This is a genomic window from Hyalangium versicolor (assembly GCF_020103695.1).
Classification (GTDB): domain Bacteria; phylum Myxococcota; class Myxococcia; order Myxococcales; family Myxococcaceae; genus Hyalangium; species Hyalangium versicolor.
On record NZ_JAHXBF010000043.1, the window covers coordinates 1 to 57,671 of the forward strand.

46 protein-coding genes, 1 tRNA gene and 1 pseudogene are annotated in these 57,671 nt (G+C 64.0%); 25 read left to right on the forward strand and 23 right to left on the reverse strand.

Translation table 11 applies throughout. From position 1 onward, the window contains the following. Nucleotides 1-122 precede the first annotated feature (122 nt). From KY501_RS48825 to KY501_RS48860, 8 genes are all read left to right on the forward strand, one after another. Nucleotides 123-287: a DUF2381 family protein gene (locus KY501_RS48825; RefSeq protein ID WP_309243061.1), complete on the forward strand. Its 165-nt coding sequence runs from the start codon at nt 123-125 to the stop codon at nt 285-287. A 12-nt stretch (nt 288-299) separates the two neighbouring features. Further along, a complete protein-coding gene (locus KY501_RS48830; protein WP_224372284.1) occupies nt 300-2,120 on the forward strand; it encodes a serine/threonine protein kinase in 1,821 nt (606 codons plus the stop codon). A 100-nt stretch (nt 2,121-2,220) separates the two neighbouring features. Beyond that, complete coding sequence (locus KY501_RS48835; protein WP_224372286.1) at nt 2,221-2,817, forward strand: pentapeptide repeat-containing protein; 597 nt, start codon at nt 2,221-2,223, stop codon at nt 2,815-2,817. A gap of 875 nt (nt 2,818-3,692) precedes the next feature. Next, nucleotides 3,693-4,346 (forward strand): hypothetical protein, encoded by a 654-nt coding sequence (locus KY501_RS48840; RefSeq protein WP_224372288.1) that lies wholly within the window; start codon nt 3,693-3,695, stop codon nt 4,344-4,346. Between the two features lie 96 nt (nt 4,347-4,442). Then, nucleotides 4,443-5,759 carry an LbetaH domain-containing protein gene (locus KY501_RS48845; RefSeq protein ID WP_224372289.1) on the forward strand — a complete coding sequence of 439 codons (1,317 nt, stop codon included), beginning with the start codon at nt 4,443-4,445 and terminating at the stop codon, nt 5,757-5,759. Between the two features lie 129 nt (nt 5,760-5,888). After that, entirely contained in the window at nt 5,889-6,272 is a 384-nt protein-coding gene (locus KY501_RS48850; protein ID WP_224372290.1) for a hypothetical protein, read from the forward strand. 451 nt (nt 6,273-6,723) lie between these two features. Then, on the forward strand, nt 6,724-7,641 hold the full coding sequence (locus KY501_RS48855) for a DUF6310 domain-containing protein (RefSeq protein ID WP_224372291.1): 918 nt from the start codon (nt 6,724-6,726) through the stop codon (nt 7,639-7,641). Continuing rightward, nucleotides 7,638-8,396, forward strand: a complete 759-nt coding sequence (locus tag KY501_RS48860) for a DUF5953 family protein (protein WP_224372292.1) — start codon at nt 7,638-7,640, stop codon at nt 8,394-8,396. Before KY501_RS48855 ends, KY501_RS48860 begins: the two co-directional genes overlap by 4 nt. 93 nt (nt 8,397-8,489) lie before the next feature. Here KY501_RS48860 and tnpC read toward each other — a convergent pair whose 3' ends face one another. Next, nucleotides 8,490-9,773: an IS66 family transposase gene (gene tnpC, locus KY501_RS48865; RefSeq protein WP_224372293.1), complete on the reverse strand. Its 1,284-nt coding sequence runs from the start codon at nt 9,771-9,773 to the stop codon at nt 8,490-8,492. A gap of 81 nt (nt 9,774-9,854) precedes the next feature. After that, nucleotides 9,855-10,901 (reverse strand): SDR family oxidoreductase, encoded by a 1,047-nt coding sequence (locus tag KY501_RS48870; protein WP_224372294.1) that lies wholly within the window; start codon nt 10,899-10,901, stop codon nt 9,855-9,857. A 76-nt stretch (nt 10,902-10,977) separates the two neighbouring features. On the opposite strand from KY501_RS48870, the gene KY501_RS48875 reads away from it, so the two are divergent. Further along, entirely contained in the window at nt 10,978-11,949 is a 972-nt protein-coding gene (locus KY501_RS48875; protein WP_224372295.1) for an AraC family transcriptional regulator, read from the forward strand. Here the strand turns inward: KY501_RS48875 and KY501_RS48880 are convergent. Then, nucleotides 11,923-12,858, reverse strand: coding sequence for an AraC family transcriptional regulator (locus KY501_RS48880; protein ID WP_224372297.1), 936 nt, complete (start codon nt 12,856-12,858; stop codon nt 11,923-11,925). The two genes, KY501_RS48875 and KY501_RS48880, sit on opposite strands and share 27 nt — an antisense overlap. A gap of 201 nt (nt 12,859-13,059) precedes the next feature. Between KY501_RS48880 and KY501_RS48885 the strand changes: the two genes are divergently transcribed. Then, nucleotides 13,060-14,049 carry an aldo/keto reductase gene (locus KY501_RS48885; protein WP_224372298.1) on the forward strand — a complete coding sequence of 330 codons (990 nt, stop codon included), beginning with the start codon at nt 13,060-13,062 and terminating at the stop codon, nt 14,047-14,049. A gap of 66 nt (nt 14,050-14,115) precedes the next feature. Here KY501_RS48885 and KY501_RS48890 read toward each other — a convergent pair whose 3' ends face one another. After that, nucleotides 14,116-15,627 (reverse strand): choice-of-anchor A family protein, encoded by a 1,512-nt coding sequence (locus tag KY501_RS48890; protein WP_224372300.1) that lies wholly within the window; start codon nt 15,625-15,627, stop codon nt 14,116-14,118. A gap of 139 nt (nt 15,628-15,766) precedes the next feature. Continuing rightward, complete coding sequence (locus KY501_RS48895; RefSeq protein WP_224372302.1) at nt 15,767-16,801, reverse strand: pyridoxamine 5'-phosphate oxidase family protein; 1,035 nt, start codon at nt 16,799-16,801, stop codon at nt 15,767-15,769. 119 nt (nt 16,802-16,920) lie between these two features. Between KY501_RS48895 and KY501_RS48900 the strand changes: the two genes are divergently transcribed. Then, a complete protein-coding gene (locus tag KY501_RS48900; protein ID WP_224372303.1) occupies nt 16,921-17,769 on the forward strand; it encodes an AraC family transcriptional regulator in 849 nt (282 codons plus the stop codon). 57 nt (nt 17,770-17,826) lie between these two features. Here the strand turns inward: KY501_RS48900 and KY501_RS48905 are convergent, their stop codons facing one another. The 5 genes from KY501_RS48905 to KY501_RS48925 form a co-directional block, all read right to left on the reverse strand. Beyond that, the gene (locus KY501_RS48905) at nt 17,827-18,423 is read right to left on the reverse strand and encodes a hypothetical protein (protein ID WP_224372304.1); all 597 of its coding nucleotides are present in this window, start codon (nt 18,421-18,423) and stop codon (nt 17,827-17,829) included. 9 nt (nt 18,424-18,432) lie between these two features. Then, the gene (locus tag KY501_RS48910; RefSeq protein ID WP_224372305.1) at nt 18,433-21,777 is read right to left on the reverse strand and encodes an ELWxxDGT repeat protein; all 3,345 of its coding nucleotides are present in this window, start codon (nt 21,775-21,777) and stop codon (nt 18,433-18,435) included. 88 nt (nt 21,778-21,865) lie between these two features. Continuing rightward, on the reverse strand, nt 21,866-22,453 hold the full coding sequence (locus tag KY501_RS48915; RefSeq protein ID WP_224372306.1) for a protoglobin domain-containing protein: 588 nt from the start codon (nt 22,451-22,453) through the stop codon (nt 21,866-21,868). A gap of 43 nt (nt 22,454-22,496) precedes the next feature. Further along, on the reverse strand, nt 22,497-23,390 hold the full coding sequence (locus KY501_RS48920) for a dihydrodipicolinate synthase family protein (RefSeq protein ID WP_224372307.1): 894 nt from the start codon (nt 23,388-23,390) through the stop codon (nt 22,497-22,499). Continuing rightward, nucleotides 23,387-23,887, reverse strand: a complete 501-nt coding sequence (locus KY501_RS48925) for a cupin domain-containing protein (protein WP_224372308.1) — start codon at nt 23,885-23,887, stop codon at nt 23,387-23,389. The genes KY501_RS48920 and KY501_RS48925 overlap by 4 nt, the downstream gene beginning before the upstream one ends. 90 nt (nt 23,888-23,977) lie before the next feature. Here KY501_RS48925 and pdxR point away from each other — a divergent pair, with 90 nt between their 5' ends. Beyond that, complete coding sequence (gene pdxR, locus KY501_RS48930) at nt 23,978-25,432, forward strand: MocR-like pyridoxine biosynthesis transcription factor PdxR (protein ID WP_224372309.1); 1,455 nt, start codon at nt 23,978-23,980, stop codon at nt 25,430-25,432. 124 nt (nt 25,433-25,556) lie between these two features. Here pdxR and rph read toward each other — a convergent pair whose 3' ends face one another. Continuing rightward, nucleotides 25,557-28,340, reverse strand: coding sequence for a rifamycin-inactivating phosphotransferase (gene rph, locus KY501_RS48935; RefSeq protein ID WP_224372310.1), 2,784 nt, complete (start codon nt 28,338-28,340; stop codon nt 25,557-25,559). Nucleotides 28,341-28,487: 147 nt separating this feature from the next. Between rph and KY501_RS48940 the strand changes: the two genes are divergently transcribed. Both KY501_RS48940 and KY501_RS48945 read left to right on the forward strand, forming a co-directional pair. Further along, nucleotides 28,488-29,351, forward strand: coding sequence for a putative selenate ABC transporter substrate-binding protein (locus KY501_RS48940; RefSeq protein ID WP_224372312.1), 864 nt, complete (start codon nt 28,488-28,490; stop codon nt 29,349-29,351). A 65-nt stretch (nt 29,352-29,416) separates the two neighbouring features. Further along, nucleotides 29,417-30,877 (forward strand): annotated as a pseudogene (locus KY501_RS48945) (methyl-accepting chemotaxis protein); the annotation flags it as partial. Between the two features lie 422 nt (nt 30,878-31,299). Here KY501_RS48945 and KY501_RS48950 read toward each other — a convergent pair. From KY501_RS48950 to KY501_RS48985, 8 genes are all read right to left on the reverse strand, one after another. Further along, a complete protein-coding gene (locus KY501_RS48950) occupies nt 31,300-31,629 on the reverse strand; it encodes a DUF7668 domain-containing protein (protein WP_224372316.1) in 330 nt (109 codons plus the stop codon). A 17-nt stretch (nt 31,630-31,646) separates the two neighbouring features. Beyond that, nucleotides 31,647-33,026, reverse strand: a complete 1,380-nt coding sequence (gene sitA5 / locus KY501_RS48955; protein ID WP_444881620.1) for a SitA5 family polymorphic toxin — start codon at nt 33,024-33,026, stop codon at nt 31,647-31,649. Nucleotides 33,027-33,107: 81 nt separating this feature from the next. Further along, on the reverse strand, nt 33,108-34,178 hold the full coding sequence (locus KY501_RS48960) for a hypothetical protein (protein WP_224372320.1): 1,071 nt from the start codon (nt 34,176-34,178) through the stop codon (nt 33,108-33,110). Between the two features lie 130 nt (nt 34,179-34,308). After that, nucleotides 34,309-34,412, reverse strand: a tRNA-OTHER gene (locus KY501_RS48965). Between the two features lie 219 nt (nt 34,413-34,631). Continuing rightward, nucleotides 34,632-35,195: an imm11 family protein gene (locus tag KY501_RS48970; RefSeq protein WP_224372322.1), complete on the reverse strand. Its 564-nt coding sequence runs from the start codon at nt 35,193-35,195 to the stop codon at nt 34,632-34,634. Further along, nucleotides 35,195-35,914: an AHH domain-containing protein gene (locus KY501_RS48975; protein ID WP_224372324.1), complete on the reverse strand. Its 720-nt coding sequence runs from the start codon at nt 35,912-35,914 to the stop codon at nt 35,195-35,197. The genes KY501_RS48970 and KY501_RS48975 overlap by 1 nt, the downstream gene beginning before the upstream one ends. A gap of 7 nt (nt 35,915-35,921) precedes the next feature. Next, complete coding sequence (locus tag KY501_RS48980) at nt 35,922-36,305, reverse strand: DUF4150 domain-containing protein (RefSeq protein WP_224372325.1); 384 nt, start codon at nt 36,303-36,305, stop codon at nt 35,922-35,924. 1,083 nt (nt 36,306-37,388) lie between these two features. Then, nucleotides 37,389-38,414: a DUF2169 family type VI secretion system accessory protein gene (locus KY501_RS48985; RefSeq protein WP_224372327.1), complete on the reverse strand. Its 1,026-nt coding sequence runs from the start codon at nt 38,412-38,414 to the stop codon at nt 37,389-37,391. Nucleotides 38,415-38,913: 499 nt separating this feature from the next. Between KY501_RS48985 and KY501_RS48990 the strand changes: the two genes are divergently transcribed. From KY501_RS48990 to KY501_RS49040, 11 genes are all read left to right on the forward strand, one after another. Beyond that, nucleotides 38,914-40,716, forward strand: coding sequence for a DNA polymerase (locus KY501_RS48990; protein ID WP_224372328.1), 1,803 nt, complete (start codon nt 38,914-38,916; stop codon nt 40,714-40,716). 45 nt (nt 40,717-40,761) lie between these two features. After that, nucleotides 40,762-41,691 (forward strand): helix-turn-helix domain-containing protein, encoded by a 930-nt coding sequence (locus KY501_RS48995; RefSeq protein ID WP_224372330.1) that lies wholly within the window; start codon nt 40,762-40,764, stop codon nt 41,689-41,691. Between the two features lie 52 nt (nt 41,692-41,743). After that, a complete protein-coding gene (locus tag KY501_RS49000; protein ID WP_224372332.1) occupies nt 41,744-43,105 on the forward strand; it encodes a tyrosine-type recombinase/integrase in 1,362 nt (453 codons plus the stop codon). Between the two features lie 844 nt (nt 43,106-43,949). Further along, nucleotides 43,950-44,195 carry a helix-turn-helix domain-containing protein gene (locus KY501_RS54490; RefSeq protein WP_224372333.1) on the forward strand — a complete coding sequence of 82 codons (246 nt, stop codon included), beginning with the start codon at nt 43,950-43,952 and terminating at the stop codon, nt 44,193-44,195. Between the two features lie 134 nt (nt 44,196-44,329). After that, the gene (locus tag KY501_RS49010) at nt 44,330-45,511 is read left to right on the forward strand and encodes a pyridoxal phosphate-dependent aminotransferase (RefSeq protein ID WP_224372334.1); all 1,182 of its coding nucleotides are present in this window, start codon (nt 44,330-44,332) and stop codon (nt 45,509-45,511) included. Further along, the gene (locus KY501_RS49015; RefSeq protein WP_224372336.1) at nt 45,508-46,611 is read left to right on the forward strand and encodes an inosamine-phosphate amidinotransferase 1; all 1,104 of its coding nucleotides are present in this window, start codon (nt 45,508-45,510) and stop codon (nt 46,609-46,611) included. Before KY501_RS49010 ends, KY501_RS49015 begins: the two co-directional genes overlap by 4 nt. Nucleotides 46,612-46,710: 99 nt before the next feature. Then, on the forward strand, nt 46,711-47,208 hold the full coding sequence (locus tag KY501_RS49020; protein WP_224372337.1) for an HIT family protein: 498 nt from the start codon (nt 46,711-46,713) through the stop codon (nt 47,206-47,208). Nucleotides 47,209-47,225: 17 nt separating this feature from the next. After that, nucleotides 47,226-47,927 (forward strand): hypothetical protein, encoded by a 702-nt coding sequence (locus KY501_RS49025; protein WP_224372339.1) that lies wholly within the window; start codon nt 47,226-47,228, stop codon nt 47,925-47,927. Between the two features lie 170 nt (nt 47,928-48,097). Next, nucleotides 48,098-50,344, forward strand: coding sequence for a hypothetical protein (locus KY501_RS49030; RefSeq protein WP_224372340.1), 2,247 nt, complete (start codon nt 48,098-48,100; stop codon nt 50,342-50,344). Between the two features lie 39 nt (nt 50,345-50,383). Further along, nucleotides 50,384-50,983, forward strand: coding sequence for an NUDIX hydrolase (locus tag KY501_RS49035; protein WP_224372342.1), 600 nt, complete (start codon nt 50,384-50,386; stop codon nt 50,981-50,983). 245 nt (nt 50,984-51,228) lie between these two features. Beyond that, the gene (locus tag KY501_RS49040; protein ID WP_224372343.1) at nt 51,229-52,188 is read left to right on the forward strand and encodes a putative PEP-binding protein; all 960 of its coding nucleotides are present in this window, start codon (nt 51,229-51,231) and stop codon (nt 52,186-52,188) included. Nucleotides 52,189-52,550: 362 nt separating this feature from the next. Here the strand turns inward: KY501_RS49040 and KY501_RS49045 are convergent, their stop codons facing one another. From KY501_RS49045 to KY501_RS49060, 4 genes are all read right to left on the reverse strand, one after another. Further along, nucleotides 52,551-52,916: a serine/threonine-protein kinase gene (locus tag KY501_RS49045; RefSeq protein ID WP_224372345.1), complete on the reverse strand. Its 366-nt coding sequence runs from the start codon at nt 52,914-52,916 to the stop codon at nt 52,551-52,553. Between the two features lie 44 nt (nt 52,917-52,960). After that, the gene (locus KY501_RS49050; RefSeq protein WP_224372347.1) at nt 52,961-53,752 is read right to left on the reverse strand and encodes a serine/threonine protein kinase; all 792 of its coding nucleotides are present in this window, start codon (nt 53,750-53,752) and stop codon (nt 52,961-52,963) included. 482 nt (nt 53,753-54,234) lie between these two features. Beyond that, on the reverse strand, nt 54,235-56,229 hold the full coding sequence (locus KY501_RS49055; protein ID WP_224372349.1) for a serine/threonine protein kinase: 1,995 nt from the start codon (nt 56,227-56,229) through the stop codon (nt 54,235-54,237). Nucleotides 56,230-56,251: 22 nt separating this feature from the next. Continuing rightward, a complete protein-coding gene (locus tag KY501_RS49060; protein WP_224372350.1) occupies nt 56,252-57,157 on the reverse strand; it encodes a DUF2381 family protein in 906 nt (301 codons plus the stop codon). Nucleotides 57,158-57,671 lie beyond the last annotated feature (514 nt).

Sequence of the window (57,671 nt, forward strand, 5' to 3'; positions counted from 1 at the left end):
TAGGCGTCGACGTCAGCCGCGAGCAGATGGCCGCCCTTCACCTTGAGCGCTCCAACTTCCATGGTGAGTGGAATTACACCCTCCGGCCAAACTGAAACTTTATTTCTGCGCGGCTCCTAAAGGTGCTCTCGGTGCGAATGAAACCGGAACACCTGGCGCCTGGAGAGGCAGGGCAACTGGTGATTGAGGCCGTGATGCCCCCGTTGGCTCGGGGAAACCACTTTGGCCTGGAACTCACGGATGCCAGCGGCCAACGGCTCCTCTCCTTGGAGTTCACCGTCAATTAGGAGGAGACGCACATGACGCAACAAGCCTTTCACCCCGACCACCTCAAGCCGGGGGATAACGTCGGCCCCTGGCTGATTGTCCAGTCGTTGGGCAGTGGCAGCTTCGGCCATGCCTTCAAGGCGGAGCTGGACGGGGAGTTCTTCACCCTGAAGATAGCGGTGCGCCCTGCCCCTGAGCTCTCCGAGGACACTCCCGAGAAGGCCCGGGAGGAGGGCCAGGTGGATGGACGCATGCGCCACGAGGGCGCCGTGCTGCTGGCCAACGCCACCCAGCAGGGACTGCCTCAACTGCGCGCCGTGGGCAGGTGGCCCCACCCCAAGAAGGGCTACCTCTACATCGTCACCGACCACGTGCCCGGCCAGCCCTTCCATGATTGGCGGGAGCGCACCCGGCCCCCCCTCGCCCAGCTCGTGGACATCTTCATCGCCGTGGTGCGCGTGCTGGCCGGGCTGCACGGCCGCGGCATCTTCATCCGCGACTTCAAGAGCGAGCATGTCATCGTTCCAGAGGACCACAGGCCGGTGCTGGTGGACCTGGGCAGCGCGTGGCTGCCGGGGGGCTCCTTCCTCACCGTGGGCCTGGCCCCGGGCACACCTCACGCACTACCACCGGAGTGCATCGCCTTCCTGCGTGAGGGCTCCCGAAAGGAAGGCACCCGCTTCAATGCCGCGGAGGCGGGAGACCTCTACCAGGTGGGCGTCTTCATGTTCGAGGCGCTCACGAACTGCTGGCCCTTCGATCCACGCATGACACAGGAGGAACTGTTCACGGCCATTCAGAACATCGTCCCCCGCGCTCCCCACTGGCTCAACCCCAACGTCCCTGAGTCGCTCAGCCGCATCACCCTGCGGCTGCTGGAGAAGCACCCCGAGGACCGCTACGAGAGTGCCGAGGTGCTGCTGCAGGCGCTATGGGACGCCAACAAGGAGCGCGCCTCCAAGGCCTGGAAGGCCCCGCTCGAGTTCCCTCCTGGGGCCCCCGCGCCCGCGACCCAGGACGAACTCGAGGAGCGCCGCCTCCACCAGCAGGAGACGGAGCGCCGGGCCCAGGAGGCCCGCAAGCAGAAGGCAGAGGAGCTCTCCCTGAGAGAGCAGTTGGAGCAGTTCTCCAGCGCCGTCCAGCAGATGGAGACGGAGCTGCGCGACCTGGATGAGAAAGCTGCTCTCCGCACGGAGAGATGGCGGAGAATCGGCCTGGGCCTGGGGCTGTTGCTGCTAAGCCTGGGCCTCTTCGCCGCCGGGTGGGAGTGGTTTGCTCCCGGCTCGACTTCCTCCGCTTTCGAGAAAGGACGTTCACTCGTGTCCACCCTCCGCAACTCCTGGCCTGTCAGGACGGCTGCCGCCTGGCTGTGCACCACCTTCGGCGTCGGCTGCGCCGCACCCCAACTGCGGCCCATCCCCGAGGATTGCCCACCCGAAGCCCTTCGGAGCATGGAGGAGATGAACTTCTTCAAAACCGAGTATGGCAACTACCTTGGCCGCGTCGACGCTGACATCGACATCAACCAGCCCTTCGTTGCCGGCGGCCACGAGACCGGCACCTACCACGAAGGGAAGATTGTCGGCCGGGTGAGACCCAGCTTTAACCCCAACAAAGCTGTGCCCGCAGGGACCCTCCTGTACGGGCACCTGTGGACGGAAGGCCTCACGATCGACGGTCGAGACGCCATCTACGGCCGCTATACCGAAGTTCTCTTGCCGGATGGCCGCCGCTTCCCGGTGTGCTACGTCATGGGGACTGACGGGTACATCACCAAGGAACCGAATTCCAAGCCCGGTGCAGCGATCCTGGAACGGACGCTGCCCATCCAGCCCGTGCGCCGCTGGCCATAGCAAGGACCTCTTGGAGCGTGCCTGCCGAGTGCTCGGGCCGCGCGATCAAAGGCGCTCCGCCCGACAATGCCGCCTCTTCTGAAAAGGTGGCCACGGCATCATGCTCAAGTTCCGCGACCGCGAAATAGCGAACGAGCAACTCGTCCTGGATAGCAGGACCGAGCTCTATTACCTGGGGCCCTCGCTGACGCTGAGGAACTGCACCCTCATCGTGAAGGTCCCTGCGAAAGCATTGGAACTGACCCGGACGCGCTTGATCGACTGCACCATTGAGGTGGCGCGGGTGCTGAAGAGTTTCAGTTGGGATGACGCCCATTTGACAGGGTGTTGTTTCAAGGGGCGCTACGTCGGCAACGACTTTGGAAATTGGCGAGGCACGTCCGAAGCAAGCATTGTGGATTGCGACTTCACCGCCGCCCACCTGGACATGACGCGCTTCCTGAGTTGTGACGCCCGGACGCTCCGCTTTCCCAGGTGGCCCTGCTTCACCATTTTCGACCCTGCGCAAAGAGCCGCTGAGCTGGCTGCTCTGCCCTGGCCCGGGAAGAAGGGGCCCATCCTCGCGGAAGGATTTGTGGAAGATCCACCTTCAACAGCGGCTGTGACGTTTGCAGCCACAGATCTCGCGAAATGGAGCGGCACCACCCCGGAAGCCATCAAGGCTGTGCTCGAGAAACTGGACGGCGTGTACTACTGACGCTGCATGGCACGAGGCATGCCCATGTGCCCACTTCTGAGGCCGTCAGAAGTTCTCACGCACCCGATCTCTCGGGGACCCCACCCCACGCGCCACTTCTGACGCCGTCAGAAGTCGCTCCGCCTGCCTCCGCGAGCCATTCGAATGGAGGGCATGTAACCCGTTTGCACGCATGCGCGTACTGACCTCCGATTCCACCTCCACCCCCACCGCCGGAGCCCCCCATGGCACTTGGACCGATCTGGAAGAGGCAGCCTCCCCCGCCGCCGCCCCCACCGCCCCCGCGTCGCCTCCCCCCGCCCCCGCGACCGCCTGCCAAGACCGCCGCCTTGGCGCCGGCGCGTCCTCCCCCGCCAGGGCGCGTGGGCGTCCCGACCGTCAAGGCGGTCGGCGTGACGAGCGGGGTGAAGTTCTCCGCCTCCGCCCGAGTTGCTGCCAGAACCGTCGCCTCGGCGCCGGTGCGTCCTCTCCCGCCAGCGCGAGCGAGCGCCCCGACCACCAAAGCGGTCGGCGTGACGACCGGGGTGACGACAACCTCCGGTTCCGCGAAAGTGCGCGAATACACCCCGACCACCTCACCGGTCAGAGGCGTCGGTGATTCCTTCACGGCGAGCACGAAGGGCTGGGGCACCCTGACGGGCAAGCTGGGACTTGCGCCCAATCTCAGCAAGCTCCCTCAGCACGTGGTGTCCGCGAATCTGGAGGCGACCCACGGTCCCCTGAAGGCTCAGTTCGATGCCTGGCGGGCAGATGTGGAAAAGAGGGTCGGGAAAACCTTCTCTGATCTCGACGTGCATCCCAGGAACTACACCGTAAACGGGAACCTGGCCCGTTACCAAAACAAGATCGTTCACCTCTTCGTTCCGGAGAAGGGAGTGCGCCTGGACAGAGCCGACGGCTCACGCACCATTACCGGGCAGGAGGTAGACGGAGGCAGGGCGGTCGAACCCGGCGGCCCGGGCGTCGAGACCGTCGACGGCAAGCAGAAGATCACGACCCGGACGGGCTCGGGTCCCAACCTGCCGACGCCTCCCGACAACATCAGGACGGGGCTGGAGCGTGGGGGGGCGGCGTTGAACGGCGCGGGGTTTGCCTTCTCGGCGTTCAACGCGCTCACGAATGCGCCTCGCCAGGTGGGCGACACCTTCGAGAGTCTGAAGCGGGGTGACGTCGCTGGCGCGCTGGACAGCGGCAGCCAGGTCGCGAAGCACGGGGCGAACCTCGTGGCAACGGGCGGTCAGCTCCTCGAGGACGCCGGCAAGTTCGCGCCCAAGGTGGTGGCACCCGCCCTCGCCAAGACCGCGGGACGCTTCGTGCCGGGAGCCAACGTGGCCATCGCCGCGCTCGACACCGCGCAGGCCGTCAAGACCTGGTCCGATCCCAAGGCCAGCACCGGGAAGAAGGTGGGCGACACCATCACCGCCGCAGGCTCCATCATCGCGGCGATACCTGTCCCCGGGGCCAACTTCGTGGGCGGCGCGATCGCCACGGCCTCCAGCCTCCTGACAGGCTGGCTCTTCCCCTCTTAGGGGCGCGCCCGTGCTCCCGAAGCAGGACACTTCGAGGAGGCGCTGACTCAGCACTCACTTGAATCCGCTCACCAGAGGTGAACGAATCAGCTCCCTATGAGCCGCGAACCCGACTCCAGGGAGAAGTCGCTCGAAGAGAGCCTTGCACGCGTGCATGGCGCGCTCGCACGCACGAACACGGCCGCTCCGGCGAAGGGCCGCGCGCCCGCCGAGCCAGACAAGAGCTCGGTGACTGGCGCGATCGGCTCGGGAGCGCTCGCCACGGCACTCGTGGTGCTCGCGGTCATCACCGGGCAGTGGTGGCTCATCCTGCCGGCCCTCGTATTCTTCATCGGAGCGGGCCTTCTCCTCGTGAAGCGCTTCAGCAAGGAGTTCAGCGCCTGCGAGCGCGGTGTGACGTGGCGGGAAGGGAATCAGGGGCCCCACATCGGCATGGGCGCCACTGTCGCGTCGGACGCAGTGCTCGAGCCGGGCGCTATCGTCGAAATGGGCGCGACGGTGGGATCGGGGGCGAGGATCCGGGAAGGCGCCATCGTGCGCATGGGCGCGACCGTGATGGATAACGCCGTCATCGAGCCTCGAGCCATCGTGTCCTGGGGCGCGACCGTGCACAAGGGAGCGGTCGTCGGCAGTGATGCCTCGGTCGGTGCAGGCGCGGACATCGAGGCAGGGGCGCACGTTCCTCCGCACATGTCTCTCATGCCAGGCTCCACGTTCCGAGCATCCGCGGGGCAGGCCCCGGCGCTCACGACGACTCCCGCGAAGCCCGCGAGGACCGAGGAGCCGGTCGACCCCCGCCTGCCCCGCATCGACACGATCTGTGATCGCCTCGAGGCCGAGCTGAGCCAGTCTCCTGAGAGTGTTCGCGCGTTCCTGGGCACCAGCTCCGAGACGATCGCGGCGCTGCGGCGCACCTGCCACGATCTCTTGAAGCGCGAGCGGGCCTTGCGCGAGGAGTCCTCGAGCGAGGCACTCGCCCGGCTCGATTCCGAGAAGGCCGTGCTGGAGTCACGCATCGCCGCCGCCCGCGACGAGCCTGTACGCCGCTCACTCCAGGGAGCCGTGACGGCCATCGAGGAGCAGAAGCGCCAGCGCGAGCTCTTCCAGCGCAACGCGGATCGGCTCGATGCCGAGTTCACCCGGCTCGCGTGGACGCTCGAGGGCATGGTCGCCCAGATGGTGCGCCTGCGCAGCGCAGCCCCGCAGCCTGGCGCCGCCGCCGACCCCGAGCTCGAAAAGAGCCTCCTTCAGCTCCACAGCGAGATCGACGCGATCGCCGAGGCGCTCGAGCACGTCTCCTCCGGTGCGGAGGAGCCCCTCGCGGCACAGCTCCCCCGCATCGACGAGTCGGTGTCCAGCGCCTCCGATGAGGAGCGGTCGCGCACGGATCGTTCTCGTCAGCGCGGCCGGTGAAGGAGAAGCGCGGGCGGAGCGGGGATGGCCCGCGCAGGCTCAGAGCGTTGCTGCCGAAGCTATGTAAGAGTTCGCCGTCCCCCGTCTGGACAGAGCGAGGGGCCCGCCCATCCGCTATGTTGGGCGCCCATGGCACAGAAGAAGGTGAAGACGGGAGTGCAACTGGGCAAGGCCGCGCAGCGAGAGGCACTTGACGAGATGGAGGCATGGTGGGACGCCGAGGTTGGAGAGTTCCCAGCGGACCTGGACAGCACATTGGGGCTCTTTCTTAAAAGCCTCCCCGTCGAAATTGTATGGGACGCGTTGCGACGGGCAGCTCAAGACGACGCATTGCAAGACTCTGAGGACGTGCTGGAGCGCGTAAAGCAGAACATGGCCCAGGTCCGAGCCCCGCCTCTGCAAAAGGTGACCGATCCAGCAGAGTTCGGGCTGAAGGTGCAGATCGAAAGACTCCTGGAATGGTGCTCTGCAAGGAGCGCGAGCCAAGAAGGGCTCTCCAGAAGAAGTGCTTGAGTCGGCGCGGAAAGACTTGAGGGTCTATAGGCGAATGCGCAGAAGGCGTAAGAGTTCGCCGTCCCCGTTGTGACAGAGCGTCCAAGGTATCCACCTGTCGGGAGAACCCAACGGAGCGGGCGAACTCGGCTCAGCGTGGGGAGGGGGCACGGCGAACAGATACGACGCGGCGACGATGGCTGCCGTCCTGGCGCGCGCCACCGGGCCGAGCTGGCGCTGTCCACCGCGCGCGCACCACGGGGCCGAGCTGAACGCGGCGACGATGGCTGCCACCCTGGAGCGCGCCACCTGCCCGAGCTGGAGCTGTCCGACGTGCGCGCCACTGGCCAGAGCTGGCGCTGTCGGACGCGCGCTCCTCCATCGGCTCTCGCTGTTGGGGCGTGCTGATATGCTCCAGCGGAGAACCGCAGCCGTGACCCGCAGCACCTCGCTTGATTGAAAGAACGTGGCCATGCGTGCGCGAACTTGCAGCGCCCCCCTGATCCTGATCCTGCTCTCGGCCTGCGCCACGATGGATCCGAGCCCGGGAGAGTTGGAGGACCCGCGTCCCCCGAGTCCGAGATTCGCCAACCTTCAGCGGGCGGCGCAGTACCCGTGGACGGATGATGGGAAATGCGTGGTGCGGGAAGCCTCCAACGAGTGGCCGATCCTTGCGGAGCGGTGCTTTCATGCTCTCGACCGCGACAGGGTCAGGTTTCGGGATGTCACCAAAAGATGCGCTGTCGCCTCGGTGGATGCAGCCGCTCCCGCAGTCGTGGCCCTCTGTATTTTCGCGGCACCCGAGATCGTCGTCGGTGCAGTGATTGTTATCAGCGCGGTGGTGGTAGCCGCCGCCATCCAGGAGGGGATTGATGCTTATCAACGGAACGCGTCCCGCGAGCGCGCGAAGCCCAAGGCTCAAACGCAGCCCGCTCAGGAACCGTTAGCGAAGCGAACGCCCAAGCCAAAGGGATCACCCACCGGAGACATCTTTCCCCCACCGCCAGAAACCACGCCGCGCCGTCCGTCGTGCGAGCCCATCCCGGTGCGGCACGCGGGCGGAGATGTCCCGCATAACGAGTGCGCCGATAAGTTTCCGCCCAACCTCTACCCCGGCATGGACGTATTCGTGGGCGGTGAGCGCTTCGATGCGCTGCAAGTCGGCGTGCGCGTGCTGTGGGAGATCAAGACCCACCGATTTGACACCTACCCTGACTTTATCCGGAGGCGGGAGCTTGAGAAGGAGGTGGAGCAATTGACCAAGGAACTTGCCGCTGCGCGGGCCTGTGGCTACGACTTCGTCGTTGGGGTGAGCACGCAAGCGCACAAAGACGCGCTGATCGCCCGGATTCCCACCCTCCATGTCGTTGTCACGGGGTGCACACGATGACCATGCCTAGAGTCCTCGTTTTCATCGTCTACGCGCCTGCGCTCGTGGGCAAAGACGGCCGCGCGCTCGATGTCATCCAAGGGATGGAAAAGGCCCTTCCCGGTTTGCGCCTAGCATGGAGGATCTCCGAGAGCGGGCGCCCCATCGCCTTGCCGCAGCGCGACGCGTGGCTCATAGAAAGGATTAAGGACGGGAGAATCCCTCTTCTGTGCAACGGGGACGAGAGTTACCCCGTGACGGTTTCGGGGAGACAGAGCCCAGCACTCCTCAGCCCGGGCGGTCAGCCGCAACTCGACGTTTATGCGGAGTTGCCGCTAGACGAGGCCGTTATCTCGGCAGCGGTGGCTTTGCTTGAGGCCGTGGCGGAGGGGGCGCGCGCGTTCTGGGGGCATGCGTCCCGGTATAGTTACGGCTCGGAAGTCGGGGAGCAGTTTCGCCGCTCCGCTGATGGACCGGAGCGCTCACCCCGTGGGCTTCCCATGCTCAATCTTCCAGAAAAACTCCCCGCGCCTGAGATTCCCTGTTTCCTCGGGTGGTTGAACTATTGGTCGGCTGCTGCCGCGCAGGCCATCGGGTTCCCGGATCCTGCTCGCGACGCCGAACTGCTCACGCGGGCGCGGCGCACGCCGTCGGGCGGATGGGTTGTGAAGCTCACGGATGCGCCGCTCGATTATGACAACCCGGCCCACCTGGACGCGCTCAATCGGGCCTACGAGCGCTTCCCGAAGATCGGCGGGCGCGACTCTCCACGCTGAAGGAGGCTGCCGCGCGTCTCCTGGTAACACTTCGCCGTGCCCCATCTCGACACGGCGATCGAGTTCTGCCGTGTGGAGAGCTGGGAGGTGCCGTCAGTCCTGGCTCTTGGGGAGCGTAACGGTCCCTGGATTGTCGATAGCGGCGAGCGCAGCACGGCGCAGGTAGTGCCCTGGGTCCTCCCCCCGGAGACGTGCCGTCTCGATGAGCGAGTAGAAGAGAGCAGCCACCTGGGTGCCGCGCTGAGCGAAGAATTTCCTGCGCACATGGGCCCAGCAAAAGGCGAGGGTGGCGGCAGCAGGCCCATCGGCCCCGGACTTGGTGGCCGTCTGGTAGGCCGCATACCCATCTACCAGGACGATGCCTGAGTAGGAGCCCAGCACCGTCTTGGCCGTCGCGCCGGAGCGGCTGGGCAGAATGCGGTGGAACACCGTGTCGGGCGAGGCCACCGTCCACGCGTACCACTGGGTGCCAGGGCCCTTGTCCAGCAGCAGCCAGTGCGTCTCATCCGCGTGGATGAGCGGCGAGGTAAACACCTCGGCCAGCAGGGCTTCGTAGGACTTCTGCAGGTGGCGAGCCAGTGCGTCCAGCTGGTCCCACAGCGTCTGCGCCTCCACCACCAGCCCTTCTCGCTCATAGAGCCGCTGCTGACGGGCCAGCGGCAGGTGGAAGCCGTACTTCATGAGGGCCACGTGGACGGCGAACTCCAGCGAGTAGCGGCCTCCAGCTATCAGCCGCGGCGGCGCGGGGGCCGTCACCGGCGCGCAGCCCTGGGCGCAGCAGTACTTCTGCCGACGCACCTTGCGCAGCACGAAGCTGCGCTCGACGACGGTGATTTCTTCGCAGTCCTCCGTCTGCCCCGGCCACGCATGCAGGCTGCCGCCGCACAGGCCACATACCTGGTCGGCCTCGTCCAGCGGCAGTAGCACCTCTTGCACCTTCAACTCGGGCTGTGCCGTGGGCCCGTGGCCCCGCTGCGGCTGGGAGCGCTCAGGCTTGGGCGGCCTCGGACCGCGCTTCTCGCTGGAGGCGCCGAACAGGCGCTTCTGCATCAGGGCCACCTGCTCCTTGAGTTGCTCGAGCTCCAGTTGCAGCCGCGCCTGGCCATCCTCGCCCTTGAGCTGAGCATTCTTCTCGCCAGGCTTCTTCCGCGACCCTCCCACCGCCCGGCCCTTGCGCCACTCGTACAGCGTTGGCGACGACACCCCCAGCCTCTGCGCCGCCTGCACCACCGTCCCTCCGTTTTGCAGCAGGTGCTCCGCGTAGCGCACCGCGAAGTCCCTCAGCGTCTCGGGGAACGGCAGCGATCCCCCTTGCCTGCCAGCCTTCAGTCGCTGCGCTTCCTGCCGGAACTGCTCCAACTCCTTCTCCATCTCCATAGGCTTCCTCCTGGCTGCGAGCAGGAGGTCTCACACCGGGCTGGGGCCCGTCACGACGGGGCACGGCGAACTCTTACGAAGCTATGCGCCGCTTCCTGAACCTTGGAGTAGCCCAAGCCGAATCAGGCTCTCGGCGGTCGCAACGATGGCTTCCTCTCTCGACCTGGGTGCCCAGCCAAGCAACCGTCTGGCCTTCTCGCTCGTGGCGTTCATGTTCACGCCAAGCAGCGGCACGATCCCTTTCAATGCTGGGTTTCCAAGGGCCATGAGGCGCACCAGCCAGTTGGGCAATACCCGTGTTGGCACCTGGCTCGCGGCCGTTCCCATACGCAGCCGCAGCACCTTCGCGACATCGGCCATCCACATGCTCTCGCCGGTAATCGCGAGAAAGCGTTCGCCCTTGGCCGCGGGATAAGTCATGGCGCGCAGGTGCAGATCCGCCACGTCGCGCACATCGACAAAGCCAGAATTGACCTTCGGGCATCCCGGCTGACCGTCCATCAGATTCTTGATCAACCGGATGGAATGCGAGTAGTCGGCGCCGAGCGCGGGACCAAGAACGGCTACCGGGTTCACAGCGGACAGCTCGAGCCCGCGCCCTTCGCTGCCAATGAAGTCCCAGGCTGCTCGTTCAGAGAGGGTCTTGGATTTTTGATAGGATGCGACGTTGCCTGTCAGATCGCTCCAATCCGTTTCATCGAACGGCCGCCGGTAGCTCGGCTTGTGTCCAACGCCGATCGCCCCGAAAGCTGAAGTCAACACCACGCGCTTGATCCCGGCATCCCGCGCGGCACGCAGGACTCGCAGGTTTCCATCGACGGCGGGCTTGATCCAGTCCTCCTCGCGGGCATGATCGCCCGAGGGCGTTGGCGAGGCGCCGTGCAGCACATAGGTGCATCCAGCGACGGCCTCCGCCCACCCTCTGTCATCGCCCAGATCGGCGGTGACGAACGACAGGCGATCGCCCGGTTCGGCCCCGCCGACCTTGAGGTTCCCACGCACCTCTGCTTCTCGCCCCAGCGCGCGAACCGTGGTCCGTACGCGATACCCGGCACTCAACAAAGCCAGAATGCAATGCTGCGCAATGAACCCGGTCCCGCCAGTGACGAGGACCCATTCGTCATTCATGCTGATCTCCTGAATTGCCCGCTCATTTGAATATGGCCCTACACCCGGATTGTAAATGCTTGGGAGTACGCATTACTTGCGCGATAATCCGGGGATGAGCGCAGACCCCTTCTCGGACATCCTTCAATTCACGAATGCCGAATCCCTTGTGACGGGGGGGTTCACGGCCGGAGGCTCATGGGCCATCCGCTTTCCGGCGCCGGATAAGATCAAATTCTTTGCCGTCGTGAAGGGCCATTGCTGGGTCAGCATCAAGGGTGTGACGGACCCGATTCGCTTCGAAACGGGAGACGTCGGTCTCTTGGCGGCGCAACGGTCTTTCGTCCTGGCCAGCCATCCGCGTGTCGCTCCTGTCGACGCAATGAGCATCTTTTCCGGCGCCGGCAAGAAGACAGCGATTCTGGGTGACGGCCGTGACTTCGCTCATATCGGCGGCCATGTCCTGCTCGACGCGGTGAGCGGGCGGCTGCTGGCGGATGTCTTGCCGCCGTGGATTCATGTACCGGCGGCATCACCGCACGCGACAACCTTCCGGTGGCTTCTCGACCAGCTTGTCGCGGAGCGCGCCTCCGATCAGCCAGGCTCACAGCTTGCGTCAGCGCAACTCGCCCAGCTTCTCTTCATCCAGATTCTGCGAGCACATTTGAAGACGGCAGATCTCATGCCAGCCGGATGGCTGCGGGCGTTGGGCGACCCGCGCATCGCTCCGGCGTTGCGCTTGATGCATGGGGATCCGGCTCGCGCCTGGCATCTCGAGGAACTCGCCAGGGCATGCGCCATGTCTCGAACGACCTTCGCCTTCCACTTCCGTAAGGTCGCAGGCGTCCCACCACTGACCTATCTCACGGAATGGCGCATGCGCCTTGCCGAGCGTGCGTTGCGAGAGGAGACTGCTCCTGTCGCCCTTGTCGGCAGGTCGCTCGGCTATACCTCCGAGAGCGCCTTCAGCAATGCCTTCAAACGCGTGACCGGCCACTCGCCCAGGACATTCCGAAGAACTACGCAAGCCTCAGGTAACGGTTTACTCCGCCCCACTGCGGATCCTTGATACGTCTCGAAGTGGCGGCGCGCCAAACTGCCTTCGGTACTCGCGCGAGAACTGCGAGGGATCGTTATAGCCGACGCGGAAGCCCGCCGTCGCGGCGTCGAGGTGCTCCTCGAGCATCAGCCGCCTCGCCTCCTGGAGGCGAAGCGTCTTCTGGTACTGCAGCGGACTCATCCCCGTCACCGCGCGGAAGTGAAGATGCAGGCCTGACGAGCTCATCCCGACCACCTTGCAAAGGTGTTGGATGCGCAGCGGCTGATCGAAGTTCTTGCGAATCCATGCGATCGCCCTCACAACTCGATGGGCGCGACCGCCAACAGTGGCGATGTGTTGGAGGCGCGCGGCATGGCCCTCCACGACAAGCCTGTACACGATCTCTTGCAGCACGAGCGGTGCGAGCACCGGAGCGTGCTCGGGCGTATCGGCGAGGCGCACGAGGCGCAACACGGCATCCAGCAGCGGCAGCTCCAAGGCTCGGATGTCGAGCGCCTTTGCAGGAGCCGCACCTGTCGCCGACGGAGGCTTTACATTCGCGAGGACGGAGCCAATCAGGGCAGGAGAGAGCGGGATCCGCACGCAGAGGAACGGCGCGGTCTGTGACGCTTCCACGACGCGACCGGTCACCGGAAGAGCGACCGCGTTGAGGAGGTAGGCCGTCTCGCCGTAGGCGAGTTCCTCGCCGCCGACCACCACGCGCTTCTTCCCCTGCGCGACCACGACGAGCGCCGGCTCGTACAGCACGTGCAGCGGTCCTATCGGCTTCGACGTGCGTGCGAGCTCCATCGAAGGGAGAGGCGAACCCCCTCCATCTTCGGGAACGTGGCGCGCGATGATGGCCGCGAGCTCGCGGCGGGCGTCAGCCAGGCCGGAACTCGGGGCGCGGGTCGCAGATTGAGTCCGTTGGAGAATCATTCAAGACTCCTCAAGGATCGTTCTATGCGGTGCCCCATGGACGATGCAAGCAGGGGGATTGCAGAGCACCTCATCAACCAAGGCGATTGGAGGATCATCCAAGACTCTTCGAGGATCGTTCTACCTGCCGGACCTTCCGAGACATAGCGTGGAGTCAGCTCTTTCAACGCTGTCATCGCGAGAAGTCAGGTGAGGTTCGCCATGCAAAAGAGAAGGCTCGGCAAGAATGGTCCTGAAGTATCGGCTCTCGGTCTTGGAACCATGGGGATGACCATGGCCTACGGCGCGGCCAACAACGACGAGAGCATCGCCACGATCCGCCGCGCTTATGAGCTCGGCATCACGCATTTCGACACAGCAGAGCTCTACGGCCAGGGCACCGGCACCAACGAACGCCTCCTGGGCACAGCAATCAAAGGCTTCCGCGACAAGATTGTCATCGCGACCAAGTTCGGGTTCGACCTCCCGAACATGACTGCCACGCACGCTGCGCTCGACAGTCGACCGGAGCGCATTCGCCTCGTCGTCGAAAACAGCCTTCGGTACCTGCAGACGGACTACATCGACGTTCTCTACCAGCATCGCGTCGACCCCGCAGTCCCGATCGAGGACGTCGCCGGAACGGTGAAGGACCTCATCTCCGCTGGCAAGGTGCGCTTTTTCGGAATGTGCGAGGCGGGACCTGCCACGCTCCGGCGCGCACACGCGGTGCAACCTGTCTCGGTCCTGCAGACCGAATACTCACTCTTCGAGCGTGCGGTCGAGCGCGATGTGCTTCCCGTGACTCGAGAGCTTGGGATCGGCTTCGTACCGTACTCTCCGCTGGGTCGAGGATTCCTGACGTCGGCGGTCAAACCCGCCGCCGAATACGAGGAAGCGGACATGCGGCGCTGGGACAACCGCTGGCAGGAAGCCCACTATCAAGCGAATCTCGCGACCGTGGAACAGCTTCGACAGCTCGCAGGCTCGAATGGCTTGACGGTCGCGCAGCTTGCTCTCGCCTGGCTCCTGACTCAGAGAGACGACATCGCACCGATTTTCGGGACCAAGAACCGCTCACGACTCGAGGAGAACGTCGGCGCGGCGAAGGCCCCTCTCTCTGCGTCCACGCTCGCTCGGGTGGAGGAGATCCTCCCAAACGGAGGTTCCGGCTCGCGCTATCCGCCGGCGCACATGCCCTCCTGGACGTAACGTGGCAACCGCTGAGAGTCAGAGACGCCGAAAATCATGCATGGAAAAAGGGAGAACGCTTTCCAGTCACTGACACGGGGCGCGGTTGTTCAGGGTGTTGAGGTGGCCCTCTGCGGTGCCCGTCAGCGACACGGCGTAGATGCCGCCGTCCCAGTTCCCATTGTTGAAGGTCACACTGGCGTTGGGGGCCAGAATCGTCCCCCAGATGCCGATGCTGCTCGCGTTCAACGTCGTGGCTTCCGGGAGGTTGTAGAGGATGCCGTGCTGGTCGATGCCGCCCCCCATGGTGATGCCGAAGTTGGAGAGCGTGACCGAGGTGCCGCGGATGTTGACCAGCACCATGGAGCCGGCGGGCGCGTTGAAGGCCAACTGGTTGATGCCGACGAAGGCGCTCGCCTGGACCTCGAAGACGTTCACCTTCGGGTTCGTCCCGGTCAGCCCGAGCACCACGTAGCCCGTCGAGCGCGTCGCCGTGGCGGTGGGCGTCATCCCCGCCAGCGAGGTGCTCAGGCTGCGCAGTTGGGTGAACCGCGTGGAGAAGTTGAGGGGCGTCCCCTTCGACAAGGTGCCGCGCTGGAACGTGACGGTCGAGTCCCCGCTGTACGTGCCTCCGTAGAACGCCTGGCCCCAGACGGTGCCCCGGGCGAGGGACAGGTTGCCGCCCGCCACCAGGACCTGGGATGCGTCGCTGGCGGGCAGCCCCGAGCCCACCGAGAAGTCCGTCAAGGTGATGTTGCCGCCCGCCGCCACCTTGCCCTTCACGTCCCGGCCTCCGCTGTAGTTCTGGAGCAGGTAGAGCGTGCGGTCCCCCAGCTGGATGTCGACGCTCATCACCGTCACCTTGCGCGAGGCCGTCACGACATGCCCCGCGCCGTCCTTCACCTGGTAGGAGATGGTGTAGGAACCCGTGACGCCCGTGTTGAGGTTGCTCGTAACGACGACGCGCGAGTTCAGGTTGCCATCGCACTGGTCCATGGCCGTGACGCCGGGATCCATGAACTGCGTGCCGCACATCGCTTGCCAGGTGGCCGGTCCATTGACGGTGAGACTGGGCGCCAGGGTGTCGCGGATGTTCACCGTGCGGCGCACGGAGGCCGGGCTCTGGCCCGCCGGATCCGTCACGCCGTAGGTGAGCGGGTAGGTGCCCGGAACGTTCAGGTTCAACGCCCCCGAGCGCGTGACCCGCGCCGAGACATCGCCGAAGCACTGGTCCGTGGCGATGGCGCCCGGGTCGGTGAACGTGGTGCCGCACTCCAGGCTCACCGTGGTCGCACCCGTGAGCGTGAGCGTGGGCGGCAACGAGTCCACCATCGTCACCGTGCGCGCCGAAGACGCGGTGGCGATGTGTCCCGCCGAGTCCTTCACGCTGTAAGTGATGGTGAAGCCACCAACCGCGACCGCGCCTGCGGCGGGCTCGGGCTCACCTTGTGGTGCCGGGGAGCTCTCGAGCTTCGGAAGGTTCGTGTGCAGGAGTGGCTCGGGAGCATCAGGCTGCACCTCCCCGGGCTCCTCACGACAAGCCGTCTCGGTGATGACAACCACCAACAGGAGCGCACGGCCCATGTATCGAAGTTTCATGTAGCAGGCCCTCGGTCAAAAGGACACTCGCAGCCCCCCGGGGACCGCTCTGCGATGAAACTCGTGAAACACCACCAATTCTCATTTTACCAGGAGTGAAGAAAAAGTCATCAAGTTTGGGAAGGAGCCCCGTGCGGGGCTAATAGAGATTGTCCTTGTAATCTTTCTCCAAGCCCTTCTCGAGCAGGCCTGAGACACCGGGAACGGACAGCGCAACGCTCGCCAATCTCGCTCCCAAGCCTTTTTCCTTGTTGAGCTTGACGTGCTCGATGAAGAGCCTGGCCACATGAATGCCATGCGTGGGTGGCTTGGCTGGCCAGAGGTTGGCTCGGGCCAGCGCTGGGCTCTCATGGATTTGAATGGCGGCCTCGTCGATGGCGGTGACCAACGCCGGGACCTTGCCCTGAACAGCGAACCGCGACCGCACCGCCTCGTCGGTGGTGATGCGTGCGGTGCCCGACACAGATGCGACATACGCCGAGCCGGGGATCAGCAGCGCGGCCGCGACGCGCGGCTGCGCGAGGATGTTGCGGAAGCTGTCGATGCGGCGGTTACCCGGACGATCCGCGAACCAGACCCTGTGGTCGTCCAGACGCACCATCGTCCCAGCCGGATCGCCTTTGGGGCTGAGATCCGCGTGCCCCTGCGCGTCGATCGTCGCCAGCGCCATGAAGCGGGCGGCATCGATGAATGCGGATGGATCCGACGGCACCCTCCCATGGGGCTGGGCCTCCCAGAACTCGGAGCGAATCAACGCCTTGGCGCAGTGGCCGTAGCATTCGTGGACAGTGATGTGGATCTCGCCTGGATCCTGGGCGGAGACGGTGCCGTTCACGCGCAGGGTTTCGCCCGTTCCGGGCAAGAGGAACAATGCGCCGAAGCCCTGCCCCACTTGCGCGAGCGACGGCTCGTCGAGCATCGCCACCGGCAGCCGCAACGTCTGTGCATCCCCGCTGGCGAAACCCGGCGGGCCCCCTCCGAGCGTCACACCAAGGGTGGTCCCCCTCGCGAAGCCGGCGAACATCAGTGGCGAGGCGGCGATCCAACGAAGCGCGCCCGCATCCAGGTGATTGATCACCTTGAGTTGAATCGCCGGCGGCACCTTGCCGATGATGGCCTCCAGTTCGTCGACCGTCTCGATCGAGCCGCCTCTTGCCGCGTGCGCTGCATCCATTGCCGTCTCCTGTACGAGGCGTGACGCTAGGCCGACGGGCGATTGAGGGCATCGCGCAATTCTGCCAAAATATTCGGAAATCCTGCCAACGCCGCGCCGGAGAGAGCGCGACCTCCGCCATGCCGATCCTCGATTCTCTGGAGGTTGAGAACGATCCGGACCAGGTCCCCCGGCCGGTCGTTGCCTTCGGCATGATACTGGAGGCGCCGGGCATCGAACTCGGCCCTCATCGGCATCGCAAGGCGCAGCTGCTGTTCACCTTGCGCGGCGTCCTGACCTGCGAGGTGGAGAGCGGCCTGTGGCTGGTGCCGCCGAACTGCGCGATCTGGATTCCCGGCGGCGCACAGCACGCGCTCAAGGCCTCAGGAACGTTCGAGGGCTATAACGCCTTCGTCGATCCTGCGGTCGACATCGAGCTGCCGGGCACCTGTTGCACCGCCGCCGTGGCGCCGTTGCTACGCGAGCTGCTGATTCGCGCGGCCAGCCTGCCGGTGGATTATCCCGAGGGCGGCCGGGAATCGCATCTCGTCACGCTGCTGCTCGAAGAGGTCGCAGCCGCTCCCGTCGAACGGCTGCACCTGCCGATGCCCGCGAACGAGCGGCTGCGCCGGATCATCGAAATGATGATCGCCAATCCCGCTGCTCGGGGGACGATGGCGAGCTGGGCGCGACGCGCGGGGCTGAGCGAGCGCAGCCTGGCCCGCATCCTGACGCGCGAAACCGGCATGAGCTTCGGGCGGTGGCGCCAGCAACTGGCGATCCTGCTCGCGCTGCAATGGATGGCCAAGGGCGCTTCCGTGCAGCAGGTGGCACTGGACCTGGGCTACGAAAGCGCCGGCAGCTTCGTCACGATGTTCCGCAAGGCGCTCGGAACCACGCCAGGCCGCTATATGAGCACGCGCACAAGAAGGACAGGGGCCGTGTTGAAGGGCCCGGGCAAGAGCAGGGAGGCAGCGGAGGACAGCTGACGCGTGCCGGAGGGCCCAGCGCGCAGTCGGTGCGCCCACCGCGCAGCCCCACGGCCCTCAGGTGTGCTCCCGCAGGGTCTGCTCCAGCGTGAGGACCAGCCTCAGCGCCGGGCGGATGAACGCCTCCAGTTCCTCGGCGTTGGCGGGCACCAGGGGCTGCTCGGCTTCAATCCACCCGTCTCGGATGCGGAAGGCCGTGTACACCCGCGCCATCTCATGAAGCTGCTCCCTCACCCGCTCGTGCTGCAGCAGCGAGGCCGTCTCGGGCGAGAGACTCTTCCAGTCCAAGAGCGCGTCGAACCGCGCGCCGCTGTTCTCCGGATCGCCCTTGCCGACGCGCCGCGGGACTCTGTCTCCGAACCCCTCGCGCTCCAGGCAGAACCCGGGCGGCAGCAGCGCGTCCACGCGGAGGCGGAGCACGGTCGCGATGTACTTCGCCCTTCCCGTGCTGAGGTAGCACGCCTCCACCGTGAGCGGCAGCCCCTCGCAGATTCCCTCGAGCCGCAGCCCCTGGGCGCTCATGCCATGGCCGCGGGCGAACTCGGCCCAGGCAGCGTCTCGCGCCGCATTCACCCTGCGGAGCAGGTACACACTCCCGACAGCGAGTACCCCCGCAGCCATGAGGAGCAGGAGGACGATCGGATTGAAGCTCATGGCCTAGCATCAACGGCAGCGGCGGCGCCGCTGGAGCAGCAGTCCCAACACCCAACCCGCCAGCAGCGGGAGTGCCCCTGCTCCCGAGCCGCAGCCACAGCTTTCAGGCGTGGAAGTCCCATCACCCGGGAGAGAAGGCGTATCGGTAGGCGGAGGCGTATCGGTAGGCGGAGGCGGCCCTGGCTCCACATGCTGAGCCACTGTGATGCTGAAGCGGCAGCTCGCCGCGTTCCCCGTCGAGTCGGTCGCGGAGACGGTGACCTCATGCACTCCCACGGCGAGCTGTGTACCCGAGGCCGGGCTCGCGATGACGGACCCGACGCCCACTGCATCGCTCGCGCTGGGCAGCGCCCAGCCTGGCGAGGCTCCCGAGCTGCTCGTCGCATCGACCTCAAGGTCCGCGGGGCACGTCAAGGACGGCGGCGTGGTGTCCTTCACTGTCACCTTCGCTGTGCAGCTCGCGCTGTTGCCGCCCTCGTCGGTCGCAGTCACCGCGAACTCAGTGACTCCCAGCGAAAACACGCTGCCCGAGCTCCGCTCGGACGAGACCTCCACCGTTCCTCCTTCCCCATCGCTGGTGGCAATCGAGAAGGTGGCCTCCGCTCCGGCCGCTGACTTCGCCTCCAGCGTCAGCTCGGGACAGCTCACCGTGGGCGGCGTCTTGTCGTTGAGCGCCGCGACGGGCAGGGAGCGCAGCTCCGCACCCGAGGTGGGGGCCGACATCACCAGCAGCACCCTTCCCTGGATCTCCCCCAGGATGATGGGAGTGCTCGACCCTGGCCCGGGCGTCAGTTCGAGCACCGGCACCGTTCCCGCCCCCGTGCCATCGGTCCGCCACAGCTCCTGGCCCGAGGAATGCTGAATGGCCGCGAACAGCACCGTCCCATCCGAGAGCGTGAAGCCATCTCCCCGGTACCCCTCCCGGGTGAAGCTGCTCTCGGTGCCGGGAGAGATGTCCTTCACCAGCACCGCCCCCGCGGACGTCCCGTCCGTGCGCCACAGCTCCCGGCCGTGCGTCGTGTCGGTCGCGGCGAAGTAGAGCACCGCTCCTGCCGCCACGATGGGCTTCGGATTCGAGCCGATGCGGCCCGGGATGATGTCGGCCACCAGCACCGCTCCATCCCCTTCCACCCGGTACAGCTCATCCCCCAGGGTGTCGCTCGTCGCGATGAAGTAGAGCGCGGTAGAGGTCGCCTTCATGTCTCGGGGATAACTGCCATAGGAGCCCGCTCCGATGTCGGTGAGACGCACAGGCCCCGTGCTGTCGAGTCTCCAGAGCTCCCGGCCGTTCACCCCATCATCCGCGGAGAAGTAGAGCTTGCCCCCGAACGTGATCAGGTTCTCCGGCTCGGAGCCATACACGCCAGCGCGCAAGTCAGCCACGCGAACCGTCCCCAGATCCGTGCCGTCGGTCCGCCACAGCTCCGTCCCGGCCACGCCATCGTTGGCCGTGAAGTACACGAACTGCCCGAGCGTCACGAGGTGGTCGGGCTCGCTGCCCCCCAGTGTGGAGTTCAAGTCCTTCAGGAGAGAAGTCCCAGCCTCCGTCCCATCCGAGCGCCACAGCTCCCGGCCGTGGGTTCCATCATCCGCCTGGAAATAGAGAATGCCGTTCAACGGGGTGAGGTGCCGCGGGGCGCCGCTGAATTGCCCGGACCTGATGTTCTTCACCTCGTGGGTGCCCGTGTTCGTGCCGTCGGTGACGAAGAGCTCGGGCCCGTCCGTCTCGCTCTCTCCCACGAAGAAGATGTGGGAGCCCACCTGCACCAGCTCCCGGGGCGCGGAGTACGCGGGGCTCTCCATCTCCACGTCGAGCCGCGAGGTACCCGCGGGCGTTCCGTCCGTGAACCACGGGTGGACCACCGCCGTGACGCCCAGATCCACCTGCACCCACTCCATGGCCGAGAACATGAGCTTGCCGCCCACCTCGATCCAATGCTCGACGCGAGTGCCCTCCCCCAGCAACTGAGGGGTGAACGGAATCTCCGCCGTTCCCGCCGGGGTGCCGTTGCTCAGCCAGAGCTTCGTTCCCGGGCTTCCCTCGTAGGTGAAGATCAGCCGACCGTTCCAGTTCGTGAAGCGACTGGCTCCTTGCGTGTACAGCCCTGGCTTGAACGCCTGCAGGAAGGTGGTCCCCGCCACCGTCCCATCACTCACGCCCAGCCGGGACGTGACGCTGTCCAGGTAGAAGAGTTTGTTGCCCGAGCAGGTCATCCAGTACACGTAGTCGGTGAACTGGAGCAGCCTCTGCGTCCCCGCGGCCGTCCCGTCCGTGCGCCACAATTCGTGCCGTGAGTTCTGGACGCCATCGAAGAAGACATAGGCACCACACGCGAGCACGTTCTCCCCGCCCGACTCGAGGGACGAGGTGATGATGCTCTTGAACACCTTCGTTCCGGCCGCGGTGCCATCGCTCAGCCAGAGCGCGTCTCCGTTGACCGTATCGTACGCGGCGAAGAACAGCTTGGAGCCGAATGCGGCGAAGTTCTTGAAACTGGTGGGATAGCCCCCGGAGCGTGTGACGAGCGGCAATGTGCCCGCCTTGCTCCCATCGGTCCGGTACACCGTCCCGGCTGCATAGAAGTACAGCAGGCTGCCGGCAGGGGTCAGCATGTCGGGGTAGCTGCCCGAGGAGCCCGCGGCGAGGTCCGCCACGAGCACCGTGCCCGCCGCGGTGCCATCCGTCTTCCACAGTTCGTACCCCGACGCGGAGTGATAGCCCCGGAAGTAGACCGTGGAGCCGACCGCCACGAATTTATCTCCGCTCTGAGGCAGGGAGCCCTGCCCGAACTGGAACACCCGAATCGTTCCAGCCTCCGTGCCATCGGTCTTCCAGAGCTCGGAGATACCGTTGCTCTCGGAGGTGAAGGAGAGCCAGGTGGGAGTGGCGGTGAAGTTCCCCAGCGTCGTGTAGTACGGACCTGGCCCCAGGTCCTTCACCATCCGGGTGCCCTCGCTCGTCCCGTCGCTCGTCCAGAGCTCGATGCCGCTGGCGCCGTCATCCGAGGAGAAGAGGACGCGGTCACCGAATGCGGTCAGGTTGTAGATAGCCGGATAGCTGCTCACATCCATGTCGCGCAGGAGGAGCGTTCCCTCGGCGGTGCCGTCCGTGCGCCAGAGCTGATCAAAGGAGCCCTGCGTGGAGAAGAACACGTACTTGCTGGTGGGGACCAACTTCTCAGGCAACAACCTGGACGCGGAGTAGGTCCCTGGGACGATCTCCTTCACCACGGCCGCCACGTCCGGCCGCAGGCCGCTCTGCCGCACCTCCCGCGAGGATGCCTCGCGGGGTGGAGGCTCCGCACATCCAGCCATGACGGCCACGAACAAGAGAACCCGTGCTGCGCTCCGCATCACACCCTCCCAGGAGGTTTTCGCGAGCGAAGGATACGTCCAGGGAGGCTACTTGCGGGATGTCCGACACACGCCGACAGCGGGTCCGTCAAAAGTCTCCTTCCCTCACGTAGGGGTAGCTCCACAACGTGAGCTGCAGAAGGCACGACTTCACCCACGCCGCGTGCATCTTGTCGACGTCTTCGCTCGAGTGGCCCTTCCTGGCGAGGAAGGGACGCAAAGTGAACGTCACGGGGAAGATGAGCGCGAAGAGATTGCGAAACGGCACGATATCCGTCGATGGGGCTCCATCCGTCTTGTTCTTCTTCGCGCGGTGGTGACGCAATCCAATCTCGTGCTGATAGTCGAGCCACTTCTGGTCGTATTCGGCTCGCGCCGTGTCGAGGATCCATTGTCCGAAGCGCTTGCGCACGCCGCCGAGGTACTCGCCGAGCGGCTTGCCGTCAGCCTTGCCGGTGAACGACGCGAGGAGGTGCGGTTGACTTCCAACGAAGCCGTACCAGACGTCGAGGATCTCTTCGATGGAGTCCTTCACGACATCGTGAGACAGACGCAGATACTTCACGTCGTCCTCGCCGAAAAGGGTGCTCGCTTTCATCTGATCGAAGTCAACCAGGGTGATGGGCGAACGCGAAACCGATGCGGTACCGAGGGTGTAGCCAGGGATGGTGCTCATGTGCATGTCTTCCTTGGAGTGAACTGCTGTCTGGGTTGCGCTGCTAGGCGCGAAGCACTTCGAGCGTGACGAGGATCCGCCGCAGCTCCTCGACCTGCGGAGCCTCCAGCGGGAGCAAGGGAGCGCGCAGCGGGCCCACCCGTGTCCCGGTGAGCTCGAGTCCCGCCGAGATGGCTCGGGGCAGCCCGTGCTTCACGATGAACTGCAGCAGGGGAAGCTGGCGGTAGAAGAGCGCGCGTGCCAGCTCGAGCTCCTTCCGCTCTATCGCCTCGTACAGCTGGACATTCAGCTCCGGGATGAGGTGGGGAGCCGCGGTACACCACCCACGAGCCCCAGCGACGAAGGCCGCGAGCGCGAGCGGGTTGCTGCCGTTGTAGAAGGCCACCGACTCACCGGCGAGTTGCACCAGACGATGCATCCGGTTCACATCCCCCGTGCTCTCCTTCACCATGGTGACGTTGGGGATCTCGAGGACCTTCGAGATGACCTCCGGGGACAGATCGATCCCTCCGGTCGCGGGGTTGTTGTACAGCGCGATCGGGAGGGAGATGGCCTTCGCCACGGTGTCGAAGTGGCGGACGATCTCCGCATCCGTCAGCTTCCAGTAGCTCATCGGGATGATCATCACCGCCGAGGCTCCAGCCCGCTCCGCGAAGCGCGCATGGTGGACCGTCCGCTCTGTCGTGAGGCTCGAGACGCCCACCAGGGTGGGGACGCGCCCAGCGACCTGTTTGATGGTGGTCTCCGTCACGGCCTCACGCTCCTCGTCCGTGAGGTAAGGGAGGACGCCGGTGCTTCCCAGCGGGGCAATGGCATGCACGCCGGCCTTCACCTGCCGCTCGACCAGCTCGCGCAGCAACTCGAGGTTGACGCGGCCGTCCTCGAGAAAGGGGGTGATGGGATAGGAGACGATGCCTCGGAGAGGAGCGTTCTTCATGACCGCTCCTCGTGGTTCTTGTCGAAGAGCTGGTCGCCACGCTCCGGCACCTCCTCGCGCAGCGCGACGCCTCCCATGTTCTGCAGCATGGGAGCGTTCTCGCACGCGAGGTAGCGGGCCACGCCCTTGCCGGTGTTGACGTGGTTGTGCCACGCCCACACGGGGACGTAGACGGCGTCCCCCTGCTTCCACTCGACGCGCTTGCCCCCCACGTACGAGTACCCCTCGCCCTCGAGGATGTAGAGGAGCGTCTCGTAGGTGTGGCGATGCCGGTTCGAGGACTGGCCCGGCTCCAGCCAGCCAATCGTCATGCTGAGCGCGTGCGAAGGCAGGTCGACGAAGAAGACGGGGTGCTTGCGCGCCTTCGAGTACTCCTCCTGCCGCCCGCCCTGTTCGACGTGACGGTGGGCGAGCTTCTCGGGCATGACGACTCGAGGCCTGGGGGGCGTCTTGTCGAAGTCGGCCGAGTGATACCTGACGGCTCCTGGGTCTGCCATGTGGGGCTCCTCCTGCTCCTGCCGGCGATGTGCCGGACACGCCAGGATGAGTAGCGCTAGACTGGACCCGTGAGAGGAGCCGGTTTCCATATGACAAGGGGTCCAGTTGCAAGACCGTGGCGGGTGGATCTCCCGCTGGAGCCCGCAAGCCCCACGCCGCTCTATCGCCAGCTCGTCCAGGCCATTGCCCGCGACATCCGCCGAGGAAGGCTGCGCCCGGGGGATGCGCTGCCCGGGACTCGCACGCTCGCGGAGGAGCTGGGCATCACGCGCAAGGTGGTCGTCACCGCGCTCGATGAGCTCGTCGCCCAGGGATGGCTGGTCTCGCAGCCCGCGCGCGGAACCTTCGTCTCCCCTGCCCTTCCGGCCCATGCGGTCGCCGACGCCGAGCCCAGGCGGGCAGGCTTACGTCAGGGTCCCGTGGGAGCAAGGCCCCCTGTGCTCACCTTGAACGATGGATCCCCGGATGCGCGCCTTGCGCCCCTGGAAGCCCTCGCGCGGGCGTATCGCAGGGCCCTGCTCCGACTCTCACGCAAGGGCCTCGGGTATGGAGATGCGCGAGGTGACGGGGTGCTGCGGGAAGTCCTCTCCTCGTTCCTGAACCAGGCTCGAGGGCTGTCGAGCCGGCCGGAACAGCTCATCATCACCCGAGGCAGCCAGATGGCGCTGCTGCTCGCGGGCAAGGCGCTCGTTCGCCCGGGTGAGATCGTCGCCGTGGAGTCCCCCGGCTACACGCCTGCCTGGGATGCGTTCCGGTTCGTGGGTGCGGAACTGTGCCCTGTCTCCGTGGATCAGGAGGGGTTGCGGATCGACGCCCTGGAGCGGGTGCTCGCGCGTGGGAGGGTTCGTGCGGTCTACACGACGCCCCACCACCAGTACCCCACGACCGTCTCTCTCTCCGCGGCGCGGCGCCTGGCACTGCTGTCTCTCGCGGCGAAGCACGGCTTCACCATCATCGAGGACGATTACGACTACGAGTACTACTACGCGTCACGTCCGCTCCTGCCCATGGCGAGCACCAACGAACTCCGGAGCGTGGTGTACATCGGCTCGCTTTCGAAGCTGCTCGCGCCGGGCATCCGTATCGGATACCTCGTCGCGAACGAGCAACTCCTCGAGAAGGCGGCGGAAGCACGGGCAACGGTGGACCGGCAGGGAGAGCCCGCGCTGGAGCGCGCCGTTGCAGAGCTTCTCGAGGACGGCGAGCTCCAACGGCACGCGCGCAAGGCACGCCGGGTGTATGAGGAGCGCCGGGATCACCTGGTGTCACGCCTGCGAGCCCATCGGCACCTGAGGGAGATGCTCGAGTTCGATGTGCCCTCGGGAGGACTGGCCCTCTGGCTGAGGGCCCGGGAAGGAGTGGATGTAGAGGCATGGAGCCGCCGCGCCGCCGAGATGGGACTGCTCTTCACGCCCGGCAGTGCGCATGGCGCGGAGCGGCTGGCGCGGCAGGGCTTTCGCGCGGGATACGCCGCCCTGGAGCCACGGGAGTTGGATGCCGCGGTCACGCTCCTCGGCAAGAGTGCGGAGTGGCGGGGGAGTTGAGGCCGCCTCCGCGAATACCCGGGAGAGCACCTGACGCAGGCCGGGCTCGGCACGCAGCCGCTCCGCGGCGACCGCTGTCATCGAAGTGCGGGGCGGGATGGGTCACCCTGTCGAGCTGGCCCGGCTACGGCAGGAGCTCGACGTACCCTTCCGTTCCATGCACGCGGATGCGCTGCCCATCCTGGATCAGTCGGGTCGCCTGCTCCACGCCGACGACGGCCGGCAGGCCGTATTCCCGGGCAATCACCGCGCCATGAGTCATCAGTCCCCCCACCTCGGTCACCAGGCCCTTGATGGACACGAACAAGGGCGTCCAACTCGGATCCGTGAAGGGCGTGACCAGGATATCCCCCTCTGCCAGATCAGCGTTGGCCATGTCCAAGATGACTCGGGCGCGTCCCTCCACCACGCCTGAGGAGACCGCGAGACCGACGATGGCTCCGGCGGGGAGGTCGGCTCGTTTGTACGCACCTGCGACGATTTCACCATCGGACGTAATGACCCGCGGCGGCGTCAGCTTCCAGTATCGCTCGTGCTCGTCCTTTCGCCGGCTGACGATCTGGCCATCCAGCCGCTTCGTGCGCACGACCTCGCGAAGCTCCTCGAAGGTAAGATAGTAGATGTCTTCCTTTTCAGGGATCACCTGGGCCTGCACGAGCCGCTCGGCTTCCTTCAGCAAGGCCTGCCTGCAGACGAAGTAGCGACTGACGATGGCGTATTTCGGGTACTCACGGTAGCCGATGAAGTTCCGGAGCCGACTGATCATCCGTTGCGCTTCTCCGGCTTTTTGCTCCCCGTCCGGCAATTGCTTCAATCGCGCCAGGAGCTCCTGTTCCTTCTTCAAGGCCTCCTGCCGCCCCTGCTCGAACTTCCGGCTGCCGGCCCCGGGCTCGAAGGTCTTGATGTTGCTGAGAATCAACGGAACGAGGGTCGTTGGACTTTCGCTCCAACGCGTCCTCGTCACATCGATTTCCCCGGCGCATCGCATGCCGAATCTGTCGAGATACGCGGAGATGGCGTCGTGGGCTGCCTGTCCACCCTCCAACCGGGACAGGCCGTCCAAGAAGCCCTCATCCTTGGCATGTTGCAGGTATTCGATCACCTCTGGATGAGGCCGGATCGCGTCCGCGACGTCCAGGAGCTCCAGCCCCATCTCCGAGGTGATGTTGTTCGGCACGGACTGAGAGAGCGTATCCGCGGCGTTCTTCTCGCCCAACCACGCCATCATCTTCTCGTTGATCCAAGACGCGGCGTTCATGCCAGCGCTGATCGCGCTGAAGCTCCGCGGTTCCAGCAAGCTCTTCCTCAAGAGCTGGAGGTCTTCCAGGATGAACTCCAGTAACTCCGTTCCGGATTTCGTCTGGATGTTCCGCTTCAGCTCTTCGATCGACGTCTGGCTGCGCGCGATCAGCTCGGCGACGATCGCCGGATCGTCGTCGAGAGGCGGGGGGCCCCCCGCGGGCGACACCCCTGGCCTGCCTTGAGCGGGACCCGGTGCGGGTGGAGCCGCGGGCGGCGGTTCGATGAAATCGCCCCGCTCGATGAGGGTCATGAGGGCGTCCTTGATGAGCGGATCGTGCGCGCCCAGGCCATTCAACAAGGCGGCCCGGCTGGCCGGTGAAGCCAGCTCCTTCGTGAGAGCGACGAACAACCTCCCACCCGCCGCATACATGGGGCGAGCGGCGGTCAACTGCCACAAGGACAGCCCCAAGGGTTTCATGGGGTCGGTCATCATTTGTTGATGGCCGACGGAGATGAAGACGTGGTTGCCTCGATCCCCCACCTCCGGGATGGGGTACAGGGTCGTGATGGGCCGACTCTGGACGATGTAGAACACGTCGTCGACCAGGCACCATTCGATGTCCTGGGGATGAGCGAAGTGCCCTTCGATCCACCTGCCCAGGCGCTCGAGCCGCACGATCTGCTCATCCGTCAGCACGGGGCTGTTCTGCCGCTCGGGCTCGAGCGCCCGTTCCTGCGTACCGCCATCCGCCACGGCCCAGGTCGCCAGCTTCTTGGTGGCGACCGTCTTCTCGGTGATCTGGCCGTTCCGCACCTTGTAGCCATCGGCGTTCACCTGGCCGGAGACCAGCGCCTCACCGAGGCCGAAAACAGCCTCGATGGACGACACCTTCCGATTCGATGTCACGGGATCAGCCGTGAACAAGGTTCCAGCCGCCTGCGGGACGACCATCTTCTGCACCACCACCGCCATGAGGACCTTGCGATGGTCGAAGCCGTTTCGAAGGCGGTAGCTGACCGCCCGCTCGGTGAAGAGCGACGCCCAGCACCGGCTGACGTGCGCCAGGATCGCCGGCTTCCCGATGACGTTCAGGTACGTGTCCTGCTGGCCCGCGAAGGAAGCCGTTGGCAGATCCTCCGCCGTCGCGCTGGACCGGACGGCATAGGCCGCTTGCTCGCCAAGCCGGGAAAGGAAGCCGGAGATCGCTTCCTGAACGTCTTCAGGGATGGCGATCCCTTCGATGATCGTGCGGATCTCCGCGCTGAGCTCCCGGATTCCATCCCGGTCTTCCGCCTTCAGACGCGACAACCGATCGAGCCGTTCACCCAGCGTCGGCGCTTCTCCGAGAGCCCGCTTGAAGGCATCGGTCGAAACGCAAAAACCCTCCGGCACGCGAACCGCTTCCAGCCTGGAGAGCTCCCCCAGGCTCGCGCCTTTCCCTCCAACCACCATGATCCGGGTCCGGTCGACCTCCTGGAGCCCCAGCACGTCAGCACGCATCCCTTCACCTCCCGTATCGAGGGGCGCCACTATAAGAGATGCGTTGCGTCGCCCGGCAGTGGTGAACACACAGTTCACGGTGTTGGAAGCCGTGTCAGTGCGCCCGTCCGAGCGCATGGACTCGCCCGCGTGGGGGCTCCCAAGCCGCTCGGCCAGGGATCGCATCGAGCTGGGCCTTTTGCTCGATAGGCAACACCGTGATGCACGGCAGTGCCATTGACGAAAAGGAAAACTCCTGAATAACGCTGAGGGCCGCTTCCGAGAGAGGCCCGTCGCTAGGATTTTCCTCACGTCTGTGAAATGAATGATTTCATGATGGCAAAGCTGGGGGTGTGTCTCGCTGTATGTCTGGTGCTGCTGGCGAACCCGGCACGCGCGGCCGATGAGGCGCCTGTTCTGCGGGTGTCCATGGTTCCGGAAGAGCCTCCCGCTGAGCTGCAGCGGAAGCTCGCACCGCTGATGGCTTATCTGGAGAAGGCGACGGGGCGGAAGGTGCAGTTCATCCCCGCTACCACCTACCAGGCAACGATCGACGGGCTCGCCAACAAGCAGCTCGACATGGTCTGGTACGGTGGCCTCACCTTCGTGGAGGCCCGCCGGCGCACCGGCAACGCCATTCCCCTGATCCAGCGCGTGGAGGATGCCACCTTCCACAGCAAGTTCGTGGTCCCCGCCAATTCTCCCGCGAAGACCCTGATGGATCTCAAGGGCACCCAGTTTGCCTTCGGCCCCGCCACCTCCACCTCGGGCCACCTCATGCCCCGCTACTTCCTCATGCAAGCGGGCATCGACCCGGAACGGGACTTCAAGAAAGTGATCTACTCGGGGGCCCACGACGTCACGGCGAGGTGGGTCGAGACCGGGAAGGTAGATGCCGGTGTGCTCAACGAATTGGTGTTCCAGAGGCTGCTCAATGAGAAGAAGATTGATCCTGCGAAGATCCGCGTCCTTTGGACCAGCCCGGCCTATTTCAATTACAACTGGACGGTCCGTGGAGACCTCGAGCCGGAGCTGGTCGAGAAGATCCGCGCGGCCTTCCTCGCCCTGGACGCCTCCAAACCCGAGCACAAGGTCATCTTGGACTCGCAACAGACGAAGAAGTTCATCGAGACCAAGGTCGAGAACTACCAATCCATCGAAGCGGCCGCGAAGGCGACCAAGCTCATCGCCGACTGACGTCCCGCCCCACCTGAAGAGGACAAATGACCTGAGGTGGAAAGATGACCTGGTTCCGCAACCTGAAGATCGTCACCCAGCTTGCTCTCGGGTTTGGACTCATCGCCCTTCTGGCGGCACTCGCTGGCTTCCAGGGGTTGAGAGGCATGCATCTGATGCAGGGGAGTCTGGAGCGGCTGTACACGCGCCACGCTCTCGGTGTCGCCAGGTTGAGGGAGGCCAACATCGCAATGCTCCACGCGTCGCGCACGATCCGGAACATCGTCCTCGATCTCGGGACGGGAGTCCTCGAGCAGCGGACCGCCGAACTCCAGGAGAGCGACGCGAAGTTCCTCTCGGCGCTGAAGGCCTACCGCGAGACGATTGATCGCACCGACGCCCCCGTGCTGCAGCGGATCAACGACATCGAGGGGATGTATGCCGAGCTCCGCGGCAAGCGCGAGAAGGTCCGCCAGCTCGCGGCAAGCAATAGCCTCCCGGAGTTCGCTCGGAACAGCGAGGATATGTACACCGACACGGGCATGAACGAGGTGCGCCTCGTCGAGAACCAGGTCGAGAAGCTCCTCACCGAGCTGGAGTCCAAGGAGTTCGACGGCATGGAGCAGTTCGGTGCGGAGGCGCGCTCCACCGCGGCGGAATACAGCAAGCTCGTCCTCATGGTGATCGTGGCGGTCCTGCTGGTGTCCTGCATCGTGGGCTTCTTCATCATGGCCGTCATCACGCGCCAGCTTGGAGGCGAACCCCGTTACGCCGCGGCGATGATGAAGCGCGTCGCGGACGGCGACCTCAAGGTGCAGATTGCGACGGCGTCGAAGGACTCCAACAGCTTGCTGTTCGCGCTGCGCCAGATGGTCGAGAAGCTCCAGGCCACCATGGGCGAGATCAGCCTGGCGGCCAGCTCCCTCAGCGCCGCGGCGACGCAGGTGTCGTCCTCATCATCGCGTGTGTCACAGGGGTGCTCCGAGCAGGCGGCGATGGTGGAGGAGAGCACCTCGGGCCTCGAGCAGATGACCCAGTCCATCACCCAGAACGCCGAGGGCTCGCGGGCAATGGCGGCGGTGGCGACCCAATCAGGCGCCGAGGCGGAGCAAGGAGCGCAGTCGGTAGTCCGAACCGTCAAGGCGATGAAGGACATTGCAGACAAGGTCAACATCATCGAGGAGATCGCATTCCAGACGAACCTGCTGGCACTGAACGCTGCCATCGAGGCGGCACGGGCGGGTGAGCACGGCAGGGGCTTCGCGGTGGTCGCAACCGAGGTCCGGAAGCTGGCGGAGCGAAGCCGGGCCTCCGCGAAGGAGATCGGCGCGACCGCCACGACGAGCGTCTCCACGGCGGAGGCGTCGGGTCAGGCGCTCGCCAAGCTCCTGCCGGCAATCCGGAGAACGGAGGTGCTGGTGAGAGATCTCGCTGCCACGTCTGGCGAGCAGGCACAGAACGTGGAGCAGATGAGCGGCGCGATGCAGCAGATCAACCAGACGGTGCAGGCCAGCGCTGCCGCGGCCCAGGATCTGGCTTCCACAGCGGAGGAGCTCGCATCCCAAGCGGAGTCACTGCAGCAACTCATTTCGTTCTTCCGCGTGAGGGGAGCCACGGCCGTAGCGCCCCGGTTCTCTTCACAGGAGCCGCCCCCAGCGGCGGCGGTCACGCTACCGCCGTCCCAGGTCGTCGAGGGGAAGTCCCACCGTGTCTCACGGGCCGGTACAGGCGCCGGGTTCAAGCGGTTCTAGACCGGAAAACAGTCACCCAGCCAGCGGGCTGGAAACGCTGGAGCACCGCCTTACCTCGTAACCGCCCGGAATGATTCGGAGTCGTTATCCCGCCGCGTCCCGTCTCATCCCGTCCTGTCCCATCCCATTCCGCAGGCTCCTGCGACATACGTGCAACATGGCGGAGGCCGCGCCCTCAGGCCCACGGAGGTGGAACCCTTTCCCTGGGCCACCAGACCCTAAAGAACATGCAGATCGTCCACTTCGACTGTGTAGAGTTCGCCCTGCTTGATCGCCGTCACCGAAAGTGTCAGGTCGCTGCGGCCTTCCTCCCGGGTCCACAAAGGTACATCAAGGGTGAGCACATCCGGCTGAGACGTCTGCTCATAGACATCTACAAGCATCTCACCGTCAGCTGGCAAGGGAACAAGAGTCCGCCCATACTGCTCGACAGCAGTTCTCAACTCTGCCTCGGTCAGGCGTCCTGCTCGACCATCCGCTGCGATCTCCGCATACCGTCCTGCCGCCAGATCCTCTATCAGGCGCCGAACCTGACCCATCAATTTCATGTCCACAGTGCGGCCTCCTACCGATTGCCGGGGATTCTGGTAGGTGTTGATGGCGTGACGCCGATCGATTTGAAGTAGTCATCGGCGCGGCTAATAAGCGTTTGCGCCTCCTCATGAGACAGTCCTGCGCGTCGCAGGGCCTCATAGGCGATCCTGCGCTCGTCAGCATAGCTCCCTCCCCCGGCCTGACGCTGAACTTGAGTCGCCTCATAGTGTGCAGTGCCAACGCGCGTCGCTGGACCCTTCAGTTCAACAGCAGGGGCAGCACGACTGTCATATCCGGGCAGATCTCGAACGGCGGCATCTTGAATCACATGATGAGCGTCCTTGATGCCAGCATTCCTGAGCTCACCGTAAGTTCCTGCTCGGAATCTTCCTACGGTGCTGCTGCTTGAACTGTCGCGAGCCGCCATGGCGACTGCGTTGGGGGCCAGCGCGATGGTGACGCCCTCGGCAGTGATGGCGACCGATTCCACCTGAGCCAAAGCTGGGGCCGTCCAGCGGATGTTCAGCTGCGCCTCGGCCACCACCGCAGCCCGCCCGGCTCCCGGCAACTTCGGCAGCGTCGCCGCCATCCCCGAAGCCGTGTTCCCCAGGGCCACCGTGCCCAGCATGACGAAGGCTCGGGCCGCCTTCTCCCCCATCGTTTCCCCGAACTTCTCTCCGGAGGCGTAGATGCCATCGAAGGTGGTGGCCTGATCCACGTCCTTCATCAGCACCAGCCACCCATCAATCAGGCGCCATACCGTGTCCCAGCCTAGGTAGGCCATGGCCCCCAGCGTCATCAGCGCGGCGATGCCCTTGCTCACCGGCTCGGGCAGTGCGAGCAAAATGGCATACATGGTCAGCCCGCCGACCACTGTGGCCACCACCGCCTGGGGGCTCACCATTCGGGCGAGCTCTTCTTTCATGGCTCCCAGCACCTTGCTGTGGGCAATCGCCATGGCCAGCGCGTACTTGGCATCTCCATCCAGGAAAGGCTTGTCCACCAGCAAGCGCAGGCAATCTCCACCTCCCCACGTCCGCTCGCACCACAGCAGGTAGCGGCGCTTCAGCTCCTCGTCCTCGGGCAACAGGCGCAGGTTCCGGGTGCTCCCCGGCTCGGAGGCCATGAGGCGCTGGCTCCGGCCCTCGTACCGGTACCAGCCGCTTCGCTCGGGCACTCCGAAAAGCTGCCGGGCGTGCTCCAGAGGCCGCTCCACTCCAGGCACAGCGGGGGCATGTTGCGCGACGACCTTCTTGAACTCCTTTTCGCTCACTGCCACCGGCGCCATGTCGCGGCGCGGAGTGTGGACGAGGGGCTCTCCTTGGCCTGTGTCCAAGCGGACGGCCTTTGTCGTGCTGCCGCTGCACCCTAGGTAGAACACCAAGAGCAGCAGAACTACCGAGTATGGCATGTGGAGCCTCCGGGCGTGACATGCGCGTCAATTCAAGGCCTGCCTGAGTACTTGGAACTGGACCGAGGGAGCGTTACCCAATCAGGACGTCATTCCGGAGATCAGGCCTTGGATGAGGCGGAGTTGGTCCACTAGCCCCTGGATGACCTCACGGTGCTCAACCTCCACCCTGGGGTAAAGAGGAATGACAGGGGTATCCCGGTAGCTTGGGTCTCGCAAGAGCATCGGAGGGGCCTCCAACGTAAGACGCTTCAGGGAGTCCAGGAGTGCTGGCCAGCACTCCTTGTCATCGGGAAACTGGAGCCAGAGGGGCGTCTCGGCGAGATTGTGCCACCGCCACGGGCTTAGCATGAGATAGAAGTCGTGCCCAGCAAGCCGCATCTTGCGCCAGTAGTACGTGCTGCCAGCACCGCTCGTCCCCCTCAAGGGACAGAGGCCTAGCCGAATAGCCTCCTCAGAGACTTCATCAACGAGCGCGGCGAACTGGCAGAAGCGCCGGCCAATGCCCGCTGATAACTCTTCCGGGCGCAGCGGCAGGAACGCGGTTGTGTCCTCCCGCGTGCACAGCCCCAGAAGCTGATTCAGGTCCTCGGCGGAAGCGCGATCGTCCTGTGCGAGGGCCGCGCTCCGGAGGCTCTCCAGGAATGGTTGCCAGGCGGCGAGGAGCAGAAACTTGTTCGGCCCGACCTGCGCCACAAAGTGCTGCCCACGCTCGTGCCTTGGCTCGGTTGCGCCGCCCTGGACGCCAGTCTTGCATCGCAGCAGGAGTTCTCGCCATAACGTCTGGCGCCGCATCTCCGGTGCGACCATCAGCACCGCAGTGGGCCTGTCGGCAGGCAGAGCGTCGAGGTATGCGACCGGCTGGCGGTTGGTCAGCCCCGCCCAGAACTTCGCTTCGATGAACAGCACCGAGGCCCCGTTCTCGTCGACGCCACGCAAGTCCGGTCGCGCGTCGTTCTCCTCTGTCTGCTGTGCTGCGAAGAAGACCACCCGAGGCGGCGGGACGCCCAGTCCTTCCAAGAACAGCAGAACCGCCCTCCGCACGTGCTCGCTTCTGCGCAGGATGAACGCGAGCGCCTCCGTTGCCACGTTCTCTGGGTGGCGGCTGAGCCGAGAAGCCAAGTGCCCCAGCAGACTGTTGTTGGTGTCCATGTGGAGCGAGTCTCTAAGAACGACAGCCACGGATTCAAGATGACGCCAGAGGGGTACAGTTGGAGGCACATGAGGAAACCAGGGCGAAGAGAAGCTCGGCAAGTCCTTGAGATTGCTGGGCTTCTCGGGATGGAGGCGGCGGGAATCGAACCCGCCGCCGGAGGCTTCCGGCGAGAGCGCTTCAGAGCGGCTGAGAGCGGTTTTCGTAGGAGTTCCAGCCGCTTACGCTGCTCCCTGCTCCGCACCGACGTGTGGTGAGAGTGCTCCAGTTCGGGGCTGCTGTAGCAATGTAGCAAGGCACGTCGCAGCAGCCTTGGAGGCACTGGAGGGGGGTAACCCCGCGCGGGCTGCGGTCCTCCTGCGGTTCCTGCTCTCGTAGGGCCTCGGCCCCCCGAGCAGCCAAGGGCTCTACGGAAGCCCGTGGAAGCCTGGCTGTAGACAGAGCAGGTAGTATTAGTATCCGTCGTACTCGCGCGTGTTCCTCAGCCGGACCCCCTTGAGATCGAGTTGCTCCAACCGCTCCTTCAGAGCCTCATTGATAATGATGAGCCGTGGCTTCTCAGCCAGCCTGAAGAGCGCTTGGCCCATCGTCTTCTGCTCATTGATCACGAACGAGCCGATTTTATAGAGCCCCTCCCCTAGAGGATAGGGCTTCGCATCACTCTTCTCCAAGTCAACGCAAGCGAACGCCCCGAGTATGTTGGCAAGCCAATACTTGTTCAAATCTTCTTTGCCACTCTCAGACAGCAGGCGGGTTGGGCAGTAGTCGATATTATCGATTCCGAATGCATCCAGTGCTTCCTTGATCCGCTGCGAGAACAGGGGCAACAAGTAGGTAATCAAGTCCGGACGGAAGGCCCCACTGTCGCTGGTCAACACCAAATCGATCCTGGCAGGAAGACGGCTCAACTTCTTGCCGGCAAGAAACTCCAGCGGATCGATATTCTTGGGGAGAGGCCCCAACGTGGGGAGGTCAGGCAGGAGTATCTCTTGCTCAAGAATGAAGAACTCGGCCATCACGGTCTCTTTGCATATGCATATTTTAACGCCAAATAGGAAACATAGTATGGGGCACTCTTGGTGGGCTGTTCGGCGAAAGCCTTAAGCTTGTCTCTTATTTCGACGTTGCTGATATTCTCCATTATCGTTCGGACCTTATCTTTCGGATCATCCTTCTCCTCACAAAGTCCTGCTCTTTCCAGAATTTGGGCTTCATCAATCAGGCGCTGGATGACCGCCTTGTTATAAGGCTCGTGGGGAATCTCTCCTTCATCTTCAAGCTCATCTATGTACTTCCATTCATGGTGCCCCACATGCCATTGGCCGCCCGTAGTCTTCATGGCCTTATTCGCAATATCCTCCTGCACATTCGGCGGGAGGTCACCGTAGTTCAACTGCCTCCCATTGTATTGGTACGGATTTTTGACGGTGGGCAGAGAGATGCCGTTTTTAGGATCATTGATGTTGTAGCCCACGAGCAACGCCATCCTAGCAAACCGCTTGACGACGGCAAAACACTGGATTGCTGGGACAATATGATGCCGGGCACGGCCGTACGCGCCAGGGGCACTGCCTGGCAAGTCAGGACAATTCAGGGAACTTGGTCTGCTCACGATTTTCTGATCTGGATCGCCCTTTTCCTCCCATGCTAACTCATGCCGAGCCTTGTTGCAGAAAGGGCACGTGTCTGGACTGGACTCCAGCATCTGCGCATTCACGCGTTCATTCAGTTCCATGCTCTCCTCAGCCCATGATGTTCTTCTTGTTGTGGAAGAGCGGATCTCCCAGCCTGCATACGTTCTTCCCCTCGAACTTCACGTCAAAGGAGTACAGCATGAACTCGGCAGGGCCTTTGGTCGAACTGCTCACAACCCCTCCCCCCGCAGTTCCAGCTTCGTCTCCGCTGGTGCTCTTGTACTGCGCCCCCTTGACCATGGGCATCTTTCCATTAACAGTCACCTTCTTGGGCCCCTTGGATGTGTCCGATGATTGGCCAATGTTTGGATAGGGCAGAGGCACTGGCCCAGCGGGTGAGGGCGTCTTGCAAACATCTGGGAATACGATGCTCTGTCCACCGCTATCCTCGGTGGCAATTCCTCTTCCATTGGCAAAGACTGTCACTCCCATGAAACGCTCCTAACCTAAGGTGACATTGCTTCGACTATGACTGCTGCACGCTGTTCCAAATCCGACGAGCACCACACTAGGCAAGGGCCCTCGCGATAGCCCCTCTGAAGGCCTACCGCTGCTAGAGTTACCATCATTGGCCCAAGTGCGGTCCCAGGATCGCCTGTGTATTCCACAGGGTGCTCCATCCGGAATGACTCCGTGAAAGAGTGAGCGTGGCGTAGGTAAGCCACTCCCCACTCTTTGCTCCAGAAATTTTCGCCGTTGAATCCAGCATAGACGGAGCGTATCTTGTGTCCCGGCCATCTCTGAAAGAGTTCTCGGAAAGCCTGAGCCAGCCCGTCCCCCCTGTAGGACTTATCGCTATAGCAGTGCCCTTCTTCATGCCCCAATCCCACCGAAGTGATGCATGCAAGAGGGGTTTGGCCTTGGCGCCGCCCCTCACCCGGTGGGCCTAGCCACAAGAAGGCTGCACCCTCGCCTGGAATGAATCCGTCGGAGAGTCCTCCGCTGTGCAGCCGCTGCTCCGCATCCAGAGTGGTGAGCAGACGCACGTCCATGTAGGTATCGACCCCGCCCACCAAGGCACCTGGCACCTGGCCGGTGGAGAGCAACCGCAGCGCTTGCTCCAAGGCGATGAGCCCCCCAGCACGCCCCTGGAACAGGACTTGGCTGCGGCGCGTCTCGAGCGACACGCCTGCTTGGCTCATCAGCAATTCCAGAAAGACTGAGCCTAGCGGCTCGGCTTGGTTCTGCTGAGGCTCCGGCAGGGCCAGAAACATGGGCAGGGGCTTGGTGCTACCCGCCAAGACTTCTTGGAACGCCCTGGTGGCCAATTGCAAGCAACGCCGGAAGCGCCCTGAAATTCTAGAAGCTCGCCTCGCGACTGCATCAGCCAACGGAGGCAGGTGCTCGTCCTCCAGGAAACCCGCCCTCACCGGCTCAAACCTGCTGTTGAGTAGGCATGTCAACTTTATGCGTGTGATACCTGCCCGCATTGCAGCAGCAGCGGTGCGGGCTGTCAACCCGACAGGTGTTACCATGCCAATACCTAGAATCTCCGCCAAGGGCCTCGTCATCGCCTCAGCCTTCCACGCCTTTCAGGGCCTTCAGTTCGAAGCGCACTTCTTCCACCTTCAGCACTCGCTTGCCGCACTGCACGGCTCCCCGCCAAGTCAGGCATACTTGGCTCATGCTCGGTTCCAGCAGCACAGTCTCCAGTCTCATTGGTGGCTGCTCAGGCTGGCCGGCAATTTGTACTGTCACCTTCCACTCGCACTGAGGAAGAGCAAAGCGCTGCTCCCCCTCCGGAGACACATTGAGCAGTTCCACTAGTTCCCCCCCCTTCAACTCCTCGCGTGAGTGCAACGAGGAAGGGGCGACACAAAAGAACTCCGGCTTGAAGTCCACGGGCAGATACGGAGCACGCCGGGCCTGCCATTCTTCATCGTAGGTTCCCGAATAGTTCTTGCGCGGTTCCCACGCAGGCGCTATCGGACCCACCCCCACCGGCGAAGGCATGTCCGAGATGGAGCCAATCAGGTGTTGAGGATCCTCCAAGTTGGGCAGCATCAGGCCTCTCATCCCAGAGCCGGTGCGCCGTCCCCGAAAGCCCTTACCCACCGGGTTGCGTGGTTCGGCCAGTATCTCTCCCTCCTCAACCTCATGGATTCCCCCGAAAGCGCGCTCCCAGACGAGCGGCATGCAGGTGAAGGGCTCTGGGACAGAAATGCCGGGTGATATCCAACCGCCCTTCCATTCTCGGTCACCGAACACCTTGAGTGTCTGCCGGAGCGAGCCTACCTGCACGGATACGAGGCACGACTCGGCCAAGCGCCCACGAGGCGTCTGGGCCTCTCCTAGCAACAGGACGTCCGTGCCAGGTTTCAACAGGTGTGCCTCACTGGAGCGCTTCAGACTTGCCTTCCCAGGCTCGCCCCAGTACTCGTCCGCGATGGTCACTTGTTGCTGGTTCTGAGAAACAACAAGAGTCCCATTCCGCACATCGAAGGTGGCCTTCACTGTAGCATAAAGAGTGTCTGTCCCGTGCTCATCTGGGAATGCGAAGATCTTTGAAACGAAGGGCGTCTTATTGCGCATCTGAAGCATGACGGCGCCTCCATTTCTCCATCCATGAGCATGGGTGTCATAGCCAAGCTAGGCCCACCAAGGGGAACCTGCGTTGCTGAGCAAACCACCGTAGGCAAGGAGAGGGTGCAAAGCTGTACCACTCAAGTGGTATGGCTAGGAACGTGCGACTACGCCTCGCAACTCAGCAAATCTCCGTTCCCTATCGGGATAAGGACTGAGGAGAAAGCTTCGTCCCCGTACCTGTCATGGGGCGGGCGAGGCGTGAATCAGTCAGGCGGGAAGGGGGTGAACGCCATGCCGAGCGCCGTGAGGAAGCTGCTGGCCTCGACACTCACCCGAAAGATGATGGCGGCCGTCGTCTTCGCGCTGGCCGAGCATCTTCGGGAGCGGGTGAGGCACGGGCCGTAGTGCCCGGAGAGGAGGCCTGTTGCGGATGTGACGGGGCTCCTCTCGCCCTTGGAGAAGGTCGCATCGTCGAGGTGCGGCCTCTACAACTCGCCCCAGGAGGAACTGCACGATGCACAAGGCCATCAGCTTGAGTGCGGAGATGGCGGAGATCAGGAATGCCGTCGAGGGGGCTCGCTTCCTCGCGGATGAACTGGCGACAGGCGGCCTGGAGGATCGGAAGCGCGAGCTTCAAGCCCCGCTCACCATCTCGACCATCCTGGTCCTGGTGGAGCTGCGGCTCCATCAGGTCGAGCGCGTGCTGCGGGGGGAGGAAGACCCGCTGCTGCTGTGGGCGCCTCACAACGACGTGTCCCCCATCCAAGCCGAGGATGAGGAGCACGACCTGGTACTCCGTTCGTGGAGCGAGCCAGCAGAGGACGAGGAAGCATCAGCCCGGAAGAAGGCATCGCAGTCCCTCGCGCAGGGGTCCAGCACCCTGGCGCCTCCGAAGTCCAGGCCACGCCAGATCCGGGATGCCCTCATCCTCGGCTTCGACTTGGAGTGGGACGCACACAGCCCAGAGCGCGACCTCCTGTCCGTGCAGCTTGCTGGCCTCCTGGATGGGACACTTGTATCCGAAGTCCTGGATCCGCCGGGTCCACTCCTCAACGTGGAGAGCTTCACCCGACTGGTGCGCGAGTTCATCGCCCGGCACGGGCTCAAGGTGCCCGTGCGACGAGGACAGCCTCGCAGGGCGTTTCTCGTGGCGCACTTCGCGGCGGCGGAGATCTCGAAGTTCAAGGATCCGGTGGGCGACCTGATCATCCGCACCATCGGCAAGGCCGCCCACGCCACCTCCCGGCCCGTCCATCTCGACGACGGCGAGTGGCAGATCGCGGTGGTGGATCTCTTCGCCTACTTTCCCGTGGGCCTGGACAAGGTAGCCCCGCTCGTGGGCCGCGAGAAGCTGACCGTGGATCGCACGGATCTGGGGCGGCTGCGGCAGGAGGATCCAGAGACGTTTCGTCGCTACGCCGTGGCCGATGCGGAGATCCCACTCGAAGCCTTCGTGCAGTTCCGCGCCCAAGTGCTCCACCGCTGGGGCGTGGACCCGCTGATGTACCCGTCGCTGGCCTCGGTGACGGCCGCTGCCTTCCGCTACGGTCCTCTCACCAGCACGCCCGGTCCGGTGGAGTACGAGACGGAGGGCTACCAACGGCGGACGGCTCGCGGGCGGTGGATCGCAGGGGAACGAAAGGCCGCCCGATTCGTCGGTGACCGGGCTGTCCGCATTGCAGCCCTGCGGGCCACCCACGGTGGCCGGGTGGAGGTCTTCACCCGTGGCTTCTACATCTCTCCCCTGGTGGAGCGTGACGTGGTGTCGTTGTACCCCAGCGCCGCACGCCTCCAGCCGCTCCCGTACGAAAAGACTCATTGGCGCCAGGTGAAGACGCTGGAGGAGATCCGCGACTTGGAGGGCTTCGGGCGCTTCCAGTTCAAGTTCCCCAAGGGCACGCGCTACCCGGTGCTGCCGGTCAAAGGTGCGTCCCAGTTCTACCCACTCTCCGGCCAGACCGATGCCACCTTCGCGGAGGTGCGCGTGGCCATGGCGCTGGGAGCTGAGCTGCGGATCCTGGAGGCGTACGGCTTCGTGCCGGGACAGCGCGAGCGCGAGCACGACGTAGGCAAGTACCTGGAGGCCCTCTTCGTGGAGAAGTCGGCGGCCGAACCAGACAGCCTCCAGTACCGGCTGGCGAAGGACATGATGAACTCCTTCATCGGCAAACTCGCCCAGCACGAACGTGGCGGAGGACTGCTGGTGCTCGAGACGGAGAGCCGACGAGTGGGGTTACCGCCTGGAGTGGGCGCAGCCATGCGGTACTCCCGCGCGCTGCGGGAGGCCATGCGAGTGCCCAAGCCCGGACCGCTGTAAGCGCCGGAATGGGCCTGCCTCATCCTTGGCCGAGCCCGCGCCATCATGGCGGAGTTACTCCAGCAGGGGGCGGTGCTCATCTCCACGGACGCACTCGTGTGCGCAGCGGACGCTGACTTCAGCGGACCCGCGCTGACGGCGCTCCAGTCCGTAAGCAGCGACTTCCCGATCAAGCACGAGGCCGATGCCATCTTCACGTCACGCGCCCGCGTCTACGGCCTGCTCCAGCGGGTGGAGAGCATCCGCCCCGGTGAGCGTGTCCTCGCCCAGGATGCCACCTGGGCCGTGGTGCGCGTGGCCCGCCACGCCTCCATCGAGTCCAAGCCTGAGTTCGCCGAGACGATCCTCATGTGCCTCCAGTCTGGCAGCGCGGAGGCCGCTCCGGTGCGCAAGCGCAAGCGCCTCATGAGTGCGGAGGAGACCGTGCGCGTGGGGAAACGCATCAACGACGAGGTGGAGGAGGAGGGACGCACCCTCTTCCGGTGGGATCACAAGAGGCGGCTGAAAGACCGGGACGTCAATCCCTTCGTGGCCTGGAGCGACACGCAGCCCTACGCCTCCGGTCAGCGCAAGGTCGGGGCAGACCGCCAGCGCAAGGTGCGTGCCGGGCAGGCCCGTGAAGAGCTGGCGCCGCTCATCCGCACCGAGGTGGCTCAGATTGTACGCCGCCATCTGAGTGAAGCACGGCAAGATTATCATCAGCCCGTGCAGTCAAAGCTGCCCTTGATGACCGTGAAGGAGATAGCCGCCCACTGCGGGGTTACTGAGCAAACGGTGCGGGACTGGATCAAAGCGGGATACCTGCCAGCGCGCAGGCCAGGAGCAGGCCGCATCTACCGCATCCGCCGCGAGGATCTCGACGCCTTCCTACTCAAGCGCCCGCAGATACGAGGCGAAGCAGCCCCCGACGTGAGCGAGCAGGTGGAGCGCATCCTTCGCCGCGTGCGGGGGAAGGCAAGAAACGAGGAGGGCTGAGTGTTCATGGAGAGGAGGCGCTGCGAGGCGTCCCGTGTGGAGACACATCTGAATGGGAAGCATCTACAAGAGAGGCAACAAGCTCTGGCTCCGGTTCAAGGGACCAGACGGCAAGTGGACCCAGAGCCCGAGCGGTTTCGAGAGCGGCCAGGAGAAGCAGGCGCGTGAGGCCCTGCGACAACTCGAAGATCGGATCGCCGCCAACGTGGAGTTCGGCGAGCCGGAGAAGGGGCCCGTCACGGTGGCGCGATATGCCCAGCGCTGGCTGGAGCAGCGCCAAGGACTCGTGGCGGGCTGGAAGACGGATGAGTCCCGCCTCCGGCATCACGTCCTTCCCCATCTCGGAGAGATGGCGCTAGAGGACGTGCGGCCCCGGCACCTCGTGGACCTCTTCCGCAAGCTCCGGGTTCAGGGCACCGTGGCGCCGAAGACCCTCCACAACATCTACGGGGTGCTCAAGGCGCTCTTCCGGGATGCGCACCTTGCGGATCTCGTGACGACATCCCCCTGTATCCTCACCGAGCACCAGCTCGGCGAGAACGTGGACAAGGACCCTGCCTGGAGGGCCACTGCGGTCTACACACGCGATGAACTGGAGGCGCTCATCGCGGATCCACGCATTCCACCCGACCGGCAGGTGCTCTATGCCCTTCAAGGCATCGCGGCTCTCCGGCACGGCGAAGCGGCTGGGCTGCGGTGGCAACACTACGATTCGAGCACGCCCGTCCTGGGACGGCTCGTGATCGCCACCTCCTACGACAAGGGCCACACCAAGACGAAGCGGACCCGGTACATGCCCGTGCATCCCACGCTTGCAGCGATCCTGGCGGAGTGGAAGCTGAAGGGCTGGCCCGAGATAATGGGCCGCACCCCGACGCCCGAGGATCTCGTGGTGCCCATGCCCCGGCCCACGAACCGGGGACCACGGGTGGAACACGGCCGGATGCGGACGGACCACCACTCCTACAAGCGACTGGTGAAGGACTTGGAGGTGCTGGGCCTGCGGCACCGGCGTGGTCATGACCTGCGCCGGACGATGATCTCCCTGGCCCGCACGGATGGTGCCCGGAAGGACATCCTCGAACTCTGCACGCACACGCCGCGCAAGAGCGGCAGCGCCATCGACCTCTACACCACGTTCCCGTGGGAGGCCCTCTGCGCCGAGGTGGCCAAGCTCAAGGTCCAGCGCCACGAACGCAGCCAGCTCGTCCGGCTGCCCCTCGCGGCCTCGGCCGAAAAAGAAAACCCCGGCTCGCCTGATGGCGCCCGGGGCCTTGCTACATCCCTTGCTACAGTCTCCCGGAAAGCTGAGTCCTTTCCGGAAGATACAGTGTGGAGGCGGCGGGAATCGAACCCGCAGCAAGGCGGAAGCAAAACCCCAAGCAGGTCGCGCTGTTACCGGCTAACGCCTTGATCTCGCACAGGATCGTTCCCCCGCTCCGTCCCGTCTCGTCCCGTCTCGTCCCGTTCAATTCCCCGCTGGAGGGTCACACTGAGGGCACATACGACCCCACAGGGGCAATCCGCTTACGAGCAAGCGGCTTGCGTTCCCCGGTCTCCCAGGGCTCACGAGAAGCCTGTGGGACGAGGACGGTAACATGTGCCCTGGCGAGGTAGAGCTGGGGAGGGGCAGGCGGAGAAGCGGGAGTGAGCGTACCGGCGGAGGCAGCCAGAGGGACCAGTGCTGTACGAGGCGGTGAGGGACCACGTTGCCACACTGCTGGCGGAGGCAGGCGAGTTGGGACGCGGCCTGTCCCGGTCAGCGGCCCTCCTCGGCCCCTGCGCTCCTATCTGCCACAAATCAACAGCCTTTCCATTCTGCCTATGCTCTGGAGGACTACAGCATGCTCTCCGGGCACTAGGTACGGCGCTACTCGAACCGAGCCCACCCGGACTAACCAGCCGCCACAGCCGCTGTTGGCGCTTGCGCTCGGGCCAGGGACAGCGCACCACAGGGCGGGGCCTCTTGAGTCGCGCGCTCAGCGCGGCCAGGGTGCGTCCCATCTCCATGTAGGGTCGCGCTGGACGGCCGACGCCACCGCGGAGGTGGCACACAACATTTGGTGAGGCTGGAATGGCTGCTGCAGCGCCACCCGCACCTCTCGCTGGGCGTGGAGGTGTTCTACTGGGCTAGGTGGACGTGGACGGGCGAGACGGTTGACGGCTGTCAAGGGCTCCTAATAGCCTACATTCTGTTGTTGCCGCTTGCGCCACCTTCCGATGGACGGGGGGACGGGCGCGACGCATGAGGGGGACAAGTGCCGAACCCTGGCGAGAGGACCAAGTGGCTCACCGATGAAGTCGCGGAGCATCTCCTACTGAGCCGCTCAAAGATCTACGAGATGGCGCAGGCCGGTGAGAGCCCGTGCTCCAACCTTGCCGGTAGGTGGCGCTTCATTCAATCGGAACCTGACCAGTGGATGATCCAGCAGTGGCTTGCGAAGGGACGGAAGCACACCGGGTATGATCCGCAGGGCACGCTGGACCAGGAGCGCCAACGATGACCTCTGGGCACGCTTCCTCGAAGCCTGCGCGATCAGCAATGATGCCTCAACGAGGCACTCGTTCGCCTTCGAGGGCAATACCCCCACGTTCTGGCTATGCCGCGGATGATCCGAACACCATCCCGGGTTTCCGGATGTTTGCCCTCGATGAAGCCGCCCGACGCCACAGCGAAGCGGGCAGAGATGTCATTCTCCTTACCCTTGGGAAGTCCGATCTGCCGCTGCACCCAGAGATCGTTGCTGCGATAACACGTGCTGTCAGCGACCCGGACCGAAGTTCGCTTGTCTTTCCCGGGGGATTGCCAGAACTCCGGGAAGCACTTTCTGCGCGCTATTCTGCTCTCGCAGGACAAACTATTTCGCCCTCCCGGATTCTCATTGATGCAGGAACGAGTAGCCTGTACCCAAACCTCCTTCGCATTCTGGGGGCAGCGGGTCATGAGGTTGTGATTCCCAAGCCGTACTATCCGCTCTATCGCGTTGCCGCGTCCCTGGTTGGCGCTTCCGTCGCCTACTACAATATCGACCTGCGAACAATGTCCATCGACGTTGATTCAGTTCGGGACGCCATCACGACTGCCACGCGGGTTCTTGTCGTCAATTCTCCGGGCAACCCCCTTGGCAATGTCGTGCCTCAGGACGACATGGTGGCTATCTTACGTCTTCTTCCTGCAGACGCCTTTATCCTGTTCGATGAGATCTACGAGAATGCGCTATTCTCCAACGAATCGCCCTTGGCGCCCATGCTTCTTCATGGCTCCGCCTCAGCCTCGTCGCGCGTAGTGATAACCAACTCATTCTCGAAGGGCTACAGGATGTACACGAAACGGGTCGGCTGGTGCGTCCTTCCGCAATCGCAGTCGGAAGCAATGCTCTCGGTCCTTCAACATACACGCTTGACCGTCGACCCTTCCGTTCAGTATGGCGCAGTTGAAGCGCTACGCCGGGAGGATGAGGTACGTAGTCTGCGGACGATACACGAGGCACGTTGGAAGCATGCTGTCGCCGCGTTCTCACCGCTTTCGAGCGTTCGGCTGCTGCCATCAGCGGGCGGCTTCTACTGCACCCTGGATTGTACCGAGTTCGCCAGATTCAACGGCTTGGCCTCAGACTCTGCGCTTGCCCTAGATATCCTTTATCGCACAGGCGTTGCAACCGTGCCAGGCGAGGACTTCGGTCTCCCTGGAATGCTTCGTCTATCATTCACGTCTAGCCGGTTTGAGGAGGCCGTGGATCGTCTGCGGGACTACTTCGGTGGGAATGCGACTGGAGCGATAGACGGTCACATTGGCGCGAGAAAAGGGGCAGTCCCATGATCGACCCACCGGCCTCTTCGCGCCACATTCCCGCCCAGTCGAAGCCGGCGTCGGCATGCCGAGTATGGAGCTGCAACGAGTGGGATCCGCTCGAGGAGGTAATCGTCGGCACCCCATGGGGTGCGAGGAGGCCCACGCCGGACGTGAGCACGCAGTTCCTTCTGTACCCCGATCGCCCCCTTGATTCCCTGCCAGACGAACCCTTTCCACAGCGGGTCATCGACGAAACCGAAGAAGACCTATCGCGGTTCTGTGGGGTCCTTGCCTCGCACGGTGTCACGGTCCATCGCCCGGGCCCGCACGACACGGACCTCCGGTATTCTACCCCCGATTGGGCTGCGCATGGGTTCCATACCTACTGCCCGCGGGATGTACTCACCGTAGTGGGAAATCGGATTATTGAGTCGCCATGCGCCATGCGCAGCCGGGCGTATGAGTCCATGGCGTACCGCAGCATACTCGTCGACTATCTGCGAACAGGGGCACGATGGTTCAGTGCCCCAAAGCCCGCGCTACGCGATTCTGCCTTCAAGTCGCTGTCGGCGGGAAAGAGGATTCCGCATGACGAAGAGCCAATCTTTGACGCGGCCAACGTCTTGCGGCTGGGATATGATCTCCTTTACCTAGTGAGCAGCAGCGGGAACCTCCTAGGCGCACACTGGCTTCAGACGGTGCTAGGTGACGAGTACACCGTCCATTGTGTCGAGGATACCTATTACGGGTGCCATATCGACTCAACCTTCGTCGCGCTCCGCCCAGGCCTTGTTTTGTGCAACCCTGCCCGCGTTCCACGTGAGAAGGTGCCCAACGTGTTCCGAGGCTGGGAGGTTGTCTACAGCCCGCCAATGGCGAACTCCCGGCAAGGCAGTGACTGGTCAATCGCAAGCGACTGGATTGGGATGAATGTCTTTAGTATTAGCCCCTCTGTCGCCGTCGTGGACCAAGATCAAGGGCCGTTGATTTCGTTGCTTGAGAAGCATGGCCTAGATGTCATACCGCTTCCTCTTAGGCACGCCCGAGTGCTCGGCGGCGGTTTTCATTGTGTCACGCTGGATGTCCGCCGTAGGGGTGTGCTTGAGAGGTACGGCGATGCACTGTGAACCATGCGCGCAGGATCGGGCTGCCTTGCTCGCGTCAAGTTGGTCCGGCGGCGCGGTACGGAGCACCGCCGGGCGCGTTACTGCTGTAGACGTCTCTGTATGGTGTTTCTCGACCGAGCCGTGATGGATCGGCGAGACTGCCACAACGCTGAAGAAATGGAAAAGGAGCACAAGATGGTTGATAAGTGCATTCTGTGCGAGCCTGCGCCTGAAGCGCTCGTGTACCACGGCGATGATGGTGTCGTGCTTGTCGATGGGCCGTGCCGCCCGGGGCACGTTCTGGTGGGGATCAAGGGACACTACCCCGACCTCCACGATGTGCCGGCTGACGCGATCGCGAGCATGATGCGCCTAGCGGTGAGGACGTCCAAGGAGATCGTCACTCGTACCGGAGCGACGAAGACCTATGTGGTCGCCGTCGGCGATAAGGACAGGCACTTTCACGTCCACCTCATTCCGAAGATGGCTGCGGATCCGTCGCTCGGGCCGCACGTCTTCAGTGAGAAGGGATGGGCCTCGTTCCTGCCCGCCAAACTCGACGAGCAAGAGCACCGGCGTGTCATCCAGGAACTTACGCGCTCCCTCAGGGGCGCCTGAACTCCGGGATGTATTCCATGAGAAGCAAGGAGCGCGAAGCCGTGCCGTCAAAACCGGACGGGGATGTAGCGGGCGACGACGACCGCGTCGTCAAGCCTTCGTGTACCTTCTCCTTCGTCGGGCTCTTGGACGGACCGACCGGAGCCGGGAAGTCAGCGGCCATCGAGCACATAATGAGGCGGCACGGCGCCTCGTGCGTTGTAGGTGCCAAACTCACGACAAGACCAAGGCGCCCGACGGATTCGGACTGGGAATTTCAGTTTGTGGACGGCATTCCAGAGCACCTGCGAGAGTTCAGATATTCAAGCGTCGGCTGGCAGTACGCTATCGATGTCTCTGAGATAGAGCATACGCTCGAAAGCGGGCGCTCATACTTCACGGTTTGCACGGACCCCACCGTTATCCGACTCCTTCGCCGCCGCTTCCCTGTTATCGTTGTCTACGTACACAGGCTTCTCTCTCCCCAAGAAGTGGCGGTGCTGCTGGAAACACGTCAAATCAAGGGACCAGAAGAGACGCGCCTACGATCCACCGAGCTCGAAGAGGCACTGTCTCGGTACGCCAAGAACATCGGACTGTACGACTTCGTCGTACTGAACGTTGGTGGCGTGTCCAATCTCTATAAGCAGGTCGACTCCATACTGTCGGAGTGTGTCGACCGCTTCGCCGACCCAGGGCCCCTTCGCGTCGCGCAAGATAGCCGAGGAGAAAAAGAGTGACCCGACCTCGCTCACTCCTTACGGGCGAAGAGGTCGCGAAAGCGCTGAGGGACCTCGCTGCGCTCTACGTTGAAGGACAGCGGCCGACTCCCAATTGGGACGAGTGTCGCAAGCGCATAACCCATCCTGACTTGCTCAGCGTATTGACGAGGATTGCTGGCGGCGCCCGTTTGATCGACGCACTTGTCGAACGTATTGGTTCCCGAGACGGAGTCCTGGCTACTGTCTTCTTTGGACCGGTGGCGCAGTCCGCTCGAGTCGCCGCTGCGGATGGTGCGGTGCATGCCACCGACGGCGTGCGTCAACTGCGTGTCGTGCTTGCTAGTTATCCTGCGGGTGCCAAGGCGATGGTTCCGCCGGTCACGCCGACGGCTCCCAACTCTCGCTCAAGCCGCCGCAACACCGATCGTGCCAAGGCAAAGGGTTCGCCAGTCGCGCCGACGGAGGCCACTACGTCCGTAACGGTGGCTACTGACTGCACACGATACCACTTCTCGTATTTGGCGCCTAGGAAGGTTGCGCCGGAAGCCTTTCTCGACCTGGACATTGATGAGCTGGCTGCCGAGGTGGCGCTCGTCGGCTCGGTATGGTCGTCCGTCTTTCCGTCTCACCGATCCATCCTCACCCGTACAGTGGCCATGTCGGTCCCTCGCGAGGAACGGGGCATACTGTTTGACCAACGCAAGGGGCGGCTCCGTGGCCTGTGGACGGCGCTCCGCCCAGGATTATGCCCGGAAGCGCGTCGCGAAATCCGTGCGCTCGATCGACTGAGGTCTGTCTTTGGTCGTGGTGATGGCCTGCAGCTACTCTCCATTGAAGACTTGCGGCAGCGGCTCGCGCTAGGTGGCGGCTCGGATACAAAGCTCTCCGAGCGTCAGACTGGCGATCTCGTCGTGCGGACATACCAGCCGCCGTACTCCAAGGTCGTCCAGTTCCACCCGGCGGCGCCACTGCAGGGGGCGAGCCGCGGTGACTACGTCCTTTCTTATCAGCCACGTGGTAGCCAAACTGAGTTCTATCGGGAGTTCGTGGTATCTATCGACGACTGGAAGCCGGAGGAGATCGAACTCTACCGGGCAGCAATGGATATCTTGCATGTCCTCGCCATACGCCGTTCCGGATTGTTTCGTCTGGGATTCGCCGAGCGAGTCTATACAGTGCTCATGCCTCCAGCCCTACTGACGGATGGGTCACGCAACCACGGAATCTTCTTCGCTCCGTGTGTGATTCTCTATCAGGTCCCTCAGAACAGCACCTTTCGCCGCACGTTTACCATTTCTTATATTGCCATCCCCGTTGAGCTTGATGCCGACAATAGCGGCGAGAAGCCTGTCTCACCGCTTTCTCGGATTAGGGGACCCCGCGCCGCCACTATCGATGAGCTGCGAGCCCTTCGAAGAGACCTGCGCGCCCATGTGGTCCCAGACCATCGCTCAGGCGAGTCGCCACTGAGAGTGTTGGGTCCGCTGGCAGAACTTCTCGGCACCGATGGCAGGCGTTTGACACTGCCGCAGATGCTCCAGGAGGTTGGGGAGTTCATCGCTCGACGCATCATTGCGAACGGAGATTCCTCCGACGCATCGACCGCTGCTGCGATGATGCTCACGGCAACGGTAGAGTCAACGCTCAGCGCCATGCTTCTCCAGGTAGAGTGGTCGCCGCCGACGGGCGCAGCCCAGCCCTGGGAGGACTGGCTTATCACGGGAAAGGACAGAGCGTTCGCCGACAATGTGTATAAGTTGATGTTCTACGAGGACTTCATGTCCCCGCGCTCTGGGTACACATCACGTCGTGGTATTGACCTCGCACGCATGCTCGTTGGGAACACGCTGCGAACAGACATGAACGGAATGTCCTTCTTCGACCCGACGGATGAGTTGAAGTTGATTCTGTATCCGCTGGACCGGGAACAATACCCGAATTACTCGATTGTTCGCTGGATGGCATTCTCCCTATACTCAGAGTCCGCGCTTTGTTCTCTGCATGGAATGATACAACTGTTCTATGTCGATCTTCATCGACAAAGTGACTTGCGACGCGTTGTCGAAACCTTGGGCGAGATGACCGAGAGTTTCGCCGAGCTCTACGACCTAGATATTCGACGCCATCTTTACCGGCAGGAATATGAGAAGTTGCGCGAATTGGCAAAGATTGACCGCGACTACGCGTTTTTAGTAGAGAAGTTTGGCTCGGTTAAGGAGGACGCTTCGTTGCGAGAGCAGCGTCTCTTCAACAAGCTCCTGGTGGCGTTTACGGTAGCGACCACCAGCATCTCGATCATAGGTACTATTGCGCAAGTGTCGCAGTGGACATGGGGCCGGATCCTAGCGGTAACGATACCTGTGGCAGTTGCGCTGACCGTCGTCGGATACGTCACGTTTGATTGGGTGCGGAGACTTCTGCCGCGGGGACGGTAGGATCCGCCTCAAGCCGTAGCAGGCACAGAGGAGTTGCTCATGGCATTTAGTCGTCCACCATCCGCCCAGCCAATACCGACGGACGCAAAGCTTGTGTTTCGTGGTGTGCTGTTTGCTGTCTATCAATGGGAACAGAGACTCTACGATGGCTCGAAGGTCGTGTTTGAGAAGGTGCGACGCCCGGATACTGTTGTGGTTGTTCCTGTTCTGCCAGACGGCAGGGTTCTTTTGACACACCAGGAGCAGCCAGGTCGTGATCCATTCATCGGCGCGCTCGGTGGACGTGTAAATGAGGGCGAACTACCCGAAGAGGCGGCACGTCGGGAACTCTTGGAAGAGAGCGGTTGCGAGGCTTCCGAACTCAAGCCATGGTTCGCTGTTCACCCGACAACAAAGGTGGACTGGGTAGTGTTTGCGTTCGTCGCTACTGGGCTCAGGCAGACGACCTCTGCGGATCTTGATCCGGGGGAGAGGATCAAGCTTGTTCCAACGACGTTCGATGACTTCCTCACATTAGCGCACGATCCTAGGTTCATCGAGAAGGAGATGGTCCCGTTGCTACTGGAAGCCAAGTACTGCGAGAGCAAGCGCGCGGCTATGCGGAGTCTTTTCGGGTGCCCCTTGAATGAGGATCTGTAATGAGTGCGTATCAAGGACTAGGACTAGGCTTCGGAATGGCATTGGGCCGCGTGGAATATGCCGGGGAGGGAGGCGAAAATCGAGCACAAGGAGAAGCTGTCATTCTTAGCTTCCGCGTCGCGCCAAGTGTTGGTGAGTTACTGAGGTATTTCAGTGTACCCCGGCCCGGAGCCGTGATCCTCCCAGAATGCAGTCCCTACTCTCATCTGGCCTGGGCACTCAGCTATGCGGGTGTCCCGGCCCTCGTGATTGATTCAGCGACGATCCGCCCAGGGGAGGTGGCGTACTTAGACGCCACTCGAGGACTTCTGGCGTATCCGGTGTCGGAGGACCAAAGGAGGGAGTTCGAAGTGGCCTTGGAACAATGGGAAGGGGATGTTCGCCTGAGGGCGAAGAGGGCACGGTTGCCGGCTGTGTCGAGATCTGGGGTCGAAGTACAGGTGTTGGCTCAGATCCTCTACAAGGAGGATGTGCTCGTAGCACTGGATTCCGGCGCGGATGGTGTCGGAGAGATCAAGGCGGAGCTACTCGTGGATACCGAATCGAAGTCCGGGTCTGCGGCCGAACTCGTGCATACGATCAGGACAAAAACTCCTTGGAAGGAGATACCGATCCGGTTATTCGATTTCGACAGGGAGAAGCCGGACCCGACGCGTGGCAGGTCGCTGCATGATGGGCCGATGGGTGTTCGTGGCGTTCGCTTGCTTGAAATGGAGGAATCGCTGATGGGGCGATTCCTGGACCTGTTAGAAGGCGTGGAATGCGAAGGCATCGTGATTGTACTGCCTATGGTGACGCGACCCATAGAAGTGGTGCGCTTTCGCGAGAGACTGATGCGCCGACGTTTGAGTGTGGGAGTGTTGGTGGAGACTCCCGCTGCGGCTGTGAATATCGAGAAGTTTCTTTCGGTGAGCAGGTACTTCGAGATCGGTGTCAATGACCTCACGCAATTCACAATGGCCTGGGACCGCGCAGTTGCGCACCCCGATCTGCTCCCGGTGGACAGGCTAGCTGATCCCGTTGAACAGTTGGTGACGCGCGTTGCAACATCTGTAGCACGGGTTGGGGGATTCGCTTCGCTGGCAGTGGACCTAGCACCCAGTGCGGAGTTGGCGCAGCAGGTCATCCGCACGGGGGTTAGTGCGATTGCCGTTCCCCCAAGATCGATTCCGTTGTGGAAGGAAAGGATTCGGCTTGCAGGGTAGGGAACGGTAGATGATGTTGCCATCAGTGGGCGCGAGCGCAAGGTCGCCGAGTTCAATGCTTGGCAGCCGCCCGAGTAAAAGAGTGGTTGCCTGCGGACACCGCGCTGCTCTCGGATGTGACGGACCCCAATGCCCCGTGTGACCATTGCTCGCTGCTCGCAGAACACCTCGTCGCGCTTCTCCACACGAGAACTCAGGGTAGCGGGTAATCGGCGCTGCCGGCTCTCGATGTGCCGAGGCAGACGGGAGGGTTTGTAGTTGCGCTGCGTGAGGCGCCGGGAGCGTGCAGCGGCGGGAGGTTTCGCGGGGGCTCTGGGGCTCTTCGCATACGGAACCTGCGGGCGTTGTCCTGTCGGACGGGGCTACGGGGGAGTGCCCCGCTCGGTGATGATGTCCTCTTCCGCCACCATGGCGGGCGGTAACTGGCTCTCGTTCGTGGGCCCGAGAACGCCCCGGCTCGTGCTGGCCCCTGCCAGCGAGATCAGAACTTCCTCTAGCGCCTCCTTGGGCCCGTAGGGTTCTCCCAGCGACGCGAGGCCTGCCCGCAGATCGGCTCCCACGTCAGCCGCCGACTGATAGCGATCCTCCGGGTTCCGCTGGATCAACTTACGGACGATGGAGCGGAGCGGATGCGCCAGAGGTTCGGTAATCGCGTCCACGTCCTGCAGGGTGAACGTAGCAGCCCGCAGGATGCAGTCTTCCGCATGGTCCGGTAGGTCTGCCTCCATGGCCGTGATCGCAGCGTCTAGAACCTGTGCCTTGATCTTCTTCGTTAGAGCCTTCTCCAAGTCGCTGGGCCGTAGGTGGGCCATGCTGTAGAGGTGGCGCCATGTGTGGCCAGTTCCAGCAGCACCAACCCCAGCGAGAACAGATCCGAGCGCGGATCAGTCTCCTCGCAGAGCAACGTCTCGGGAGAGCAATAAAACACGTCGCCTTGAGGGCGCGGCAGCGTCGTTGCTACTCGGCCCGGGAGCAGGGAGCGCGCGCGGGCAAAGTCCGTCAGCATTACCCCTCCCTCTGGCTCCAGGAAGATGCGGGCAGGGCTCAGGTCCCGATGAACGATGCCCAGCGGGGCGCCATTCTCGTCCTTGCAGGTGTGCGCGTAGTGCAGGGCACCCGCAGCCTCTGCGCCCACGTAGAGACAGAATGCCGGGGATAGGAACTTCTCGCGCATCTGCGAGTAGGTGATCAGGGAGTTGATCGAGGTGCCCTCTACACGGTCAGACACGACATACAAAACGCCCTGGACATCATAGGGCCCGAGGATGCGGACGATCCTCAGGTGTTGCAGGTAGGTGGCGAGGTGCGCCTCTTCACGAAGCCGGGCGCGCATCCTCTCCAGCGTTTCAGGCTCATCTGACGACGTAGGCGGCAAACTGCGGACGATGACCTCCCGCAGGCGCTTCTTCGCTGTGCGTTCCCAGGCTGGGACGGTCATTTCCCCAAGCCTGGATTGCGCCAACTCTTCGACCAACGGACGCGACAGATCCACCTCATACGAGAGATCGCCATGAGAGAAGAGAATCACCCCCGGGACACTCCAGGGCTGCCGAGAAGTAGCCATGCGGGATCGACTCCTGGCAGCGCGAGAGGAGGCGCCGCGTATCGGAGCGAAACACTACCCAGCATGTGCCAGGGGATGGAATGACGTTGAAGGTTGGGAGCGGAGCGATCCTTGGCTACAGCGTCAGCGGAACACCCCAGCAGGCGAACCTGGACGCTCGGGGGCTCTACAGGTCCATAGGTCCAGCAGGTGAACCTGGACGCGCAAGGACTGCACCGGGCCCAGCTTCATCTGTCCGACGCGCGCGCTGCTTGTCCGACGCGCGGAGGCTCCATGGGCCCGCAGGCGAGCCTAGACGCGAGAAGGCTGCACCTAGCCCAGCTCCACCTGTCCGTCGCGAGCGAGCTGCTTGTCTGACGCGGGCGCGCTGCCTGTCCGACGTGTGGGGGCTCCACGGGCCCAGCAGGCGAGCCTCGACGCGCGAGGGCTGCACCGGGCCCGGCTTCGCCTATCCAACGCTCGCGTGCTCCACCTAGCCCGGTTCACCTCCACCGCTCAGCGGCCCACGTACTAGACACCTTGTCTCCTATGGCATGGCCGGGCTTCGAGCCCTCTTTCTTGGGTAGGCCCAAGTCCTCCGAACCATCTACCAGTTCGAGGCAGATCGGCACGGTGCGCCCACCTGGAAGGTGGGCACGGAGGTAACGGCCATAGATGCGATCTCCCGTCGTCCACAGGTGCCCGTCTAGCCGCATCCCCGCAGGCGCCTTTCCCTCTGGGTCGATCAGCGCACCCGTGACGGGCCCATCCTTCCAGACGGGGAAGGGTTGCTCGCGCTGCTCCTCAACGCTCCCCTTGGTCACGTCCAGCAGGATGAAGGGCCCATAGGAGCCCACATCCCAATCTAGCTCTTGGTCCATTGCCTTGATGGCGTCGTCGGGGCATGGCTCGGGATCCGGGCGCGTCTGCACACCGGGGCAGCCTGCTTGAAACCACGCGACAGAGGCCACCAGCAGCGCGCACCTCTCAGCCTTCGAGAGCACTCGCCGACGGCTGGCCTTCTGGACCTGCTGCGGGTTGGGTACGCCGTTGGTGAGCGTCGGGGAGTTGTCGGGCAGCTTCACGGAAGGGCTCGCCTCCTTCTGGGTAGGGAGAGGCGAGGCTAACTGAGCGGGGCGGCTTGTCGGCTTTTCGGCCAGAGTGCTGGAGGCTGGGGGTTGATCTGCCGGTGCGCTCCTGGCCACGGGGGGCCGCTCGGGTTGCGCTGGCTTATGGAGCAGGGAAGCGGCCACGACTGCCGCGAAGACGGAGAGCGCCAGCGGCGCGACGAACACCGGACGCATCCCCGCACGGCGCGGGTTGCCCTGTGCAGCAACCCCCGAAGCATGAAGCACGGGCGCCGCGTCCGCTGGCCCCACCTGCACCGGAGAAGGCACGGGCGCAACGTCCGCTTGCGCTACCTGCACCGGAATAGGTGCGGGCGCCGCATCCGCTGGCTCTGGAGCTACCTGCACCGGGAGCGGATCGGAAGGGATCGGCTTCTCCGGGCCCTCGGGTTCTCGCGCTTCGACTGGTACCGGCTCCCCTTCGGCGGGTTCTCGCGGTAGCAGCGCGGATGCCGGGTGAATGGGGATCTCGTGCCAATCGGTCCCCTCGCCGCGCACCAAGTCCAGCAGCGGGCGCCGCGCATCCTTGGCCGTCGCGGGCCGCACTTCCAGGTCGCGACTGATCAGCTTCATCGCGTAGGCGCTCAACTCCACCGGAACGCGCCCCTTGGTTGCCCGGTGCGGGGTGGGAGGGATCACCAACAGGCCATTGAGCGAGGGCCGCCCCTCGCTGCGTTCCGGTGTGGGGTCCGTCAGCACGTCGTAGAGGTTGGCTCCGAGCGCGAAAATATCGTCCGTTGCCTTGAACGTGTAACGGGCCCCGTGCTTGAGGCGGTTTTCATCCCAGAAAGCTTGAGCCTCGGGGCTGCGGTTGCGCGGCGTTCCAGGGGGTAGCGGCCCGTTCGTCAATTTATCGGCTGTCGCGTAGTCCGCCGCTCCAAAGTCGATGATCACCGGCTCGCCGTCCTTGGTGACCATGATGTTTCTCAGGCTCAAATCCCGATGGAACACGTTCTTGGCGTGCATGTACTCCAAGGCGTCAAACAGCTTGAGGAACAGGACGGCGACTTCATGCGGCGTCGGGTTGGTCCGCTCTACCCAGCGGGCGAGCGTGTAGCCGTCCACGAACTCTAGAACGATGTAGTGGAAGCCTGAGAGCGCACCCGGCCACCGGCCTTGCCCCAGCATGCGGATGATGTGGCGGTGGCTGAGTTGCTGGAGACATGCTGCCTCGCGACGCGCGCGCGCGTCCGTCTGCTTCGGATCAAGGCTCCGCTCTGTCTGACAGGCCACCTTGAGCGCGAAACGCTCGCCGTCCTTCTCCACCTCGTAGACGACGGCATACCCGCCCCGTCCGATGCGTCGGACAATGCGCCAGTCGCTCACCATCTGGCCGGGCTTCAAGTCCAAGGGATCAAAATCCGCGAACATGCTGGGCACCTTTCGCCAGTGGCTACAGCCTCACCTGGGGAACGGACAGACAGCGGCTCCCGTCACCGTTGCACACCCGCACCGTATGCGGCGCACTCAGCCAGTCTTCGAGTCTCTTACGCTTCGGCATCTCCGCTTCCACGGCCACGATCACCACACCGCCCGGGGGGATGGCTGCTTGCTCAGAGAGCACCGCGCGAGCGCGGCGCGGCTCCCCTCCTGCGGGCGTTACTTCGGCCCACGCAGGCGTCCACGGATCTCCCCCGGTGTTGCTCACTTCGAGGACAACCACGCTCCATGTTGTCCCCCCGAGGCCCCAACACCGAACGGGGCGAAGTTCGCTCCCGCGCGCGTTGAAGCACTCGCGCCTAAACTCTCTACCCCTCATGCCCTTCTCGTTCACGTAGCCCGCGAGCGCCACGGCTACCGGGCTCAATGCTGCGGGCCGTGCCTTCAACGCCTCCAGTTCCTTGGCTTGCGCCTCGCACCGCTCGCGCGTGGCGGACAGTTCCACGCGGCACGCCTCGACGGTCTGCTGCGGGCGGCTCACGTTGACCAAGCCATCCGCCGTGCCCGGCTGCCCAGTCAGCAGGAACACGACACTTGATGGCGAGCCGTCGCGGTAGGTGACTCGCAGCGCGAGCCGTTCGCCAGACCCGAGCGCCACTGCGGGCGAGAGAGTCACGCCTTGATCACTCACCTCGAATACGGCGAACCGGGCGCGGCCCTCCACCTGGACAGACTCACGCACGATCGGAGCGCCCAACAGGATCGCCGTGACGGTGCCAGGCGCGACGTAGATCAGCGGGGACTCGCCGGTTTTGCCTGTGAGCACGACGGAACGCCCAGCGGGGGCGGCCTGTGCCGTCGCGGTGAGGCCCACCAGCAAAGAAGCGAGCGCAAGACGTGGGGTGAAGGGTCGGAACAAGGCGGGGGAACCTCCCGGGTAGGCCCCCAGAGTAGCAGACAGGAGAGTGCCCCCGTGTCGAAGTCAGGCGCCCTCCATGCGCCGGGCGCCCGTGTCCTTTCCGCGCGCCCTTTATGATGGACCCACCGCACACGCCACGGCTCCCAGCAGGCCCGGCGCGAGAATAGCGCCGCGCTGGTTCCCGGAGCCCTTCGGATTAGCGCTCACCCCCCGCCCTTTCGCGCCGCGCGCCGCGCCCTTTCGCGCTCCCTTTCGCGCCATTCCGCGCGGCAGTTTCTCGCGCCCTTCCGCGCCCAGCCGTGGAGCATGAGACACAGCAGGCACACGGCGAAATGGCGCCCCGCTGGCTTCTGGGTGTCCTCTGGATTCGAGCCAATCCGCGCGCCGCTCGTCGGACAATCCGCGCGGCAATCCGCGCGTCGCTCGTCAGCCAATCCGCGCAGCACTCCGCGCGCCGCTCGTCAGCCAATCCAGCGGCAATCCGCGCGCCGCTCGTCGGGCCATTCCGCGCGCC

Excerpts from the sequence above, each read along its gene's own strand:
- KY501_RS48895 (WP_224372302.1), bottom strand. The coding sequence starts at position 16,801 with ATGGATGCAGCGCACGCGGCAAGAGGCGGCTCGATCGAGACGGTCGAC.
- KY501_RS48900 (WP_224372303.1), top strand. The coding sequence starts at position 16,921 with ATGCCGATCCTCGATTCTCTGGAGGTTGAGAACGATCCGGACCAGGTC.
- KY501_RS48910 (WP_224372305.1), bottom strand. The coding sequence starts at position 21,777 with ATGCGGAGCGCAGCACGGGTTCTCTTGTTCGTGGCCGTCATGGCTGGA.
- KY501_RS48885 (WP_224372298.1), top strand. The coding sequence starts at position 13,060 with ATGCAAAAGAGAAGGCTCGGCAAGAATGGTCCTGAAGTATCGGCTCTC.
- KY501_RS48960 (WP_224372320.1), bottom strand. The coding sequence starts at position 34,178 with ATGGACACCAACAACAGTCTGCTGGGGCACTTGGCTTCTCGGCTCAGC.
- KY501_RS48950 (WP_224372316.1), bottom strand. The coding sequence starts at position 31,629 with ATGAAATTGATGGGTCAGGTTCGGCGCCTGATAGAGGATCTGGCGGCA.
- KY501_RS48995 (WP_224372330.1), top strand. The coding sequence starts at position 40,762 with ATGGCGGAGTTACTCCAGCAGGGGGCGGTGCTCATCTCCACGGACGCA.
- KY501_RS48835 (WP_224372286.1), top strand. The coding sequence starts at position 2,221 with ATGCTCAAGTTCCGCGACCGCGAAATAGCGAACGAGCAACTCGTCCTG.
- sitA5 (WP_444881620.1), bottom strand. The coding sequence starts at position 33,026 with ATGCCATACTCGGTAGTTCTGCTGCTCTTGGTGTTCTACCTAGGGTGC.
- KY501_RS48975 (WP_224372324.1), bottom strand. The coding sequence starts at position 35,914 with ATGGAACTGAATGAACGCGTGAATGCGCAGATGCTGGAGTCCAGTCCA.
- KY501_RS48890 (WP_224372300.1), bottom strand. The coding sequence starts at position 15,627 with ATGAAACTTCGATACATGGGCCGTGCGCTCCTGTTGGTGGTTGTCATC.
- pdxR (WP_224372309.1), top strand. The coding sequence starts at position 23,978 with ATGACAAGGGGTCCAGTTGCAAGACCGTGGCGGGTGGATCTCCCGCTG.
- KY501_RS48850 (WP_224372290.1), top strand. The coding sequence starts at position 5,889 with ATGGCACAGAAGAAGGTGAAGACGGGAGTGCAACTGGGCAAGGCCGCG.
- KY501_RS48880 (WP_224372297.1), bottom strand. The coding sequence starts at position 12,858 with ATGATTCTCCAACGGACTCAATCTGCGACCCGCGCCCCGAGTTCCGGC.
- KY501_RS49050 (WP_224372347.1), bottom strand. The coding sequence starts at position 53,752 with ATGGCTACTTCTCGGCAGCCCTGGAGTGTCCCGGGGGTGATTCTCTTC.
- KY501_RS48915 (WP_224372306.1), bottom strand. The coding sequence starts at position 22,453 with ATGAGCACCATCCCTGGCTACACCCTCGGTACCGCATCGGTTTCGCGT.
- KY501_RS49000 (WP_224372332.1), top strand. The coding sequence starts at position 41,744 with ATGGGAAGCATCTACAAGAGAGGCAACAAGCTCTGGCTCCGGTTCAAG.
- KY501_RS48980 (WP_224372325.1), bottom strand. The coding sequence starts at position 36,305 with ATGGGAGTGACAGTCTTTGCCAATGGAAGAGGAATTGCCACCGAGGAT.
- KY501_RS49025 (WP_224372339.1), top strand. The coding sequence starts at position 47,226 with ATGAGAAGCAAGGAGCGCGAAGCCGTGCCGTCAAAACCGGACGGGGAT.
- KY501_RS48940 (WP_224372312.1), top strand. The coding sequence starts at position 28,488 with ATGATGGCAAAGCTGGGGGTGTGTCTCGCTGTATGTCTGGTGCTGCTG.
- KY501_RS49045 (WP_224372345.1), bottom strand. The coding sequence starts at position 52,916 with ATGGAGGCAGACCTACCGGACCATGCGGAAGACTGCATCCTGCGGGCT.
- tnpC (WP_224372293.1), bottom strand. The coding sequence starts at position 9,773 with ATGGAGATGGAGAAGGAGTTGGAGCAGTTCCGGCAGGAAGCGCAGCGA.
- KY501_RS48990 (WP_224372328.1), top strand. The coding sequence starts at position 38,914 with ATGCACAAGGCCATCAGCTTGAGTGCGGAGATGGCGGAGATCAGGAAT.
- KY501_RS49035 (WP_224372342.1), top strand. The coding sequence starts at position 50,384 with ATGGCATTTAGTCGTCCACCATCCGCCCAGCCAATACCGACGGACGCA.
- KY501_RS49015 (WP_224372336.1), top strand. The coding sequence starts at position 45,508 with ATGATCGACCCACCGGCCTCTTCGCGCCACATTCCCGCCCAGTCGAAG.
- KY501_RS48920 (WP_224372307.1), bottom strand. The coding sequence starts at position 23,390 with ATGAAGAACGCTCCTCTCCGAGGCATCGTCTCCTATCCCATCACCCCC.
- KY501_RS48925 (WP_224372308.1), bottom strand. The coding sequence starts at position 23,887 with ATGGCAGACCCAGGAGCCGTCAGGTATCACTCGGCCGACTTCGACAAG.
- KY501_RS48985 (WP_224372327.1), bottom strand. The coding sequence starts at position 38,414 with ATGCTTCAGATGCGCAATAAGACGCCCTTCGTTTCAAAGATCTTCGCA.
- KY501_RS48855 (WP_224372291.1), top strand. The coding sequence starts at position 6,724 with ATGCGTGCGCGAACTTGCAGCGCCCCCCTGATCCTGATCCTGCTCTCG.
- KY501_RS48830 (WP_224372284.1), top strand. The coding sequence starts at position 300 with ATGACGCAACAAGCCTTTCACCCCGACCACCTCAAGCCGGGGGATAAC.
- KY501_RS48905 (WP_224372304.1), bottom strand. The coding sequence starts at position 18,423 with ATGAGCTTCAATCCGATCGTCCTCCTGCTCCTCATGGCTGCGGGGGTA.
- KY501_RS49010 (WP_224372334.1), top strand. The coding sequence starts at position 44,330 with ATGTTTGCCCTCGATGAAGCCGCCCGACGCCACAGCGAAGCGGGCAGA.
- KY501_RS49020 (WP_224372337.1), top strand. The coding sequence starts at position 46,711 with ATGGTGTTTCTCGACCGAGCCGTGATGGATCGGCGAGACTGCCACAAC.
- KY501_RS49055 (WP_224372349.1), bottom strand. The coding sequence starts at position 56,229 with ATGTTCGCGGATTTTGATCCCTTGGACTTGAAGCCCGGCCAGATGGTG.
- rph (WP_224372310.1), bottom strand. The coding sequence starts at position 28,340 with ATGCGATCCCTGGCCGAGCGGCTTGGGAGCCCCCACGCGGGCGAGTCC.
- KY501_RS48970 (WP_224372322.1), bottom strand. The coding sequence starts at position 35,195 with ATGGCCGAGTTCTTCATTCTTGAGCAAGAGATACTCCTGCCTGACCTC.
- KY501_RS48860 (WP_224372292.1), top strand. The coding sequence starts at position 7,638 with ATGACCATGCCTAGAGTCCTCGTTTTCATCGTCTACGCGCCTGCGCTC.
- KY501_RS48870 (WP_224372294.1), bottom strand. The coding sequence starts at position 10,901 with ATGAATGACGAATGGGTCCTCGTCACTGGCGGGACCGGGTTCATTGCG.
- KY501_RS48845 (WP_224372289.1), top strand. The coding sequence starts at position 4,443 with ATGAGCCGCGAACCCGACTCCAGGGAGAAGTCGCTCGAAGAGAGCCTT.